Origin of the sequence: Acinetobacter sp. YH12129, assembly GCF_013418685.1 — a bacterium.
GTDB lineage: Bacteria > Pseudomonadota > Gammaproteobacteria > Pseudomonadales > Moraxellaceae > Acinetobacter > Acinetobacter amyesii.
Genome location: NZ_VPBP01000027.1, coordinates 1 through 45,244 on the forward strand (window position 1 = coordinate 1; position 45,244 = coordinate 45,244).

At 37.8% G+C, this 45,244-nt stretch carries 47 protein-coding genes and 6 pseudogenes; 34 read left to right on the forward strand and 19 right to left on the reverse strand.

Annotation, left to right across the window (positions count from 1 at the left end):
- The first annotated feature begins 191 nt into the window (after positions 1 to 191).
- The 6 genes and pseudogenes from FTU65_RS12580 to FTU65_RS12605 all read left to right on the forward strand — a co-directional run bounded on the left by FTU65_RS12580 (position 192) and on the right by FTU65_RS12605 (position 5,525).
- Positions 192 to 491 carry a hypothetical protein gene (locus FTU65_RS12580; RefSeq protein WP_179989178.1) on the forward strand — a complete coding sequence of 100 codons (300 nt, stop codon included), beginning with the start codon at positions 192 to 194 and terminating at the stop codon, positions 489 to 491.
- Between the two features lie 209 nt (positions 492 to 700).
- Positions 701 to 1,721 (forward strand): annotated as a pseudogene (istA, locus tag FTU65_RS12585) (IS21 family transposase).
- A 13-nt stretch (positions 1,722 to 1,734) separates the two neighbouring features.
- Positions 1,735 to 2,139, forward strand: a pseudogene (locus FTU65_RS12590) (HlyD family efflux transporter periplasmic adaptor subunit); the annotation flags it as partial.
- Between the two features lie 173 nt (positions 2,140 to 2,312).
- Complete coding sequence (locus FTU65_RS12595) at positions 2,313 to 2,984, forward strand: DUF4145 domain-containing protein (RefSeq protein ID WP_179989177.1); 672 nt, start codon at positions 2,313 to 2,315, stop codon at positions 2,982 to 2,984.
- Between the two features lie 673 nt (positions 2,985 to 3,657).
- Positions 3,658 to 4,230 (forward strand): LexA family transcriptional regulator, encoded by a 573-nt coding sequence (locus FTU65_RS12600; protein WP_179994476.1) that lies wholly within the window; start codon positions 3,658 to 3,660, stop codon positions 4,228 to 4,230.
- Positions 4,227 to 5,525: a Y-family DNA polymerase gene (locus FTU65_RS12605; protein ID WP_179994477.1), complete on the forward strand. Its 1,299-nt coding sequence runs from the start codon at positions 4,227 to 4,229 to the stop codon at positions 5,523 to 5,525. The genes FTU65_RS12600 and FTU65_RS12605 overlap by 4 nt, the downstream gene beginning before the upstream one ends.
- 253 nt (positions 5,526 to 5,778) lie before the next feature.
- Here FTU65_RS12605 and xseB read toward each other — a convergent pair whose 3' ends face one another.
- Both xseB and xseA read right to left on the reverse strand, forming a co-directional pair.
- Positions 5,779 to 5,973, reverse strand: a complete 195-nt coding sequence (gene xseB, locus FTU65_RS12610; RefSeq protein ID WP_001058302.1) for an exodeoxyribonuclease VII small subunit — start codon at positions 5,971 to 5,973, stop codon at positions 5,779 to 5,781.
- Positions 5,963 to 7,231, reverse strand: a complete 1,269-nt coding sequence (gene xseA, locus FTU65_RS12615; protein WP_179994478.1) for an exodeoxyribonuclease VII large subunit — start codon at positions 7,229 to 7,231, stop codon at positions 5,963 to 5,965. The genes xseB and xseA overlap by 11 nt, the downstream gene beginning before the upstream one ends.
- 216 nt (positions 7,232 to 7,447) lie before the next feature.
- Between xseA and FTU65_RS12620 the strand changes: the two genes are divergently transcribed.
- The gene (locus tag FTU65_RS12620; RefSeq protein ID WP_096902800.1) at positions 7,448 to 8,752 is read left to right on the forward strand and encodes a type II toxin-antitoxin system HipA family toxin; all 1,305 of its coding nucleotides are present in this window, start codon (positions 7,448 to 7,450) and stop codon (positions 8,750 to 8,752) included.
- The gene (locus FTU65_RS12625; RefSeq protein WP_000361155.1) at positions 8,745 to 9,023 is read left to right on the forward strand and encodes a helix-turn-helix domain-containing protein; all 279 of its coding nucleotides are present in this window, start codon (positions 8,745 to 8,747) and stop codon (positions 9,021 to 9,023) included. The genes FTU65_RS12620 and FTU65_RS12625 overlap by 8 nt, the downstream gene beginning before the upstream one ends.
- Positions 9,024 to 9,139: 116 nt before the next feature.
- Here FTU65_RS12625 and FTU65_RS12630 read toward each other — a convergent pair whose 3' ends face one another.
- Positions 9,140 to 9,337 (reverse strand): hypothetical protein, encoded by a 198-nt coding sequence (locus FTU65_RS12630; RefSeq protein WP_096902802.1) that lies wholly within the window; start codon positions 9,335 to 9,337, stop codon positions 9,140 to 9,142.
- A 207-nt stretch (positions 9,338 to 9,544) separates the two neighbouring features.
- On the opposite strand from FTU65_RS12630, the pseudogene FTU65_RS12635 reads away from it, so the two are divergent.
- Positions 9,545 to 10,701: pseudogene (locus FTU65_RS12635) on the forward strand (IS4 family transposase).
- 43 nt (positions 10,702 to 10,744) lie between these two features.
- Here FTU65_RS12635 and FTU65_RS12640 read toward each other — a convergent pair.
- Positions 10,745 to 11,047 carry a helix-turn-helix domain-containing protein gene (locus tag FTU65_RS12640; protein ID WP_096902794.1) on the reverse strand — a complete coding sequence of 101 codons (303 nt, stop codon included), beginning with the start codon at positions 11,045 to 11,047 and terminating at the stop codon, positions 10,745 to 10,747.
- Positions 11,040 to 11,397: pseudogene (locus FTU65_RS12645) on the reverse strand (type II toxin-antitoxin system RelE/ParE family toxin). Before FTU65_RS12645 ends, FTU65_RS12640 begins: the two are co-directional and overlap by 8 nt.
- Before the next feature lie 615 nt (positions 11,398 to 12,012).
- Between FTU65_RS12645 and FTU65_RS12650 the strand changes: the two are divergent.
- On the forward strand, positions 12,013 to 12,807 hold the full coding sequence (locus FTU65_RS12650; protein ID WP_031946098.1) for a hypothetical protein: 795 nt from the start codon (positions 12,013 to 12,015) through the stop codon (positions 12,805 to 12,807).
- A 94-nt stretch (positions 12,808 to 12,901) separates the two neighbouring features.
- Here the strand turns inward: FTU65_RS12650 and FTU65_RS12655 are convergent, their stop codons facing one another.
- A complete protein-coding gene (locus FTU65_RS12655; RefSeq protein WP_050595110.1) occupies positions 12,902 to 13,096 on the reverse strand; it encodes a type II toxin-antitoxin system RelE/ParE family toxin in 195 nt (64 codons plus the stop codon).
- Between the two features lie 171 nt (positions 13,097 to 13,267).
- Here FTU65_RS12655 and FTU65_RS12660 point away from each other — a divergent pair, with 171 nt between their 5' ends.
- From FTU65_RS12660 to FTU65_RS12690, 7 genes are all read left to right on the forward strand, one after another.
- Complete coding sequence (locus tag FTU65_RS12660) at positions 13,268 to 13,627, forward strand: surface-adhesin E family protein (RefSeq protein WP_179989163.1); 360 nt, start codon at positions 13,268 to 13,270, stop codon at positions 13,625 to 13,627.
- Between the two features lie 245 nt (positions 13,628 to 13,872).
- Complete coding sequence (locus FTU65_RS12665) at positions 13,873 to 14,577, forward strand: IS6-like element IS1008 family transposase (protein WP_043963410.1); 705 nt, start codon at positions 13,873 to 13,875, stop codon at positions 14,575 to 14,577.
- A gap of 60 nt (positions 14,578 to 14,637) precedes the next feature.
- Positions 14,638 to 15,483: a replication initiation protein RepM gene (gene repM, locus FTU65_RS12670; RefSeq protein WP_180049802.1), complete on the forward strand. Its 846-nt coding sequence runs from the start codon at positions 14,638 to 14,640 to the stop codon at positions 15,481 to 15,483.
- A 1,083-nt stretch (positions 15,484 to 16,566) separates the two neighbouring features.
- The gene (locus tag FTU65_RS12675; RefSeq protein WP_114237945.1) at positions 16,567 to 16,905 is read left to right on the forward strand and encodes a hypothetical protein; all 339 of its coding nucleotides are present in this window, start codon (positions 16,567 to 16,569) and stop codon (positions 16,903 to 16,905) included.
- Between the two features lie 136 nt (positions 16,906 to 17,041).
- The gene (locus FTU65_RS12680; RefSeq protein WP_114237944.1) at positions 17,042 to 17,842 is read left to right on the forward strand and encodes a DUF2310 family Zn-ribbon-containing protein; all 801 of its coding nucleotides are present in this window, start codon (positions 17,042 to 17,044) and stop codon (positions 17,840 to 17,842) included.
- 241 nt (positions 17,843 to 18,083) lie between these two features.
- Positions 18,084 to 18,788, forward strand: a complete 705-nt coding sequence (locus tag FTU65_RS12685) for an IS6-like element IS1008 family transposase (protein WP_043963410.1) — start codon at positions 18,084 to 18,086, stop codon at positions 18,786 to 18,788.
- Positions 18,789 to 18,888: 100 nt separating this feature from the next.
- Positions 18,889 to 19,386, forward strand: a complete 498-nt coding sequence (locus tag FTU65_RS12690; RefSeq protein WP_180009768.1) for a hypothetical protein — start codon at positions 18,889 to 18,891, stop codon at positions 19,384 to 19,386.
- A gap of 226 nt (positions 19,387 to 19,612) precedes the next feature.
- Here FTU65_RS12690 and FTU65_RS12695 read toward each other — a convergent pair whose 3' ends face one another.
- Together FTU65_RS12695 and FTU65_RS12700 are read right to left on the reverse strand one after the other, a co-directional pair.
- Entirely contained in the window at positions 19,613 to 20,188 is a 576-nt protein-coding gene (locus tag FTU65_RS12695) for a recombinase family protein (protein WP_075316580.1), read from the reverse strand.
- Between the two features lie 491 nt (positions 20,189 to 20,679).
- Entirely contained in the window at positions 20,680 to 22,005 is a 1,326-nt protein-coding gene (locus tag FTU65_RS12700) for an ISNCY family transposase (protein WP_179989167.1), read from the reverse strand.
- Between the two features lie 168 nt (positions 22,006 to 22,173).
- Between FTU65_RS12700 and FTU65_RS12705 the strand changes: the two genes are divergently transcribed.
- Positions 22,174 to 23,256 (forward strand): hypothetical protein, encoded by a 1,083-nt coding sequence (locus tag FTU65_RS12705; RefSeq protein ID WP_004969299.1) that lies wholly within the window; start codon positions 22,174 to 22,176, stop codon positions 23,254 to 23,256.
- A gap of 93 nt (positions 23,257 to 23,349) precedes the next feature.
- Here FTU65_RS12705 and FTU65_RS16380 read toward each other — a convergent pair whose 3' ends face one another.
- A complete protein-coding gene (locus FTU65_RS16380; RefSeq protein ID WP_004969301.1) occupies positions 23,350 to 23,475 on the reverse strand; it encodes a hypothetical protein in 126 nt (41 codons plus the stop codon).
- Positions 23,476 to 23,691: 216 nt separating this feature from the next.
- Between FTU65_RS16380 and FTU65_RS12710 the strand changes: the two genes are divergently transcribed.
- Positions 23,692 to 23,988, forward strand: coding sequence for a type II toxin-antitoxin system RelE/ParE family toxin (locus FTU65_RS12710; protein ID WP_004647749.1), 297 nt, complete (start codon positions 23,692 to 23,694; stop codon positions 23,986 to 23,988).
- Position 23,989: 1 nt separating this feature from the next.
- Positions 23,990 to 24,280: an addiction module antidote protein gene (locus tag FTU65_RS12715; RefSeq protein ID WP_004969304.1), complete on the forward strand. Its 291-nt coding sequence runs from the start codon at positions 23,990 to 23,992 to the stop codon at positions 24,278 to 24,280.
- 110 nt (positions 24,281 to 24,390) lie between these two features.
- Here FTU65_RS12715 and FTU65_RS12720 read toward each other — a convergent pair whose 3' ends face one another.
- The gene (locus FTU65_RS12720) at positions 24,391 to 25,845 is read right to left on the reverse strand and encodes a SulP family inorganic anion transporter (protein ID WP_026438532.1); all 1,455 of its coding nucleotides are present in this window, start codon (positions 25,843 to 25,845) and stop codon (positions 24,391 to 24,393) included.
- A 249-nt stretch (positions 25,846 to 26,094) separates the two neighbouring features.
- Positions 26,095 to 26,304, reverse strand: coding sequence for a hypothetical protein (locus FTU65_RS12725; RefSeq protein ID WP_004976362.1), 210 nt, complete (start codon positions 26,302 to 26,304; stop codon positions 26,095 to 26,097).
- Positions 26,305 to 26,553: 249 nt separating this feature from the next.
- Here FTU65_RS12725 and FTU65_RS12730 point away from each other — a divergent pair, with 249 nt between their 5' ends.
- The 3 genes from FTU65_RS12730 to FTU65_RS12740 all read left to right on the forward strand — a co-directional run bounded on the left by FTU65_RS12730 (position 26,554) and on the right by FTU65_RS12740 (position 28,087).
- On the forward strand, positions 26,554 to 26,856 hold the full coding sequence (locus FTU65_RS12730; protein WP_154320144.1) for a type II toxin-antitoxin system RelE/ParE family toxin: 303 nt from the start codon (positions 26,554 to 26,556) through the stop codon (positions 26,854 to 26,856).
- Complete coding sequence (locus tag FTU65_RS12735) at positions 26,857 to 27,138, forward strand: addiction module antidote protein (protein ID WP_000985610.1); 282 nt, start codon at positions 26,857 to 26,859, stop codon at positions 27,136 to 27,138. It begins immediately after the preceding gene.
- 130 nt (positions 27,139 to 27,268) lie between these two features.
- Positions 27,269 to 28,087: an AraC family transcriptional regulator gene (locus FTU65_RS12740; protein ID WP_032073151.1), complete on the forward strand. Its 819-nt coding sequence runs from the start codon at positions 27,269 to 27,271 to the stop codon at positions 28,085 to 28,087.
- Positions 28,088 to 28,114: 27 nt separating this feature from the next.
- Here the strand turns inward: FTU65_RS12740 and FTU65_RS12745 are convergent, their stop codons facing one another.
- Positions 28,115 to 28,711 carry a LysE family translocator gene (locus FTU65_RS12745; RefSeq protein ID WP_074163998.1) on the reverse strand — a complete coding sequence of 199 codons (597 nt, stop codon included), beginning with the start codon at positions 28,709 to 28,711 and terminating at the stop codon, positions 28,115 to 28,117.
- A gap of 317 nt (positions 28,712 to 29,028) precedes the next feature.
- Between FTU65_RS12745 and FTU65_RS12750 the strand changes: the two genes are divergently transcribed.
- The 6 genes from FTU65_RS12750 to FTU65_RS12775 all read left to right on the forward strand — a co-directional run bounded on the left by FTU65_RS12750 (position 29,029) and on the right by FTU65_RS12775 (position 37,613).
- A complete protein-coding gene (locus FTU65_RS12750) occupies positions 29,029 to 29,412 on the forward strand; it encodes a transposase (protein WP_180066852.1) in 384 nt (127 codons plus the stop codon).
- A complete protein-coding gene (tnpB, locus tag FTU65_RS12755; RefSeq protein ID WP_004828548.1) occupies positions 29,409 to 29,744 on the forward strand; it encodes an IS66 family insertion sequence element accessory protein TnpB in 336 nt (111 codons plus the stop codon). The genes FTU65_RS12750 and tnpB overlap by 4 nt, the downstream gene beginning before the upstream one ends.
- Before the next feature lie 74 nt (positions 29,745 to 29,818).
- On the forward strand, positions 29,819 to 31,486 hold the full coding sequence (locus FTU65_RS12760) for an IS66 family transposase (protein WP_180066854.1): 1,668 nt from the start codon (positions 29,819 to 29,821) through the stop codon (positions 31,484 to 31,486).
- A 234-nt stretch (positions 31,487 to 31,720) separates the two neighbouring features.
- The gene (locus FTU65_RS12765) at positions 31,721 to 32,884 is read left to right on the forward strand and encodes an efflux RND transporter periplasmic adaptor subunit (RefSeq protein WP_032073150.1); all 1,164 of its coding nucleotides are present in this window, start codon (positions 31,721 to 31,723) and stop codon (positions 32,882 to 32,884) included.
- The gene (locus tag FTU65_RS12770; protein ID WP_373685657.1) at positions 32,881 to 35,985 is read left to right on the forward strand and encodes a multidrug efflux RND transporter permease subunit; all 3,105 of its coding nucleotides are present in this window, start codon (positions 32,881 to 32,883) and stop codon (positions 35,983 to 35,985) included. Before FTU65_RS12765 ends, FTU65_RS12770 begins: the two co-directional genes overlap by 4 nt.
- A 113-nt stretch (positions 35,986 to 36,098) precedes the next feature.
- A complete protein-coding gene (locus FTU65_RS12775; RefSeq protein WP_032073148.1) occupies positions 36,099 to 37,613 on the forward strand; it encodes an MFS transporter in 1,515 nt (504 codons plus the stop codon).
- A gap of 103 nt (positions 37,614 to 37,716) precedes the next feature.
- Here the strand turns inward: FTU65_RS12775 and adeS are convergent, their stop codons facing one another.
- From adeS to FTU65_RS12795, 4 genes are all read right to left on the reverse strand, one after another.
- Entirely contained in the window at positions 37,717 to 38,823 is a 1,107-nt protein-coding gene (gene adeS / locus FTU65_RS12780; RefSeq protein WP_032073131.1) for a two-component sensor histidine kinase AdeS, read from the reverse strand.
- The gene (gene adeR, locus FTU65_RS12785) at positions 38,813 to 39,541 is read right to left on the reverse strand and encodes an efflux system response regulator transcription factor AdeR (protein ID WP_032073130.1); all 729 of its coding nucleotides are present in this window, start codon (positions 39,539 to 39,541) and stop codon (positions 38,813 to 38,815) included. Before adeR ends, adeS begins: the two co-directional genes overlap by 11 nt.
- 305 nt (positions 39,542 to 39,846) lie before the next feature.
- Positions 39,847 to 40,161 carry a hypothetical protein gene (locus FTU65_RS12790; protein ID WP_070155405.1) on the reverse strand — a complete coding sequence of 105 codons (315 nt, stop codon included), beginning with the start codon at positions 40,159 to 40,161 and terminating at the stop codon, positions 39,847 to 39,849.
- 2 nt (positions 40,162 to 40,163) lie between these two features.
- Complete coding sequence (locus FTU65_RS12795) at positions 40,164 to 40,577, reverse strand: hypothetical protein (RefSeq protein WP_070155403.1); 414 nt, start codon at positions 40,575 to 40,577, stop codon at positions 40,164 to 40,166.
- A gap of 210 nt (positions 40,578 to 40,787) precedes the next feature.
- Here FTU65_RS12795 and FTU65_RS12800 point away from each other — a divergent pair, with 210 nt between their 5' ends.
- Positions 40,788 to 42,113, forward strand: coding sequence for an ISNCY family transposase (locus FTU65_RS12800; RefSeq protein ID WP_179994539.1), 1,326 nt, complete (start codon positions 40,788 to 40,790; stop codon positions 42,111 to 42,113).
- An 84-nt stretch (positions 42,114 to 42,197) separates the two neighbouring features.
- Here the strand turns inward: FTU65_RS12800 and FTU65_RS12805 are convergent.
- Positions 42,198 to 42,293 (reverse strand): annotated as a pseudogene (locus FTU65_RS12805) (transposase domain-containing protein); the annotation flags it as partial.
- Between the two features lie 88 nt (positions 42,294 to 42,381).
- Here FTU65_RS12805 and FTU65_RS12810 point away from each other — a divergent pair.
- From FTU65_RS12810 to FTU65_RS12825, 4 genes are all read left to right on the forward strand, one after another.
- Positions 42,382 to 42,705, forward strand: a complete 324-nt coding sequence (locus FTU65_RS12810) for a transcriptional regulator (protein ID WP_104505828.1) — start codon at positions 42,382 to 42,384, stop codon at positions 42,703 to 42,705.
- Positions 42,686 to 43,000 carry a DNA-binding transcriptional regulator gene (locus tag FTU65_RS12815; protein ID WP_104505827.1) on the forward strand — a complete coding sequence of 105 codons (315 nt, stop codon included), beginning with the start codon at positions 42,686 to 42,688 and terminating at the stop codon, positions 42,998 to 43,000. Before FTU65_RS12810 ends, FTU65_RS12815 begins: the two co-directional genes overlap by 20 nt.
- A gap of 38 nt (positions 43,001 to 43,038) precedes the next feature.
- On the forward strand, positions 43,039 to 43,353 hold the full coding sequence (locus FTU65_RS12820; protein ID WP_104505826.1) for a hypothetical protein: 315 nt from the start codon (positions 43,039 to 43,041) through the stop codon (positions 43,351 to 43,353).
- A 720-nt stretch (positions 43,354 to 44,073) separates the two neighbouring features.
- The gene (locus FTU65_RS12825) at positions 44,074 to 44,403 is read left to right on the forward strand and encodes a four-helix bundle copper-binding protein (RefSeq protein WP_016658833.1); all 330 of its coding nucleotides are present in this window, start codon (positions 44,074 to 44,076) and stop codon (positions 44,401 to 44,403) included.
- A gap of 127 nt (positions 44,404 to 44,530) precedes the next feature.
- On the opposite strand, the pseudogene FTU65_RS12830 reads toward FTU65_RS12825, so the two are convergent.
- Positions 44,531 to 44,823, reverse strand: a pseudogene (locus FTU65_RS12830) (type II toxin-antitoxin system RelE/ParE family toxin).
- Positions 44,813 to 45,058 (reverse strand): type II toxin-antitoxin system RelB/DinJ family antitoxin, encoded by a 246-nt coding sequence (locus FTU65_RS12835; protein ID WP_000246755.1) that lies wholly within the window; start codon positions 45,056 to 45,058, stop codon positions 44,813 to 44,815. The pseudogene FTU65_RS12830 and the gene FTU65_RS12835 overlap by 11 nt, the downstream one beginning before the upstream one ends.
- Positions 45,059 to 45,244: the final 186 nt, after the last annotated feature.

The following is a 45,244-nucleotide window of genomic DNA, read 5'->3' on the forward strand; positions in this document are numbered from 1 at the left end:
CGTTGAATTTCTTTGTCAGACATAGTGATCAGCATCTATATTTCATATCCAGTCCATGATGGTTAAATCATCATAAACTAGACATTTTTATTGGTGAGAATACAGACACTTTAAATGGGTTCTAACATTTCGATTTCGTATAAGGTGTATTATGTTAATTTTAGGGGAACTTAATTCTATAGGTGATACCAATGGACAAAAAGATAGAAGATAAAACTAAAGATATTAATGAAAAAATTCAAAAATTGGATTTAGCTATCCAAGAACTAATAGAAACTACAGACAATTTTTTTATTAATGATAAGTACTATGGAATTGAATGCGCTTTTATTTTAGACCATGCACTAAATATTAAAATGCACTTTTTCAACAAGTATCCAGCATTTGCACCACCTCACTTACGAGGAGTAGAAAATTATGATCGAATTATACATATTAGAGAAAATAATCCTGAAGATAAGCTAGAACAAATTTCTCCTCTTAAAGACTAAATTTTCTAATCTCGTACTTAGAATCCCCTACCATTTAACATAATGGTGGTTATACGAAATTTCAAAAAAATACAGTAAAAATGGGAGCTTAAGGCCACTGCTGTCCCATAAATATAACAAGTGTTAGCAGCAGTGTAAAAATAACCCTCTAACGGCATTTTAAAACTGACCCCCTTGGTTAATATAGCGGTCTTTTTGGACTGCTCAACATGTTAACTTTGGAGCAAGCAGTGACCATCCAAATTCTTCATCAACAAGGTAAATCCATTAAAGCCATTAGTCGTGAACTTGGGGTATCCAGGAATACCGTACGTAAATATTTACGGCAAAACACCACACCTCAGTATCGGCGTACACAACCTAGAATAAGTATTCTTGATCCATATAAACCCTATTTGCTTGAACGTGTAAATGCAGCTCATCCTGAATGGATTCCTGCCGTTGTGCTCTATAAGCAGATTTTAGGGTTTGGATATCCAGGAAAGATCAGGATATTGAGGGAATATCTTGCAACATTAAAACCCGTTGCCAAATCAGAACCCGTCATTCGTTTTGAAACCCAACCTGGTCAACAAATGCAGGTTGATTTCACCACGATTCGACGTCACCATACGACTTTGAAAGCCTTTGTGGCCACATTAGGTTATTCCAGAGCAACCTTCGTGAAATTTTATGATCATGAACGGACGGATGCATGGATCGATGGTCTGGAAAATGCATTTCAGTTCTTTGGGGGCGTACCTCAGGAAATCCTGTTTGATAACGCTAAAACGATCATGATTGAACGGGATGCCTATCAGGAGGGGCAGCACAAATGGAACCCCAAACTGCTCGATTGTGCCAAGAAATATGGCTTTCGCCTCCCGCGTATGTAAACCCTACCGCGCACAGACCAAAGGCAAAGTTGAACGCTTTAATGGATATCTCAAATCAAGCTTTATTGTGCAATTGAAAGCAAGCCTTAAGACTTCAGGCTTATTGTTGGATGTTGATGTTGCTAATGCCCACATTGGTCGGTGGTTGCATGAAACCGCCAATCAGCGGATTCATGCAACCACGCAAGAAAAACCAGCTGTTCGACTGCAGCAAGAGCAGCAAAGATTCGCGCCATTACCGCAATCAAATACGGTTTCCAGCATTGTGCCTGTTACAGCGGCACCGCATGTGATGCCCTACGAGAGTTTGCAGCATCCATTATCAGTATATGACCAGTTGCTGGGAGTTTCCTGATGAATCTGCAATTGGCGGAGTGATTTCTCAAAATGGCAAGTTGATGACAATTGTTCCGCTGGATGAACAACTTTTGGTTGAGGCACGTATTTCACCGCGAGATATTGCTTTTATTCATCCTGGGCAAGATGCACTGGTGAAGATCACCGCGTATGATTATTCTATTTATGGTGGGTTGAAAGGAAAAGTTTCTATTATTTCTCCAGACACCTTGAGAGATGAAGTTAAGCAAGATCAATTTTATTATCGAGTGTATATTCGAACGGATTCAGGAAAATTGATGAATAAAGCAGGCAAACAATTCAGTATTACTCCTGGCATGGTTGCAACAGTCGATATTAAAACAGGGGAGAAAACGATCTTAGATTATCTAATAAAACCATTTAATAAAGCGCAAGAGGCTTTAAGAGAAAGGTAAGCGTCCGCTGAACCCCACACTCTTTGAGTGGAACGTTCTTTAAAAAAACGTTCCACTTTATTGAATATTTATCAATACCGCATAGCTCGATGCAGGGTGCTATCTTCAGATATCTTATTTAACATAAAATGAAGTTATGCGACTTCAGAATGACCTAATACTTGAGAATAAATATGACCCAAAAAATACTAGATCGATTTTCTTCACTAATAGAAGAAGGTGATTCAATCTATCAAAAATGTGAAGCCGCTGGATCTGGTTATAATCCTGAATTACAATCAGCTTTTATCGAATGGCAAATGAAATCTAAAAATATATTAAGCATTACTTGTGGTGAAAAGTCACATTATTTGTCTCAGTTTGATAAAAATCTTAAAGCAGGAATGGGGGATACAAGAAAAGCAATATTAAATCGCGTGATTCCAATTTTAAGAGCGGCAGAAGATGATTTAAAAAATGGTTTTCTAATCACAATCAAAAAACTAATTCAGTCAGAGGTTTTTGATAGTGAGTTGGATCAAGCACAGCATTTCCTTGATTCAGGTTATAAAGTAGCTTCTGCTGTCACTGCTGGTGTAGTTTTAGAAACAGCAATTAAAGAATTAGCTAAAAATAACGGAATTGATATTTGCCAAGAAGGTACTACTAAACCTAAAAAACTTGATGCTCTTAATTCTGAATTAAAAAATGCTAATATCTATAGTGCTCTTCAACATAAGCAAGTTTTAACTTTGGCACATATAAGAAATAAAGCTGCTCATGGGGAGATTGAGGAATTTAATGATAACGATGTACAGAATATGATCCGAGATGTTGAAAGATTCTTACTTGAATATGCTTCTTAATACAACAAAAAAAGAGTCCACGTTATCTAATGGTGGACTCTAGTTCCAAATTTGAGACTAATAGAGTATCTATTTTCCAGATATTGAAATCATAGCCACGCAGACTTGCGTAGGTTTGACTGATACGCAAGTCGAGTAGCGGTCTGATTTCCGCATAACTTATGTTATGTTACTTGGGATACACTTGACGGTAAGATAATTTATTATTGCAACCGTCAAGTGCAGCACCAACGATATTATTGTAGGGTGCTGTGTTTAGATATCCTATTTAACATAATCAATATTATACGAAATGCTTTTTAAATTGTGTTATAATTCCATGTGTTGATACTAGTTTTATAGCCCATTCACCCTCGAATGGGCTTTTTTTATGATTGTTCACGTTCCACGATCAATAACTGAACAATGTTCCACAGTTTTATTTAATGTTGCTGAACAATCAATGGATACCAGTAAAGCCCTTTAGGTCTTCTGTTGCTTCAAATATAAAGTCTCTACGATCAAGGATTAGACAATCTTTATTGTGTCGTCTGATTGATCTTGTGGCTTTGCTAATATCATGGCAATCCCAAGATTTGGGATAATACTTTATTAAAGAACGGACAATCTTGTTTTTATATTCTGAGTTTTCTATAATCTTAATTATGTTACATAATCAAGATTGATAATAAAAATGACGCAAAATAAGCATGGTGGTGCACGCAAAGGTTCTGGCCGTCCTTTTGTCTATAACGAACCGACCAAGGTCATTCGGGTGCCAGAGTCTCGTGTATTGGAAATCAAGAAATACCTGAAAAAAAATGACACTCCAAAGTTTAACGATATTTCCTCTATTAGATTGCTTGAGACAAAAACACATTATGAGATTCCTGTTGCTTTGCAAAAAGTGGCTGCAGGCTTCCCTTCCCCTGCTCAGGACTATATCGATAAGACCCTTGATCTAAACGAGTTTCTTATTCAAAACCAACAGGCAACCTTTATCGTTGAAGTGGAATCCTTATCCATGCGTGATGCAGGGATTGATCTGAATGACAAGCTAATCGTTGACCGTAGTATTGAAGCCAAGCATGGGGATATTGTTCTGGCATTGATTGACAATGATTTTACGATTAAACGTTTGATGATTGAGGGTAATCAATGCTGGTTACAGGCGGCTAATCCTGATTTTGCTGATATCCATTTGAAAGATAATCAAACCATGCTGATTTGGGGTGTGGTTACCAGTGTGATCAAGAAGTTCAGATGAGCAGTTACGAGCGGATTTATGCCCTGATTGATATTAACAACTGCTATGTCAGTTGTGAGCGGGTATTTAATCCCAGTCTAAACAATAAACCTGTGATTGTGCTCAGCAATAACGATGGCTGTGCTGTGGCAAGAAGTAATGAAGCCAAAGCGCTGGGCATCAAAATGGGCGTTCCTCTCTTTCAAATACAAGATATTGTTCAGCAACATCAGGTCGTGGTGTTATCCAGTAACTATGCTTTATATGCTGAAATGTCCAAGCGTTTTCATTCAATTTTGGCTAGTTTTGTTGCGCCACATGAACAGGAAATCTATTCAATTGATGAGTGTTTTTTAGACCTGACCAGTTATGCACAAAATTTTGACTTAACTCAGTATGCGCATCACATGAAACAACGATTGTTGGATTGGATTGGCTTACCCGTCTCGATTGGTATCGGTCGTAGTAAAACCGAAGCCAAAATGGCCAACCATCTTGCCAAAAAAAGACAGGGTTTCAAGGGTGTGTGTAACTTACTCAATATGGATTTCCTAGATCAGGAAATGCTTTATTCAGACATTGAGGTCGGTGAAGTTTGGGGCGTTGGTCGTAAGTTAGTTAAAAAACTAAATGCCATGGGAATCTATTCGGTGCTAGATTTAGTGATGCAAGATGCTCATCGCATGGCGAGCCTTTTTTCTGTGGTAATGCAAAGAACAGTATTGGAGCTGCAAGGTGTTTCTTGTATGCAGTTAGATGATGCCCCTCCCCCCAAACAGCAAATCATAGCAAGTCGTTCATTTGGTGAAAAAGTTACCGAGCTAGATGATCTCAAAGAGGCTATGGGCAAATATGTACAGGATGCAGTCATACGTTTACGAGCAGACGCTTCCTTATGTGGATGTGTCATTGCTTTTGTGCAATCGAATCCTTTTGATTCAAAGGTTCCCTATTACAGTAAATCGTTGGCTTTTGAGTTTCCTGAACCGACGGATTGTGTTTTGGATCTGATTAAAACAGCCATGCAACTGCTGGAACACATTTATAAATCTGACGTGAAATATAAAAAGTGTGGTGTAATTCTGACGGATTTAATTGCTAAGCAGCGCTTTACTCCTGACCTGCTGACAGACCACAGCCAGCGTGAAAGTAATGAAAGCCTCATGCAGACTTTAGAAGCGGTAAAGGCGAGATATGGGAAAACTAAATTAGCTGTTGGCAGCTGCTACTTACCACAACGAAAGTGGTCAATGAACCGTACTCATTTGACCCAGAACTATTTTAGCTGGCAGGGATTATTAAAGATCGGCCATTAAATTCATTAGCCCCACCTATTTGGTTTAAGTCAGCTTAATGAAGAACTCGACACATAAGCCGACACAGGCTTGATCTTCAGTCAACCATTTAACAACGTAAGTATGTTGTTTGGGATCCATGTAACACCTATAGAGGAAAAGGTGGTTAGTAATAAAACTCTGCTCAAGCAAATTTATTGGGTTAACTGTCAGTTTTCACCATCTCATGTCCTTTATTTCTAGAACATTCTAGACTTTTCTCGACCTAGAATTTTTATTCTTTAAAGGTGTCATTCAACGCCTGTTGCACAGCATCAATACGTAACTTACAGGCTTTATAGGCAGTCATGGACTCTTCAACGATCGCCATCAGGTTATCAATATCCGGTTCTTCCTGAGATTCAAGAAATTCGGCATTTTTCTTGAGAATTTCATAACCTTTCTTGAAACTTAGTTCTTCATTGTTCATGTGCGTTTACCTGTGTCACGGTGGCATCAATGGTGCCATCCTTAAGTTCAATCTGTAATTCCTGGTCAGTAATCTGCTGGATGGAACGGATAGCTTTGCCTTGGCTACGGACAATTGCATAGCCCTTGGCCATCACATTACGAGGATTCTGTAGCAAGGTTTCCCTCATCAATGACTCCACCTGCTGTGAAGCTAGTTTAATCTGTTGTTGAGCAAGATACTGAGTATCACTTTTAAGCATATCAACGCTACGCTGGGCTTCATTGATCTGGTTCTGTGTCAGAGTTTTGATAGTTTTCAGATACTGATCACTCTGGCTCTGGTAGGTGATCAACTGGTGCTGTGACAGTAGCTTGATGGTCTGCAAAGCAGTACTAACTTCATTGACTCGCTCCACAATCAGGTTACGGATCCCTGCGATCACTTTACTCGGGGTATCAAAGGAACGGTGTGCAATTTCATCCAAAATAGTGCGGTCTTTCTCGTGGCCAATACCGACCCAGATCGGCACAGTTCTTTTACACAGCAGTGCGGCCAGATCATAATCATTCAGGTAAGCTAGGTCATTCACGGCTCCGCCTCCACGGATGATCACAATAAGGTCTGGTGCTATCGAGTAATCTTGAGCCCACTGTCTTAAGGCACTACCCAAAACCTGAATGATGCTGGCAGAAGCCGTATTACCCTGAAAAGTTGCTGAATGATAAACGAAATGACAGACACCAGCCTGAGCCAGGGCATCCGCATCTTTTTTAAAGTCACCTAACCCTGCAGCATTTTCCGGTGCAATGACCAAGACATTCTGAATATCAAAGGGTACCGGCAACTGTTTATTGTTATTGAGCAGGCCTTCCTCAGTCAGTCGCAGCAGAATCTGCTGATAGCGTTTGGCGATGTCTCCTAGAGTAAAGCTAGAGTCGATATCTTCGATATTGACCGAGAAGCCATATTGCGGATCAAATCTAGCTTTGACCTTGATCAGTACATTCAGGTCTTTCGACAGTTCAATACCACTTTCTCGTTCAAACTTTAGAATTATTTTTTGTGCCGTAAATTTCCAAATGGTGCCTTTACAACTAGCGATCACCTTATGGCTTTCTTCATCTTTCTCAGCCAACTCAAGATAATAGTGACCGCCTTTAATACTTAAATTACGGATCTCAGCCTTGACCCACACTGCCCCATCAAAAGTCAGCTGGATGACTTCCTGTACAGTGGCAAGGTATTCACTAAGGCTGAGTTGTTGACGTTCTGACATGATGTAAAGGATAGCTAAAATATAAGGAGGTAAGATTTAACCCAATATTGATCAATTCTACTGCAAATCAGATGAGTTTATTGCAATTTTGAGAAATGTATAAGTTCTTCTTAGACACCTAGAGTGATCATTGAGATTTTTAGTTTAATTATACTTTTATATTAAAATAGATATATAATCAATAAAATCATTATATTTTACTATTTTAATAAAATTATGAAGCAATACTGTACACTGCAAATCTACCAAGACTATGAATGGCATGACTGTGCTTTGGTTGAGGTTACGGATGATCAAAATGCTGGATGGCAGGCAGCTACACGTACATCATATTTGTTCGAATATGCTATTTCATATATGGATCTAAGAGATGGTCATGCGCTTGCTTATGACTTACCGGTGAACGTCCAAAATAGATTGGAATCAACTTGGCCAGCATTTCTTATGGATCTATTACCTCAAGGATACGGTCGCAAAGAATTACTAAGACAGCTTGATTTTTCTGAGAATGTTCAGGAACAAGCGGACTGGGCGCTTTTAAAAGCAGGCGCAGGAAATCCAATTGGGAATCTGCGAGTCAAAGAGGCTCATGAGTGGTTACAGAGTCATTTCCCAAAGCTGCAAAATCAGGGATTTAGCCTAAGCAAAATTATTGAACGTAAAGAGAAGTTTATTGAATCGCTCGCATCTTATGGACTTTTTATTGCCGGTTCATCTGGTATTCAGGGTGAGTGGCCAAAATTGTTGTTAACACAAGGTTATGATGATCTTTTCTATCTAGATCATACTCTTCCAGATGATCAAGTTAAGCAGCATTGGTTGGTTAAATTTAGCCGCGGCAGTGATCAAAATTTGAATAAAATCCTGATGAACGAAGCTTTGTATATGAAAGTCGCTCAGTACTTGCAACTACGTGTACACCGGGATCTTGAGCTACATGGCAAGACTTTGTTTATTCCAAGATTTGATCGCAAAGTAATTAATGGCAAAGTTGAAAGAATTGCTCAGGAAAGCCTTGCATCTCTAGGTGGGAAGGCGGGCTTTGGGGTTAGAATGACCCATAATCAAATATGTACCCTGCTTATGGAGGCTTGTACCGAACCAAAGCAGGAAGTATTTGAGTATTTGAAGCGTGATCTCGCAAATGTTGCCTTAGGCAATAAAGATAACCATACTCGCAATACAGCAATCCAACGCTTCAATAATGGTAAAATTCAGCTCACACCATTATTTGATTATGCGCCAATGTGGTTACATCCTGATGGTATTGCACGTACTACTCGTTGGGAAAGAGATGATCATGGTGGTATGCCACTTTTGAGTTCTGTGATTGAGCAGATAGCTGAAAGCACTTCGATTGATCCACAAGAAATTAAAACTTTATTAATTGAACAGTTACCAATTTATCGGGGACTGTTAGAAAAGATGCAGGCTCTTCAAGTAGCGGATGAAATTCTGGAAAATAGCCAATATCGAATAATCAATATTTGCCAGCAGTTGGAGGAGATCAGCCATGGATAAACGTTTTAAACCATTGACCCCTATTCAACAAATGGAAAAAAGACTATCTGTGCTTGAAACCATCAATAATCATCCAGACTGGTCTTTTTATCAAGTTGCTCGATTTATTCGAACAGAGCTACATTTAACACTGAATGATATGGCTAAAATTACTAAGATTGCGCCACAGACACTGCAAAAAATGGAGCAACCAGGGAGCAATCCTACTTTGAAATCCATGCAGAAATTACTCGATACTTTCGGTTTACAATTACAAATAAAAGTTAAATGATTTTTAATTCTGAGCCATCGGTTTTTCTAAAATCTTATCCGTTTAAGGATACAAAGAGGAAATAAACAGGCTCTAGGTTGTTTTATGATTATTTTTAGACAAACGACTCCAAAACCTTATGTAGCAAGGGTTTTGTCTCTACAGTAATTAATTTGTTTTTGAAAAAATGGAGTAGAGTGTTTGAAATATGAATAATCGAATTCGGTTTCTGTAAGCACAGTAATTTCATCTGCATGTGCTTTATATTCATCTATATTTTCGAGTAATTCATCCTCTGAGAATGGGAGTTTTTTTTGATTTTCAGTGTCGTTCATAGAGTCATATCCTGAGAAGTTATTTAGATCATCATAAACCAGACATTTTTAATGGTGAGAATACAGACACTTTAAATGGTTTCTAACACAAAAAAGGGAGCTTATAGCTCACTGCTGTCCCATAGTTTGATTTAAATAAAAAAACCTGAGTCTGAATCGTTAAAATATAAGTGCGAACCAACACTTTAACGACCAAGGACTCAGGTTTTGTCATATCAGAATACCGTATTTCATCAATTGATTAAACCCATACTCCGACAAGATTTTGAACGTCTTGTTCAAATACATCATGTCGGTCAGAAATTTAGAGCCGCTTCAAGATGGGATCAGTTCATTGCCATACTGATGTCTCAACTTTCCTGCAGACAAAGTCTGCGGGATATTCAATCTAATCTAGAGTGTCAACAAGAAAAGCTGAATGCTCTCGGAGCAAAGTCTATCACCCTCGCAGTACACTGGCTCGAATCAATCAGGAACAGCCTGCAGCCTTGTATGAACAGCTATTTTACACCTTGCTTAAATCTTATGAACACTCAAAAGTAGCTCATAAATTCCGCTTTAAGAATCCCTTATATTCCCTGGATGCCAGCCATATTGATCTGTCATTTTCCTTATGTGAATGGGCCAAAGTGCATGAATCCAAAGCCAGCATGAAACTTAGCGTTGGCTTAAATTACAGCAATACCATTCCTGAATTTGTGGCGCTTGGGGATGGCATTGAAAATGATATGGTACAAGGCAGAGCATTCAAATTTCCTGCTGGCAGTATTGTCGTATTTGACAAAGGATATATTGATTATCAATGGTTTGCCCAATTGACTCATCAAAAGGTCAGTTTTGTCACCCGATTGCGCCCAAAGACAGTTTATCAAGTGAAATCTAGCCGCAGCGTATTAGCATCTAAAGGTATTATTGCGGATGAATGGATTGAATTAAGTAGTGCTTATGCAAAGAAAAGAGGTGCTCCCAAATTATTAAGACGTATAGAATTTTATGATACCGATAAGAACAGGACGTTTGAGTTTCTGAGTAATAACTTTCATCTGGCAGCATTAACGATTGCTGCAATTTATAAAGACCGTTGGAAAGTGGAGCTGTTCTTTAAAGCACTTAAACAGAATTTAAAATTAAAGTCATTTCTAGGCCGAAGCCGTAATGCCATACAAACTCAAATTTGGATCGCGTTAATCGCCTATTTGCTGGTGAGTTTCGCTCAACATCTGGGGAAAGAAGGCTGGACAGTGCAGCGCTTACTCAGAATCATTCAAGTGAATTTGTTTGAAAGAAAAACGTTAAAAGCTTTATTCTCACCCGATAAAATCCCCATTAAACAAGAGGAAGCTTATTTAAGCTTCCTCTTGTGAAAAATTGTGGGACAGCAGTGGCTTATAGCTACCTTTTTTATCGTTACACATTAAATCCTATATGTTTTCCTGTTGGAAGCTCCACATCAATACGGAGCTTACCACCCATTGCCTCAACATACTTTTTCATGGTTGAAATCTTTAAATCATTACCACGATTTTCAATTGCTGAAAGTGATGGCTGTTTTATTCCCAAAGTTTCAGCAAGTTCTTTTTGGGAAATCTCTAACTCTTCTCGAATAAGATGGAGCTGAGTCTCTAACAGTAGCTCATCAGCCATTTTTTTAATACGTGCTTGGCTCTCTGGAGAGCGACTAACCAATAATTCCTGTAAGGTTTTAGCCATTAGATTGTTCTCCTAGGGTTGAGAGATGAAGTTCGTATTGCTGTTCTGCAATGTCCAGCATCTCTTTTATAGAAACGCTTTTTACCGCCTTTATCACCGATGCAAAGCACAATGGCCTGTCGTAATGGATCAAATGCAAAAAAGGCTCTAAGTGGTTTACCTCTATGCTGAACGCGTAGCTCTTTCATATTGGTAAATTTAGAGTCATACACGGTATCCACTAAAGGGCGACCTAAGCTAGGTCCCTGCTGCTGTAGAACGACCAAAGCTGCGAGGACTTTCTCTTGTGTTGATTCATCTTGCTGCTCAAGCCACTCATTAAACAGATCTGTTGTGATGACTGTCCACATATCACAACCAAAATATAGATTATAGTCTATATTTTATAGTGAACTTAGTCAGTTTTCAAATGGTAATAAAAAACCCCGACATCCTGTCGGGGTTTTTCGTGTTTGGTTGCAAGGTATAACTTCTGTCGTACCTAACCATCCTTGTGCTGATCTTTCTTATTCTTGTTGTTTGGAGCTTCCTGCTTTCCTTGACTACATCATAAGAAATAAAGCTTTGATCAGCTAGAAGCAGATTCCTTAAATTACTGTACGTCAAAGCGTACAAAAATGGCTTAAAAATAGCCCCAGAGTTATCCCCATAAATTGTGGATTTTTTTCAGGTTGAAAGCCTTATAGATTGTAGGTGATTTTCTGTTTTGAGTGTTTTTTGAGCAAAAATGTTGGCAAAAAATATCAAAACCGCTCATAAAAAAGCCGACTTGTTTCAAAATCGGCTTTTTGTGCATTTTTAGATTTTTCTGGTTTTATTAAGTATCTGATATTTATATTAATATACAAGTGTATTGCGTATAACCACCATTATGTTAAATGGACAATTAATAATTGAATATTTCACCTTTTTTTTTAATTAGTAGCTAAAATTACTTTATAATTTAAACTTATAAGGTATTTAAAGTGAAAAGTCCTCTTTCTAAAATATTTCTACTAAATATTCTCATAATGGCTGGTAGTGTTGCGTATGCCATTGAAGTTAAGCCATTCAAATTTATAAAAAATAATGAAGGTTATCCAGAAAATATTGGTTTATATAAAATAACAAATAAATACAGTGAGTTATATGTAAAACAGTATCCATTTTCTATTGAGAACAATAATAGAAATGCTGGTTTTATTAGTGAGATCGACCCACAATGTGAAATCTTAGAAAAGATATATAAGCAACAGCAGAATACTTATGTTGTAACAAGTACATGTGGCGCATGGTTTGGTATGAGTAGCCCAGAAAGCCATTATTTTATATATGAGTTTAACGATCTAGCAAAATTAATTAAATCTGAAACTATTGAATTCAAAGAGTCATTAGATATTACTATTTCAGAGCTTAATTCAGGTATAAAAATAACATCAAGCCAAAGTCCTAAAACTGGGAAAAAATATGATTATGAATACAAAAATGGGAGCTTATATGACTTCTCAACATCTATGAATAGAAATTTAGTTTCAAAAGAAAATGATAGAATCTGTAAGGGATTCTATGATCAAGTTTATACTCAATTTAAGTATTCTTATGTACCTGGTATGACTAATCTTTTTGAAATTTTACCTAGACATGCTTATTCATGGGTTCCAAACAAAATAAAATCTAGTGAAGAATTATCAGATAAATTAGCCAATGATTTAAAAGGGAAAGATCTAACACAACGTAGAAATGTTCCTTATTCAAGATTTAAACAAGACTATTGTTCTTAACTAAACTTAAGTATTCCTAAAATTAATATAATAGGTGCTATGCAAAGTCAAAATGTTAGAACCCATTCAAAATGGGAGCTATAAGCTCCCATTTTTAGTCTTTAATACGCTTTTTAGCTTCGTCATAAACTATGCTATCAGCTCGTTTCCCGACTGTGATGAGCAAGATAACTACCTGATCATCTTTAAATTGATAGACAAGTCTGACACCAGCTTTTAATAATTTAATTTTATAGCAACCTGCAAGATTGCCTCTCAGCATATTCTTTGGAATATGTGGCTGCTCTATGACTTTGGCTAGTTACTTCTTAAATTGATCTCGTATAGCAACAGGGAGTTTTTCCCATTTGTGTGTCCTTACCCATTTAACCCATTTAAAATTATTAAATTAAAAAATAAATTGAACAACAGAAATAATATAAGTATATTTCTGGAAATTAGCTTTAAAGAGACTAAGTAGGTGAAAAGACTATTAAAAATTACATTAATCAGCGTAATGGTTCTTAATGCTCAAAATATATTTGCAAAAATAATTATAGATAATGCAAATTATCAATCTAAAATTATAAAATTAAATAGTACAAAGAATCCCAAAATAACAAGAGCTTGGGTAGAAACCGAGTTTAAAGAGGAGAAGAATAGGTCAACAGTTCTATATGAGATAGATTGCGAACAAGAAAAATTCCGAAGACTAGGAGGAGTTATGTACAAAGAAGTAACAGGTGATCCAATAGCTATGGAACCTACAAAAGAAGAATATATAATTCCAAATACAAATCTAGATACGCTTAAAAGGGAGGTATGTACAGGAAAATATTAGAAAAACTTGAGAGATTTGGGGGATCAGAGAATTATTGTAGTTATCCTGATCTAAATGACAATTCAAGAGTAAAGATAGAAAAAATTTGTTATTTAATTTAGGGCGGCACTGTCACACGAGGGTGTAAATAATTCTGTGTAAATACAGTTTTATTTACAGTCTCTAAAGCTCCCTTTTTATAGGGCACTGTTGCAAATAGGCTGACATGATAAGCTAAATATCTTATTTATTTCGAGATACAGCAGATGAATCCCTTCCACGGTCGGCACTTTCAAGGTGAAATCATTCTTTGGGCTGTTCGTTGGTATTGTAAATATGGCATCAGCTATCGTGAACTTCAAGAAATGCTCGCTGAACGAGGCATAAATGTGGATCACAGTACAATTTATCGTTGGGTTCAGCGTTATGCTCCAGAAATGGAAAAACGGTTACGCTGGTATTGGCGTAACCCTACAGATTTACATTCATGGCATATGGATGAGACTTATATCAAAGTGAAGGGGCGATGGACTTACCTGTATCGTGCAGTTGATCAACGTGGTCATACGATTGACTTTTACCTTTCCGCTAGACGGAACAGTAAATCAGCCTATTGTTTTTTAGGAAAGATCTTCAATACGGTGAAAAAATGGCAAATTCCACGGGTCATCAATACAGATAAAGCAGCGACCTATGGCCATGCTTTATCACGGTTAAAGCGAGAAGGAAAATGTCCAGTAGATATTGAGCACAGGCAGATTAAGTATAAAAATAATGTCATTGAATGTGATCATGGTAAGTTAAAGCGAATCATCAGGGCCACATTAGGATTCAAATCTATGAAGACTGCTTATGCCACAATTAAAGGTATTGAAGTCATGCGTGCACTACGTAAAGGACAAGCATCGTCATTTTATTATGGTCAGCCTCAGGGTGAAGTGTGTCTAATCAACAGGGTTTTCGGTCTCTAAGCACTTTTTAAAGGGAACATCATCGACTCAAATCTCTATTTGCAACAGTGCCCTCGTAAGTTGGGCGATAATATTGAAAGTGTATTGAACAAGACTTTAACTATTCATGCCCAATCTTATATGCAACAGTTTGACGTGGCTAAACATACGGCTTATGAAGCCCTAAAGCGTGGAGTCAATGGTTTATTTGAAGCGGAATTTAATTACACCCAGTTTGTTGAGGGTAGTCAAAAAATTGAGTTTGTCCGCAGTCGCTTTGTGCAAAAGATTAGTTACGTTAATGATTTAGGATTGGTAAGATTAGTATTCGCCAATGACGTTGTACCATTAATTGTAGGATTGGAAAAAAAATTTACCAAATACGAGATAGAGCAAATTAAAGGCTTACAGAGCCGATATGCTATTCGCCTGTATGAGTTTTTGATTAAATGGCGGTCTGTGGGCAAAACCAATGAAATCTCGTTAGATGAGTTAAGAAATCATTTTGGGTTATTGAGTGATGAATATGTGCGTATGCACCATTTCAAAGCAAGAGTTTTAGATTTGGCTATTAGTCAAATTAACGAACACACGGATATTATTGCTGAATATGAGCAACACAAGCAAGGTCGCACTATTACAGGATTTACCTTTAAATTTAAACAAAGAACCAAGCCCAAAACGGTAAAAGCTGAAAAGACAGAGCGTGATCCACATACAGTAGATATGTTTATAACCATGACCGATAATCAACGCTTTGCCTTCGCTAAAAAAATATCTCAATTACATGAGGCATCGTATTTGGCACAAGGGCAAGCAGGTCGAAGTTACGATGTGTTTGCTGAACAAATTGCTGAAGCATTATTAGATAGTGAAAAGCAGAAAGTATATTTACCCTTCTTATCGAAATTAGGGTTTAAATTTTAAGATTTTTATTCGCTGTTTACAGGTTGTGGTAGAAGTAGTCCTTGATATCAAAAACAAAAATTATTTTAAGGGAATAAAGGCTTCTGACTATCACCAAATGATAAGTTATCTGAGTTCTATTCAGTGAAAAACTGCTATATTAGGGGTCAGCACAGAAAACGGAAATTATAGGGCGGTAAGTACATTTATTTACTTCTATGTAGTTGTTATTTAAGAACTTCGTTAAAAATCTTTCAATTAAATTGCATGTTGCCAATCTCTAGCAGACAGGCAAAGCATAAAAATATAAATCTTTGATTTTAATAAATTAATTAGTCGACAAAATTCCTTGTCGTACTATTTTCTCCAAATTCTGGGGTAACCCCTATCAAATCAAAAACTCGATGATATGCGTCATTTAGTTGATCAAATACCTTCTTACGGCAGTCAATCTATACCTAAAATAAACGATCCTAGTTGGGAGGGGTTATTAGATGATCGGAGAATATCTTGGAATATGAACGACATCACCATAATAGAAAGGCTAGTACTTATTTATTATACTTTTAGTATGAAGGTTCTTAGTGTTTTCAATCAAGAATTTGCAGAGAGAGGAGTTTCTTTTTCATACTCTGATTAGTATGCCTATGGCAAACCAATTTCACTGCTTCGGTACCCTAGTGAGGACTAGAACCTTAGGCTGTAGGCTAATGATATTGGTATATTGAGTTATTTAGGTAGTCGCGGTGTACTTCATGGTGTATAGAAAGTTAGTTTTTCGAGCTAATAAAGCCATTTTGACAAAATTTAAGAAGTATTTTAGAAAACTAGATAGTTACACAGAATTTAGGGTAGTCTCAAAATGAAAGTTATAACTAATGGTTCTTTAACATCTTCTAATTCCTTTGGTGAAAAATAAGATTCCATTTTATGCTTAACTCTCAACTTTTTTTCGCTAAATCATTTATTTTACGAAGGTTAGACTTTCAATATTAAACTTACAATTCTTGTAATACAGCCATTCCAATAGGCTTAAGAAGTTGAGAGTGGCATTTCTTGCATAGAATTATTTTGTATTAAATAAAATAACTAAAGGTTTGGCTCGTGAAGATCTCAATAAGAAAACTGTATGTAATTAGCTTAAGTGCATTAATTACTGTGGCTTGTTCCAGTCAAAGTGAATCAGAAGGGATGCTAATTATAAATAACAAAACCTCCGAAGATATAACTAAGGTTAATTTAACTTATAAAACCACTAATAAATCAGAAAATATAGGTAATTTATCTCCTAATCAATCATTTAAGTATCCTATAAAATATTCTGACACCGAAGACTCTATAGTAATTACATATACTGATAGTAATAATACAGTGCATAAGGATGTAGCTGTTCCTTATTTCGGTAAATATGATAAGAAAAATTATAGTTATAATATCAAGTAGTTTAAGTATTATTAATATTTAGAGTGTACGGCATTGACGGTATAGGTTAAATTGACACTACAAGACAGCACTTTAACCAATTTCAACAGCAACATCCCCAAATATATTTAATATAAATTAAGCATGAGATATAAAAATGCACGCCTTTGATATTATCATACCCCAATATACAGGTATCGCTGAAGATGATGATAGCCACGACCATGATGTATTTTGTTATTTAGGAAATTTAGAAGGCAACGGACAAATATTACCCCGTAACCATCATTTAGCTGTTAGCCAAAATGATATTACTCGCGTGACTGTGGTGTGTCCTGAAATGGATGCCCTTGACCGTAAAAATATGAACAGCTATGCCCAAGAAATGCACAATAAAATCGAACAGTTAGCAGGTAAACCCATTCAAACCTTGTATATCGGAGAAGACCATGACTATCCTCTTCCCCGTTATGCCGTACCAACGCAATCTGAATTTTACATGTTGCGTTGGGGCTGGAGTTCGCCTTTACTAGATGGAGTAACCTTACAAGGCATTCCTCTATATAAAATCCCATATACCCAACCTGATCACCCTTGTTATGATAATGTGTGGTCATGGTATCGTCAGGCTGAAGCGTTATATCGTTTGTGGCTTGGTTCTCAACCAGTAAGTGAAGCCTTTGCCTTAGAGCAAATGCAAAATCCCAATTCTGAGCATAGCAAAATAGGTCGAGAATTGTGCCGTATCATTGAACAAAGCACAGGTGTACCCACCTATTATTTTCTAATGAATTACCGTGATTGGACACAGGCAGAAGATATGGAACAAAAATGTCCACTGACAGGGCAGGATTGGCTATTGCCTGCCAATACCTATCACTATATTGATTTTAAATGCGATGAGAGTCGTTTGGTGAGTGAGTTGAGTCAAAATTGGTCGGATGAAAGCGAGGACTGACCGAATGAAAAATTATTTGTGGTAAGCTCATAAAGCCTATCAAGCATAGAGATAAAAATAACACCCAAACTATCTGTAACCAACCGTGAATCGTCTCGATATTTTCGGAGAGTGTTTTACTGGAATCAGGTACAGGACAAGTTTATTTTCAGTATACCCTAGCGGAACCACCTAAAAAGGCACTGTTGCAAATAGGCTGACATGATAAGCTAAATATCTTATTTATTTCGAGATACAGCAGATGAATCCCTTCCACGGTCGGCACTTTCAAGGTGAAATCATTCTTTGGGCTGTTCGTTGGTATTGTAAATATGGCATCAGCTATCGTGAACTTCAAGAAATGCTCGCTGAACGAGGCATAAATGTGGATCACAGTACAATTTATCGTTGGGTTCAGCGTTATGCTCCAGAAATGGAAAAACGGTTACGCTGGTATTGGCGTAACCCTACAGATTTACATTCATGGCATATGGATGAGACTTATATCAAAGTGAAGGGGCGATGGACTTACCTGTATCGTGCAGTTGATCAACGTGGTCATACGATTGACTTTTACCTTTCCGCTAGACGGAACAGTAAATCAGCCTATTGTTTTTTAGGAAAGATCTTCAATACGGTGAAAAAATGGCAAATTCCACGGGTCATCAATACAGATAAAGCAGCGACCTATGGCCATGCTTTATCACGGTTAAAGCGAGAAGGAAAATGTCCAGTAGATATTGAGCACAGGCAGATTAAGTATAAAAATAATGTCATTGAATGTGATCATGGTAAGTTAAAGCGAATCATCAGGGCCACATTAGGATTCAAATCTATGAAGACTGCTTATGCCACAATTAAAGGTATTGAAGTCATGCGTGCACTACGTAAAGGACAAGCATCGTCATTTTATTATGGTCAGCCTCAGGGTGAAGTGTGTCTAATCAACAGGGTTTTCGGTCTCTAAGCACTTTTTAAAGGGAACATCATCGACTCAAATCTCTATTTGCAACAGTGCCAAATATGGTACATTTCACGCAACTACTTTCCCAATACAAGTCTTTAAAATGAATCGTTTTATAATTTTTTTGTTTCTTACTTTTATAATTAATACAAGCTTTGCTCAAATCGTAGAAATCCCTAAATTCTCAGACTATCCCGCTCGAATTTATACAGGTCCCACTTCTGCACCAAAATTAACAACGCCATATCATAAAAATTACAAAACACGTCTAACTAACTCTTCTAAAGAAGATATTAACTTTGCTGGCGAATATGTTCTGAGTGTATGGGGATGTGGTACGAGTTGTCGTGTATATACTTTTATCAATAAAAGAACAGGTGCCATTCTTGATACACCATTTGGTGGTGAAGGCGGTGAAAATATTGTCAGCATTAGAGCAAATAGCAAGGTAATCATAACAACAGAAGAGCTCTACACAAATGACTACGATTCTCTCGGCTATATGGCATATTATTATGTATTAGAGTCAGGACGTTTTAAAAAGGTAGCCCAACTTCCAATTTCTGAAGATCTTTATCAAGAAACCCGTTATAACTACTAATATTCCAACACCTAGCTAATATTATTTTAAACTTAATCTTTAAAAGTTATAACAATAAATCAGCCCGTATTTTACAGGCTGATTTTTAGCTATTTCTTCAATAGTTTTTACCAACTTCTCAGCTCTTTCAATAAGAACCTCCTCAGCAATATAATTATTTTTACTTGAACCGTACCGGGTCAGTGTTCCACAGTTTTCATAAGATAAATAATTATAGTCGCCAATTTCAACTGAGTTCCTCTCCGGCTTTTAAATAGCGGTATACCGCTTGGCGGCTAATTCCAAATGCCTGGCCTAATGCCATTTTTGAAGGATACTGCCCTTCCTTCCATGCTTGTCGCAAAGCTTCAGCTTTATCAGGCTTCAATTTATGTACCCGGCCTTTGTACTTCCCTTGAACAGAGGCGAGTTTAATTCCTTCCTTTTGCCTTTCCAGAATGATTTCACGTTCAAATTGCGCAAAAGCACCCATCAGTTGCAGCATCAAATTATCCATCGGCGTGGATTGGGCAGTAAAAGTAATATTCTCTTTTACAAACTGGATAGCGATCCCTCTTTTGACCAGTTTATCTACTTCAGTGACCAAATCTTTTAGACTTCGTGCAAAACGATCCATGGAATGTACAATCACCCTGTCCCCTTCCCGGACATAGTTCAACATTTCTTGAAATTTCGGTCGGTCGGTATTTTTACCCGAAGCACGGTCAACAAAAATCCGGTCGACTTCAATTCCCTCAAGTTGACGCCCTGTATTTTGCTCGACCGAACTCACTCGCACATAACCTACTTTTTGGCCTTTCACTCTTTCACGCCCCAATTAGATAAAAATGAACAATTTCGTAAATTATAAATCTTAAATATCAAAGTTACATGTTATATATGGTTAAAAATCATTTAAATGATACATAATTTCATGAACTTTCAGATTGTAACTTTAGGGTATACTCTATAGTTACATAATTCGTGATTTAAAGAGACCTAGAAAAAGAGAAATGGTATTTATTTGAGCTAATCAAAGTTGAGAAACTTTAGAATTCTTGCGTTAGTCAAATTTTAAGCAGCCAAAAGCTATATTTTATGAGGTTTTAGCCAATTCAAAAATTAGATAAACTATACTTTCGCAAGAGGTCTTTTGATTAAATAATAAGCGTGGAACGTGAAAAATCATAAAAAAAGCCCACCTTGGGGAAGATGGGCTATCAACTAGAAACTACAGCATTGATTTCTATAGAGAATTATAACGCTGTTATTCCTAAGTAGTAATGTCCTACCTTAAAACCAAATAGAAATGTCCTATACAGACATTTCCAAGTCAAGCACAGGATTCAGATTTCGTTCTTTGATTACTGTCTTCTGTGCACGTCTGCTTGGCATAGATTGAGAACGATTACGTTTGTTTTGCTGTTCCAATTCTTCATGCTGTTGTTGAATATGATTGAGAACTGCACCTAAACGTTTATTCTCAACAATCTCTCGCTGGTTAAGCTGACTTAATTTATCGAAGATGCTGTAATTGATTTTTCTTCCCTGATATTCAATCGCGACTGTACCATCCGGGTATTCCAGGAACTCAAGATACTTACTAATCAATCTTTGGTTTTCTTCCGTGTTTTCCAGGAGATATACGCATTTATCATAAGTAATCGTCAGGCTATTCGTGACTCTGCGGGGTTCACGCCAGGTAAAAATATCATCTAATTCTTCGGCTGTTTCAGTGACAGTCCGGTGTAGATCCTTGGGATTAAAGGCCATCTTGGCAAACTTCTGATTGAATTGCTCAATGAAGCAGGGTAGCCAGGCATTCGCTTGTTCAATCGAACAGATGCCTTCCAGGCGCATTTCTTTGATCAGACGGTCCTGAAGCGTTCTATTGGCTCGTTCTACACGGCCTTTGGCCTGTGGTGAATTAGCGAAGATAATATCGATATTCAGGGTGCTGAGTACGCGCCCAAATTGCGTAATCTTGGTGTCTTTCTTGCTGCTTTGATTCACCCTGAAGACTGAATGTTTATCGCTGTAGAAGGCTAAAGGCTTACCATGCTGCTCAACATACAAACGTGTTGAAATCATATAGTCAAAGGCTGATTCTGACTCACAGAAGCGTAAGTGCTGCAATTTTCCTGTGGCGTCATCGATAAACACCAATAGACAGCATTTAGGGGCTCTTCCTTCAAACCAGTCATGATGTGAGCCATCAATTTGGATCAGTTCACCATAACAGTCCCGGTTATAACGAGGCTGATATGGGCGTTTCAGGCGTTTGGAGCGAGGAATCCATAAATCGGCTGCAATCATCCAGGAACGCAGGGTTTCCACTGAAATATCGAATCCATGAATGGTAGTCAGCTTTTCATGCGCTAAAGTGGGTCCGAAACCATGGAATTGCTCAGCAACCATATTGAGGCACTTGAGCCTGAGTTCTTCAGGAAGCCTGGAATTGCTGGTTTGACCACGACCGGCATGGGCTAATGCAGCTGGGCCTTGAGCTTTGTATTTTTGCAGTAAACGCCTGATCTGACGTTCTGAAATATGAAGTAGCTGAGCAGCCTGGGATTGAGTTATGCGTTGATCGCAGATTTCCTGCACGACCGACAATCGTTTAAGTTCTTTATCCGACATAGACACCAACATATCAAACCGTCCGCTTCGATAATCGCAAAAGCGCATATTCTAAAAGCGGACATTTTTACTTTGGAGAAACCGGACATTTCTATTTTGGAGTTACAAACGCATTTCGTATAAGGTGTATTATGTTAATTTTAGATTTTTTAAAAAATTAGGGCATCCATGAATCCTTTAGAATTCTACTGTTTAATATTGAAAAATATGGATAAAAACCTGGCTAAGAAACTAGGTAAAATTGAGAAAAAATATACTAATGTTCCATTTAAAAATGATGAAATAGCTAAAGTTAAAATTAAATCCGAATTTGCTTCAGAAATGGGGTTTTTCGTACTTAATTCAGCAACTTCTTTAGCTGTAGATGAAGAAAACTATAATTTTGCATACTGCTTAAAAATCTTAGAACTATATCCAATTAAGAATAACGATTTTTTTTATTGGAATGAGCATATAAAGCTATTTTCAGAATTAGAAAAAAATAATTTTTTATATGAAGATGTCTGCAAACTACATGATTTTCTGGTAAATAACTTTAGCTTTAACGGTGATTTAAAGAATATTATTAGTCATGAGATGCTTAGAAATTCTGGCGTCAATATACTGCTAATTTTAATTCACTTAGATCATTTAATTTCTAAGAAGTGGGGATTCCAATCAATCTCACTAAACCAAGCATTAAAGTTTAAGTTTAAAAATAAACGACCATACTTCCCATCAAAAACTTTTACAGATTTTCTTTTATTTATCTTAAAGATAAATGCAAAGTTTGAAGCAACAAAAGGACATAAAGTCGAGATTCTGAAGACTATTCCTCCAACTAATGGTTTTGAGCAATGGTTAGATCCTTCTCTCGAAGATGAACAAATTAAAGAATTTATACAACTAATTAAAAAAGTTAGAGAAAACAGAAGACTATGCTACTTGAATGAAGTCTATGAGTTCCTAGGTCTACCTTATGGTGAGTTTAAAAATGATGAAATTTATGAACAAGTCTCAGAAGAGAATTATTTATTCCTGAAAAATGAACTTCCAGAAGATAAGTGGTTTGAAAGTATTAATGCCATAGCTGGCCTATGGTTAATATATTTTTGGCAAGACTTTTATTATAAACATTTTCAAAAAACAGCCAGCGTTTCTACGTTAGCTACATCAGAAGATTTTATCGTGATATGGGAAGCCTTCCTGAAGAAATATCCTTCAGAAGGCCAATATCTTTGGCCTTCTGAATTGATATTACAAGATAAATAAATTTTTATTTACGAGGTGGATTATTGTCTCGGCCACCACCTGATGGATTTCCAGTAGTACTAGGCCAACCTGCTGTGCTCATAGTTTTCATCCTTATTTAGATTTCGTAGGTTTATGATTAGGATTCAATTGTCGGCTACGGTTGTCCTGATTCTGCGCATGTTGAATATTATTAGGATTTTTTACTGTAGCACGTTGATCATTCGCTGTTTGTGTCATTGCTTTCTCCTTAAAATGTTTGAACATCTGACAAGGAAAGTATGGCTTCAAAAAAATATGCATCTTGCCTGAAAAACAGTAAAAAAGTTTAAATTTTAACCAAAAAAATTATGTATTTAACATAATGGTGTTATACGAAATTAATGGATGTTCGTATAAATTACTTGCATATTGTATTCGATCGAATACAATATAGTGAGAAGATAAGGAATCCTCATGATTGAAATTAAACGTCTTCCAGAATTTGATGAATGGTTGGATGGCATTAAAGACAATATGACCCGTATCCGCCTGAATCGTCGATTAGATAAGGTTCAACGTGGAAACTGGGGAGACATTAAACCTCTCCAAGATGGCGTTTGGGAAATGAGAGAATTCTTCGGTTCTGGATGGAGGATGTATTACATCCAACATGGTGACGTTGTGATTGTAATGCTTGGTGGTGGAGATAAATCAACTCAACAACAAGACATCGATCGGGCAGTCAAACTATCGAAAACATTGGAGGATTAAAATGGTTAAAGTCGCTGATTTACCAAGTTTTGATATGGCTGAGTCGCTCAAAACTGAAGAAGACATTGTGATGTATCTCAATATGGTTCTTGAAGAAAATGATCCAGCTGAATTAGCCCATGCACTTGGTGTTATTGCTAAAGCTCGTGGCATGACTCAAATCGCTAAAGAAGCAGGGATTGGGCGTGAAGCACTCTACAAAGCCCTACGTCAGGATTCAGCACCACGTTTTGATACGATTAATCGTGTAGTAAATGCTTTAGGCTTAAAACTCACAGTACAACACGCTTAAAACTTTAAAAATATAGTAAAAATGGGAGCTAAAGGCTCCCATTTTTAGATTCGTATAAGGTGTATTATGTTAATTTTAGAAATTCTATATAAATATAGAATTTTTAAAACTTAAATTCTGGCATGTGTCCCATACTTATCAATCATGATCGAACTGGCTTCATTTAGACCACGTACTGTGACATTCGCACCATTCTTTTGAAATTTATTTACAACAGAATCAAGCATGGCGACTGATGTTACATCCCAAATGTGAGAATGGGTCAAATCAATAATCACCTCCTTTACATCCTCTTTAAAGTCAAAACCTTGCATGAATTTTTCAGAAGAACTAAAGAAGATCTGACCTCTCAACTCATATAAACGGGCCATTCCTTCAAAAGATGCTGTCACCTGGATATCATTTTCAAGTTTATTCGCCAGGAACAAGGCTGAAAGTAATACGCCTGTTAACACACCCAAAGCCAGGTTATGCGTAGCAACAACTACAATCACCGTCGCAATCATGACGATATTACTACTCTTAGGATTATCTTTTAACTGAGTGACAGAACTCCATTCAAAGGTACTGATAGAGACCATTATCATTACCGCTACCAATGCAGCCATTGGAATCACTTTGAGCCAGTCGCTGATAAATACAACCAGAATAAGAAGAAAAATGCCCGCAGAGAATGTTGATAAGCGTGTAAGGCCACCTGATTTTACGTTAATCATAGATTGACCAATCATTGCACAACCGGCCATGCCACCCATAAAGCCAGAAGCAATATTCGCAATCCCTTGTCCCTTACATTCCTGATATTTATCACTTGGCGTATCAGTCATTTCATCCACGATAGTTGCTGTCATCATCGATTCAAGTAAACCTACAGCCGCCAGTGCGACTGAATAAGGCAAAATAATCATCAATGTTTCAATATTCAAAGGAATATCTGGAATCAAGAACATTGGAAGTGTGTCAGGTAAAGACCCCATATCGCCCACGGTCCGTACATCAATTCCTAAAGCGATTGCCAATAATGTGATTGCAATGATGCAGACTAGTGGAGAAGGGAGTAATTTTCCTAATTTGGGAACCAGAGGGAATAGATAAATAATTGCTAAACCTAAAGCAACAAAAGCATATACATGCCAGGTCACATTAATCAGTTCAGGCAATTGAGCCATGAAAATTAAGATCGCTAACGCATTTACGAATCCAATAACCACAGATTTAGATACAAACCGCATTAACTTGGCGAGCTTTAAATAGCCTGCCAATATTTGAATCACGCCTGTCAAAATTGTTGCTGCCAGCAGATATTCAAGCCCATGCTCTTTGACCAATGTGACCATAAGCAGCGCCATTGCACCAGTGGCTGCTGAAATCATGGCAGGACGACCACCTACGAAAGAAATCACGACGGCAATACAGAAGGATGCGTATAGACCAACTTTAGGATCTACACCTGCAATAATTGAAAATGCGATGGCTTCAGGGATGAGTGCAAGACCGACGACTAATCCGGCAAGTACATCCCCACGGATGTTAGAGAACCACTGTTCTCGGACATTAGATAACATAAACATAGCCTGTTTTTTAATTTTTCAGATAGGCTAGTGATGTGATATATACAACACACAAACGACTACACCACATCACTAGACAGTGATGAGTTATTTACAGATTTAAGACGATAAATAAACTTAAGGTGGCGTAAGTGTCATAAGATGAAAGAACGTTTTAGAGTAAAAAAATCAGGACAAGGGTAACAGCTAGGTACTTTTTTATAAAGCCTGGATGTTATATCCAAGCTTTGTTTAATCGGTATTTTATGAAGCTTTTGGCTCCCCAAGTAATTGACCTATTTCCAAACGTGTATAGCCACGTTCTTTAAAAATCAAAACAATAGCCTGTTTATAATCTTCAGAAGTAGAAGTCTTATACTTAGTTATCAGTTGATTTTCAGAATTCAGCTCAAGATCATTTTTGATGGTCAATACTTCGCTAGAGATCTTGTTAAAGATATTTAGGTTAAACATACAGGCACTCGTCATCCGTATTATAGCGGCCCGACTATAACGAATACCTGTCTTAGCTACGCTAGACACCCTTGGCCGCAAGGATTACAAATTAAGAAAAATTCCGCAAGTTTTTGTCTATTGAAAGAATAAATAATCTCCCAACTGCTATCTATTTAACATAATGGTGGTTATACGAAATTCTGTTGTAGCCCCATACATTCAAGTTTATTTCTTGCATGAATGTATCCTATAGGATACATTACTCTTATGTACTCAATATATACCACTGAAGTCTTTGATGACTGGTTTACTAAGTTAAAAGACCTGCAGGCAAAAAGACGTATACAAGTCCGAATTGATCGGGTTGAAGATGGAAACTTTGGAGATACTGAACCAGTAGGTGAAGGTGTTTCTGAATTACGTTTCTTCTTTGGACCTGGCTACAGGATCTATTACTGTAAGCAAGGGCAAAGGGTCGTTATTCTTTTAGCAGGCGGAGACAAGTCTACGCAAAGTAAAGATATAAAACTTGCCCTACAATTAGCACAAGATTTAGAGGAGGAGCTGTAAATGGCTATCAAACTTCGCAAATGGGACAGTGCTGAACATCTTAAAACAGAAGAAGATATGCAAGCTTACCTACAAGCCTGTATCGATGAATCTAATGGTGATGCGGCATTCATTGCAAAAGCTTTAGGTAATATTGCTAAAGCTAAAGGAATGGCTCAATTATCAAGAGACACTGGTTTAGGTCGAGAAAGTCTTTATAAAGCACTTTCTGGCGATGTAAATCCAAGCTTTGATACTGTTATTAAAGTCGTAAAAGCACTGAATTTACGCTTAGCAATTTAAAAAAAACTAGTAAAAAAGGGAGCTTTAAGCTCCATTTTTCATTTCAACTTCGTATAACGTGTATTATGTTAATTTTAGGAAAAGTGAAAAATAATCTACAATAGAATCTACGAAAAATTGGCCATCAATTATGCCTGATTTCTCCAGTGGAAATAATTGGATTGTGAGATCCCCCACTCAAAATCATAAATTAGAAAGAATTGAAGCATTTCTTTCCAATTATGCTTATAAACCTCACCGACATGATACTTATGCTATTGGCAGGACTCTTTCCGGAGTTCAAAACTTTCATTACAAAGGTACATTGCAACATAGCTTGCCAGGCATGACTATGGTTCTACACCCGGATGAAAAGCATGATGGTGAATCAGGAACATTAGATGGCTATCGCTATAGAATGATTTACATCGAACCAGCGATGATCCAAACCATTTTAAAGGGTAAACCTTTGCCTTTTATCAGACATGGCTTAAGTAATGATATTCGCCTGTTTAGGGCAATGGATAGCTTTCTAAATAATATAAATAATTATATGGATACCCTAGAAGAGGAAGATGCTCTATTTGATTTGGCAACTACACTGTGTGAAATTTCAGATACTTCATCTAACCAAAACAAAAAATTTGACTACAAGGCAGCAGAGAGAGCGCGTGAGTGTATTTTGGCGTATCCACATGAAAACTTAAGTTTGTCAGATTTAGAGAAACATGCTGATCGTGACCGCTGGAGCCTTTCTCGTGATTTCCGATTATTATTTGGAACTAGCCCACACCGTTATATGATCATGCGTCGCTTAGAAACAGTTAAGTTCTACCTTGCTCAAGGGGAGTCTATTGTTAATGCTGCTTTAAATGCAGGCTTTTTTGATCAGAGTCATATGACCAGACATTTTATAAAAACATTTGGTTTAACTCCCACTCAATGGAAAATGATAAATATTAAAAGATAGCCGTTCGATTTGAACGGCTAATTTGTCCTACAGCAGATTTATTCCATTAAGAAAATCTTTGAACATAAAAAGCCCTGATAAAATCAAGAGTATACCCATCAGCTTATTTAGCCGATTAAACCAGATAGGATTAGCAATTTTGTTGCCTAATACTTTTCCAACCAGAGCATAGGTGAATGGTGCGCCAACAGCACCAAGTGAAATCAGTAAAGAAACTATCAAGATCATGATTCCTGTGATTTTGGCTGCAGGGTACATAATTGTCGTAACAGGTAGAATGACGAGAATGGCTTTTGGATTTAATAACTGAATAAATAAGCCATTTAAGAATGTTAGATGGCTTTCTTGCTGTTGAGTTGTTTCTACATTCGCCCTAATCATTTTTATAGCCAAGTAGAATGTATAAATTGCACCCGCTAAAGCAATATAATGAATCAATCCATGTGGAATAACAGCTTCACCTATATAGCCAAACAATACGAATAAGATCAACATGGCGAAACCAATGCCTAGGTAAAATCCTATAGTCTTTTTTAATTGACCTGTAAGGCCAGAATTTAGCCCCATAAAATTTACAGGGCCTGGGCTATACATAACGCTTAATGTATAAAGAAATATTTCCACAGAGTTCACTCAATTAGATAGCAATAAACATCAAAGAGAGAACGGTATCGAGTTATAGGCCTTAAAGATTGTACGTTTGTGCTGAACTAATTAAAAATTTCTATTTAACTTATGTTCACCTAAAGTTCACTTCATAAGTGTATAAAGAAACTATGTATTGTATTTTCAATTGCTTATATAAATATTAGTCTTGGTTTAGAATTTTAAAGTTCATGAACTATGAGAAAAAACGTAAGCGTCCGCTGAACACACCTTCTGAATTCATCCTATAAGCCTTAATTTAGTCCCCACTTAGAAACAAGTGGGGACTTAAATTTATGACTACAAATAATCAGACATCCATCGCATCTCTTGCGAAAAAACGAAGAACATACAGTGCTGAATTTAAACAGCAGATCGTTCAGGCTTGTAAAGCACCGGACGTTTCAATTGCTTCAGTCGCTTTGCAACATGGATTGAATACAAATCTTGTATCCAAATGGATTCGCTTAATTGATGCTAAGCCAGGGAGTGATCGCTCACCACTACCGAATAAACCTGCATTTATTGCCTTATCTTGCTCTGCACCATTAGATCCTACTCCTACTGACATGTTAAAAGTTCAAATTACTTTACCCCACTCAAAAGCAGAAATTGGCTTGAAATGGCAATTATCAGAAATACCTGCCTTGGCAGAATTACTCAAGGTGCTGGCAACATGATCCGTATCGATGAAATCTGGCTTTCTACCCAACCTCTGGATATGCGAGCAGGGATGGATACTGTCATGGCTCAGGTGGTGAGAGCCTTTGGCTACATTAAACCGCATTGTGCTTACCTGTTCTGTAATAAACGTGGCCATCGCATGAAAGTGCTGGTACATGATGGACTGGGCATCTGGCTGTGTGCCCGGCGGCTGGAACAGGGAAAATTCCACTGGGCTAAAGTTCACCAGGGTGAAAGCGTAGCTCTCAACCCAGAACAGTTACAGGCATTAATCCAGGGTTTGCCTTGGCAGCGCATTGGACGACAGCAGGTGGTCACGATGCTCTAAACCAAGCTCGGCTATTCTGCCATCCTCCAAACGTTCTATTTCATTCTTCTCATGACCTCAGGCATACTGCGGTCATGAATACGCTGCCAGATTTAAGCCAACTGACCCATGAACAACTGCTGGAATTCACCCAGCAGTTGGCGATGCAGCATCAACAACTCGCAGAAGATAAACAACAATTAGATGCTCAAGTTCAACATCTGGAAGTATCAAATCAACAATTAGATGCCAAAGTTCAACATCTTGAAGTCACCAATCAGCAATTAGATTCTAAAGTTCAGCATCTTTCTATTCTCAATCAAAAATACGAGCATGAACTGGCGCTGTTTAAACAGCATAAATTCGGCAGTAAAAACGAACATCTCACCGCAAAACAAATCCATCTGTGGGATGAGGCGGTCGAAGAAGATATCGCAGCCGTTGATCTGGAATTAGAACGATTAAATGCAGATAAAACCCATGCAGCGACACAGAAAGCCACAGTCAACAAACCTAAACGTCGACTGCTGCCGGATCATCTACACACCATCCGTATTGAGCATGAACCTGCATCAACCCAATGCAGTTGTGGCTGCCAGTTACGTCGTATCGGCGAAGATATCAGTGAAAAACTGCATTTCAGACCGGCACAGTTCTATAAGGAACAGCATGTGCGTGGCAAATGGGTCTGTGATCAGTGTGACACCCTGACTCAGCAAGCGATGCCCGCCTATGTGATTGATAAAGGCATTGCTTCACCTGAACTGCTCAGCCATGTGCTGGTATCGAAGTATGCCGATCATTTACCGCTGTACCGTCAACGTCTGATCTATCAGCGGGCGGGAATCGAGCTTTCTAGATCAACGTTATCTGACTGGATAGGTCGCTGCGGTGTAGAACTGGAACCTCTGGCCAATGCCTTAAAAGAGGTGGTACTACAACAGCAGGTGCTGCATGCAGATGAAACACCGGTCACCATCATGCGGATGGGTGAGAATGATAAAAAACCGAAGAAAGGTTATGTCTGGGCCTATGCCACTACACAGTACAATCCAGTTCAGGCGGTGATCTATGACTTTCAGGATAGTCGTTCAGGCCAGCATGCTGCAGAGTTCTTGAAAGGCTGGCAGGGCTATCTGGTCTGTGATGATTACAGTGGTTATAAAGCACGCTTTAAATCAGGCCAGGTCATTGAGGTGGGCTGCATGGCCCATGCACGTCGTAAATTCCATGAACTGCATGTGACCGGGAAAAGTCAGGTCGCTGAACAGGCATTGGTGCTGATTCAGAAACTGTATGTGATAGAAGCAGAACTCAGGAAAAAGACCGATGGTACGGCAGAACAGCGCCGCGAATACCGACAACAGCATAGTCAACCGGTGATGCAACAACTGTATGAATGGCTTAACCAACATCAACTGACTGTGCCATCGAGTTCTCCAACCGCCAAGGCCATCAATTACACTCTGAAGCGTTGGCCAGCTTTAAGCCGCTATCTGGATGATGGCAATCTACCTATAGATAATAATTGGGTGGAAAACCAGATGCGACCTTGGGCGTTGGGACGTAAGAATTGGCTATTTGCAGGTTCGCTGCGCAGCGGTCAGCGAGCAGCCAATATCATGACATTAATCCAGTCAGCAAAGCTGAATGGGCTGGATCCGTATGCCTATTTAAGTGATGTTCTGAAAAGGTTGCCGACACATAAAGTGACCCAAATAGAAGAATTACTGCCACACCGCTGGAAATCCGACCAAAATTAAAAAATAGGCATGGGATTCAGCGGACGCTTACGAAAAAACTAAGATACGATCAAAATTGTAGAACAACAAAATTATTTATACTAATTTACAAGCCACGCTGTTTAAGCGTGTCATTAAAAAATAAATCTTTTAATCTCTCCACACAATCTCCACACAATCTCCACACAACATCAGCAATTCATAAACACTGCTATTTCAAAATAGTAGTATCTAAAACCCCCCCTCTGAAAAAGCATGTCAACACATTATCATTTAATAGGTTCAATACTTATTACAACTGTACTTTTAATCGGCTGTACACAAGCCAAAGATGCTGAACAGTCCCCAACAGAAATGCCACCAGCGGTTGTCAGTACCATCACGGTATTACCGCATTCCATGAATTTAATTGAAAATCTTCCAGGCCGTGTTGTCGCTTACCGTATTGCTGAAATTCGCCCGCAAGTAGGTGGAATTGTTGATAAAGTACTTTTTAAGCAAGGCTCTTATGTGCAAGCAGGTCAACCGCTTTTTAAATTGAATTCTGAAATATTTCAGGCAGATGTAAAAAGCAATCAAGCCACTTTAAACCGTGCACAAGCTGAGGTGACACGTTTGCAGGTGCTGTTAAAACGCTACACTGAATTAGTAAAAGTAAATGCGGTTAGTCAGCAGGAATACAACAATACCGAAGCAGATTATCAAAAAGCAAAAGCCGATGTGGCGCAAATGCAAGCCATGTTAAGCAGACAACAACTTAATCTTAAATATGCGACTGTTACAGCCCCTATCTCGGGAACGATTGGTGAAATCTTAGTGACTGAGGGTGCATTAGTTGGTCAAGGTGATACTAATGCAATGGCCGTAATACAACAGATTAATAAAGTCTATGTTGATGTAAAGCAATCAATTAGTGATTATGAAAAACTACAGGAAGCTTTACAGCAAGGTGACGTGTCAAATACCAAACATACGGTTGAAATCCTAAATAGTCAGGGTAAACCTTATAACGTTACAGGTGAAATCCTATTTTCGGATACTAAAGTTGATCCTGATACGGGTGATGTCACAATCCGTATTTTAGCCAATAATGAAAATCAAAAACTTTTGCCAGGCATGTATGTTCGAGTCAATATGAGCCGAGCTCAAGTTGAAAATGCGCTCCTAGTTCCAGAACAAGCGATTCAACATGATATTAGTGGTAAAGCCAATGTTACGATTGTTAATCAAAAAGGTTTAGCGCAAAGCAAGCCTGTTCAGCTTGGTCAACGTTATCAAAATAACTATGTGATCAAACAAGGGTTACAAGCAGGTGAGAAAGTCATTGTTGAAGGGGCTGATCGTATACAGCCTGAGCAAAAATTAAAAATTAAGCAGTGGCAACCTACAAATATTAAGGAAAATGGAGGACAGCAATAATGTCCCAATTTTTCATTAGGCGTCCTATTTTTGCATGGGTGATTGCTTTATTTATTATTCTGTTGGGTGTACTAAGCATCCCCAAGTTACCTATTGCACGATTCCCAAGTGTTGCGCCACCACAGATTAGTATTACGGCAATCTATCCAGGTGCTACGCCAAAAACATTGAATGATAGTGTTGTGACCTTGATTGAGCGGGAAATGTCAGGTGTCAAAAACTTACTTTATTACAGTTCAAGTTCAGATAGTTCTGGAACAGCAACAATCACCGCAACATTTAAACCAGGTACAGATGTAGAACTTGCACAAATTGATGTGCAAAACAAAATTAAAGCCATTGAGTCACGCTTACCTCAAACAGTGCGACAACAAGGGCTGATGGTCGATGCTGCGTCGTCTGGTTTTTTAATGATGGTGGGCTTAAGTTCACCGAATGGCAAATATAGTGAAATTGATGTCAGTGACTATATGACTCGCTATGTGATTGAAGAATTAAAGCGGGTTGACGGTGTTGGTAAAGTCCAAAATTTTGGTGCTGAAAAAGCCATGCGGATTTGGGTCGATCCAGATCGTTTGGTTTCTTATGGATTGAGTATTCAAGATGTGAATACAGCCATCCAAAACCAAAACTTGCCGATATCACCAGGTCGTATTGGTGATGTTCCTGCTTTGACGGGGCAACAAATTACTATTCCTTTAACTGCTCAAGGTCAATTAGAAACTGTAGAGCAATTCAAGAAAATTAGTTTACGTGCTCAACAAAATGGCGCCAATGTTCGACTGTCGGATGTCGCTCGTGTCGAAATCGGGGCACAGATGTATAACTTTGCGATTTTAGAAAATGGCAAAGCCTCTACAGCTGTGGCGATACAAATGAGTCCTGGTGCCAACGCTGTCAAGACTGCAGAAGGTGTTAAAGCGAAAATTGAACAGTTAGGTTCAGCACTGCCTGATGGTATGAAATTCTCTATACCTTACGACACTGCACCTTTTGTAAAAATCTCGATTGAAAAAGTAATCATGACATTGCTTGAAGCTATGGCATTAGTTTTTATTGTCATGTTTATCTTTTTACACAATGTTCGATACACCTTAATTCCGGCGATTGTTGCACCGATTGCATTGCTTGGCACATTCTCAGTCATGCTGCTTGCTGGTTTTTCGATTAATGTGCTGACCATGTTCGGTATGGTGCTTGCGATCGGGATTATTGTCGATGATGCGATTGTGGTCATTGAGAATGTTGAACGCATTATGGCGACAGAAGGCTTATCTCCAGTTGAAGCCACATCTAAAGCCATGAAGGAAATTACCAATCCGATTATTGGCATCACCTTAGTGTTAGCCGCTGTATTCTTGCCGATGGCATTGGCGTCAGGCTCAGTGGGGATTATCTATCGTCAGTTCACCATTACCATGTCGGTTTCAATTTTATTCTCAGCTTTCCTTGCACTGACATTAACCCCTGCGTTATGTGCAACGATGTTAAAACCGATTGATCAAGACCATCAGAAAAAGGGTGTTTTTGCATCGTTTGATCGCAGTTTTGAGAAGCTGAACAATCGCTATGAACGCAGTTTATTTAAAGTAATTAAACATAAAACCCTCGCAATGTTATGTTTCTTAGGCATTGTCATTGTGCTGATTTTTAGTTTTAAACACGTTCCGACTGCGTTTATGCCAGAAGAAGATCAGGGGTGGTTTATGACTTCGATTCAACTTCCTGCGGATGCAACTCAAGAACGTACCCGTAAAGTCGTTGCTGAGTTTCAAAATTATTTAGACCAAGAAACGGGGATTAAAGACAATATGGCGGTCTTAGGTTTTGGTTTTAGTGGATCTGGTCAGAATACAGCGATGTATTTTACCAATCTATTGCCATTCGAAGAGCGTACTATTACGGCACAAGAAGTCGTGAATAATGCCAATATAGCGATGGCTGAAAGTTCAGAAGGTCAAACCATGTCTGTGTTACCACCAGCAATTGATGAATTGGGTAACTCATCTGGTTTTTCACTGAGATTATTAGATCGTGGCAATATTGGCATGCCTGCTTTAAGAGAAGCACAAGATCAGCTTTTAGCATTAGCAGCACAAAGTAAAATCGTGGCGGAGGTCTATCCTGAAGGTTTGCCAGAAGGCAGTTCTGTACAGCTTAAAATTGATAGAGATAAATTGCAGGCATTAGGTGTTAATTTCAGTGATGTGACCGATATTATTTCAACCTCAATGGGTTCGATGTATATCAATGATTTTCCAAATCATGACCGTATGCAGCAAGTCATTGTGCAACTTGATGCCAAATCACGCATGAGTATTGAAGATATTCTTCAGATTAAGGTGAACAGTCAAAGCGGTAAATTGGTTTCAATGTCTGAAATAATTACTCCAATTTGGCAACATTCCCCACAACAATACAATCGTTACAACGGTCGTCCATCATTGAGTATTTCTGGCAGTCCAGCAGCAGGTATATCTTCAGGACAAGCCATGACTGAGATGGAAAATTTGATTGAACAACTTCCGAAAGGTGTGGGTTATGAGTGGACTGGGATTTCTCTAGAAGAAAAACAGTCGGAATCACAAACCTTGTTTTTATTACTGTTGTCGATGTTAGTCGTTTTCCTTGTCTTGGCAGCGCTTTATGAAAGCTGGTCAATTCCATTCTCTGTGATGCTAGTTGTCCCTCTAGGGTTGATTGGCGCCTTTTTAGCAGTAATGTTACGTGGTATGCCAAATGATATTTTCTTTAAGGTCGGCATGATCACGATTATTGGTCTATCTGCAAAGAATGCTATTTTGATTGTTGAGTTTGCAAAAGCACTAAGAGAAGAAGGAATGGGTTTAGTGGAGGCAACCGTTGCAGCCGCTAAATTGCGCTTACGTCCAATCCTAATGACATCTTTGGCATTTACCTGTGGCGTTATTCCTTTAGTCATTGCCAGTGGCGCTAGTTCTGAAACTCAAAAAGCGATTGGTACAGGCGTCTTTGGCGGCATGATCAGCGCAACAATTCTAGCTGTTATTTTTGTACCGATTTTCTTTATTGTCGTCATGAGCATGGTTGAGAAATTCTCGAAACGTAAAGCGGCACATTAAGCATCAAAACTGAGAATAAAAGCTGTGGGTTAACGAGTTTAGCCCACAACAAATCTTTCATTTACATCTTTATTTCAGAATTGATTTAATAAACCATCAATATAGGTTTAATCATGAAAGCTACCAATCTTGATCCGAAACGCTGGTGGATATTGCTCGCTGTCGTGCTTGCATTTCTGCCGATTGTGATTGATATGACTGTACTGCATGTTGCGGTTCCCTCATTAACCCAATCGCTGAGTGCCACAAGTAACCAAGTCTTATGGATTATTGATATTTATCCATTACTTATGGCTGGACTTTTAGTTCCGATGGGAACTTTGGCTGATCGTGTCGGCAATCGTAAGATTCTGCTGATTGGCTTGGTTATATTTGGAATTGCCTCAGTCCTTGCGGCATTTTCCCAAACGGCTTCTATGCTGATTGCCGCACGTGCTTTATTAGCATTAGGCGGTGCCATGATTATGCCCTGTGTATTGGGTATTATTCGCAGAACCTTCGAAGACAGTCGCGAACGTGCCATTGCGCTGGGTATTTGGGGCACAATCGGATCAGCCGGTGCCGCCATTGGACCGCTCATTGGTGGGGGATTGTTAGAATATTTCTGGTGGGGTTCAGTTTTCCTGATTAACGTCCCAATCATGCTGGTTGTCGCACCAATGTGCTATTTCTTATTGTCCCGAAAAGAAGCTATAACCCCTGGACATTGGGCATTTGGTCAAGCGCTATTGCTGATTGTCGGTTTGATTTCGTTTGTATATGCACTAAAAGCAGGCTTAGGCGGTAAACAGTCGTTGTTGATTGTCTTGCCTTTGGTCGTTTTATCTATCGGCTTATTAACCATATTTGTACGCAAACAGCTGAATTCTCCTCAGCCGATGCTAGATCTTTCGCTATTTTCACGTCCTGCTATTTTAGCCGGCATTATTATGGCAATGGTTGCTGCAGGCGCTTTGGCAGGGGTTGAGTTAACTTTGGCAATGGAGCTGCAATATGTCATTCGTTTAACACCGCTGCAAGCCGGTCTTTTTATGGTTCCGATTATGGTTGCGGCCGCTATTGGCGGGCCTATTGCTGGTTTTTTATCCAATAAATTTGGACTCCGTCTGGTTGCGACCATGTCATTAATATTGGCAGCAATTGCGTTGGTCAGTTTGAGTTATTCAGATTTTCATCATCCGGGAATCATCGTTCCCTTTATTTTAGCTTCGATTGGATTAACACTGAGTATTGGTTTAACAGCTTCATCCATTGCGATCATGGGCTCAGTACCTGCAGAAAAGGGCGGTGCGGCAGGTTCACTTGAAAGTACAGGTTATGAACTGGGTACAGGACTAGGTATTACTTTATTTGGTGTTTTCATGGCCTATATATTTGGCAGTCATCTTCAAGTGCCGTCAGATTTAACTGCTGTTTTAGCAGAAAAAGCCAGACTTTCGATTGGTGATACCTATTTAGTGGCGAGCCAGTTACCCGTTGAACAAGGTACAGCATTGATTAACGCAGGTAAAATTGCCTTCAGTTCAGCTCATGTTAATTTATTATTAACAGCAGGGATTATCATCGGGATACTCTCCATTGTGGTATTTTTTATGCTAGCTAAATATCGAGATGAGAATTCATTGTGATGAAATTTATTTGAGGATCATCAAACAGAATGGTTAAGTTCAGACATCAATTTATCTTAAATTTATGGTTTAAATTAAGCCGTATTAATCTGAACTTAACACATTATAAATGAGTTGATGTCTTACGATTTAGTTGAATAGTAAAACAGCTGCCACCTAAGTTTTTGGATTTAGAATAATAAATATGACCTTGGTGTGCTTCAATAATTGCATCAATCACTGCCAAGCCTAATCCAGTACCGCCATCTAGACATGATCTAGAGTCTTCCAGTCGATAGAAGGGTTTGAACAGGTGTTTAAGATGCGATTCATCAATACCAGGACCTTCATCTTCAAACGTCAATACCCAATGTTCTGCTGTGGTTACAGATGTAATATTTATTTTTCCAGCATTCGAATATCTTAGAAAGTTAGAGAACAATGCAATAAAGACCTGTTCCATCCTTCTTATATCAACGCAAACCAATTTATCCGTCAAATTTAAAACAATAGTTAAACCTTTAACATGAAACCGTTCATTAAACATCTGCAGACATTTTTCAATACTATTTTTTAAATTGGTCTTTTCTAGTTCTAATCGTAATTGTTTATTTTCAATAAGTGTCAGTGTCCGTAAATCTTCCACAAGGTAAGATAAGCCTTCGACTTGGTTCAATAAGCTTAGGTGTAAAGCTTTATCGGCAATAAATATACCATCGACAATACCTTGCAAGCGACCTTGTAATATTGTCACAGGTGTTCGTAATTCATGTGCAATTGCAGCATTCCAAACAGTTGAATTCTTAACTGATACTTCAAGTTGGTTTGCCATTTCATTGAAGTTCTCAATAAGAGACTTGATTTCATGTGGAATATCATGATGTGGCTGTTTAATTCTGAGTGCTAAATTGCCTTGTTGAATTTGTTGAATAACATCTGCTAAATCACTAATTGGCTGTGTATAGCGTTTTCCATATTTAAAGGCGAGGATAGTAGAAAGAAAAAAGCCTGTTAATAGCACTAAAAACAGCCAGATAAAGTCAACGGAGGTAACTGAAAATTCATTTGAATTAATAACTTGTGTATTTAGAAAACCTATTTTTATCGCCCAGCTATAAACAAAATAGCCAATCATGAAAGATAACAGCGTAATGCCTAAATTGAATAGGCTCATCATGATAATAAACTGGAAGTTAATTCCAACAGAATTTTTAAAAAAGTTAAATTTCATGATTTTGATCTAAGCGATACCCCACGCCACGGACATTGATTAATAAGCCATTTACATCATTTTCTTCAAGTTTTTTGCGTAATTTGCTGATATGGCTATCTACAGTGCGATCTAAAGCATCACTTTCAGGCATACAGTTTTGGATCAATTCATTACGTGTAAAGACTTTATTCGGTGTTTTTGCCATCAAAAACAGTATCTTATACTCAGTTAACGTAAGGTTGAGCAACTGATTTCTTTGACCATTTGAAATGTAAACTTGATGATGATCTGGATTAATTTCAATATTTCTATAACGAATAATATTAGTTATTTCCATATTTTGGCTTGTACTTCGTCTAAGTACGGCTTGTATTCGTGCAATCACTTCGTTTGGGTTAAATGGCTTAATAATAAAGTCATCAGCACCCATTTTTAGCCCCATGATCTTATTCACTTGATCATCTAAGGCAGTCAGCATAATGACAGGTAAATGACTTGTTTGACGGATGATTTGTAGAATTTCCCAGCCATTTAGTTTGGGTAATTTAATATCAAGGAGAATCAGGTCGATAGAGTTGGCTTTTAGGCACTCTAAAGCTTGTTGTCCATCCAATGCACGGATGACCTGCATGTTTTCATTTTTTATGTATTTTTCAAGAATGTCACCAATATCATAATCATCTTCTACAACGAGAATGACGCTGTTTTCGAAGCTGTGCTGTAGATTTGGATACATATATTTTATCTTAGATGAAGTAGCTATGCATTTTAACATTTAATTGTGTAATGGAGATGATTAGACGAGCAGTCATTTATATTTGTAATTGAGGGGTGACATATAATAAAATTCGTTGCATATCAGTATTAATGAACAAAATGTCAATTATCATTCATTTAACATAATGGCTGTTATACGAGATGAATAACAGAAAAAACCTAGGCACTGGCCTAGGTGTTAAATTAAAAAAATACATAAAAATTAAGGCTATAGTCTCAATTTTTCAACTTCGTATAACGTGTATTATGTTAATTTTAGAAGATCTATACAATTCTGTACTTTTTCACAATCATAGAAAAAGCAAATAAAATACTTATCCAAAATAAATAATCAATAAAAAAATTGAGAAAAACAAATTGATCCATGCCGATGAAAATAAATAAAGGATTGATACTTATACTTCCGACTGGAGAGGTTTCACCATCTATAAGGAACTGGAGAGGAAATCCCCCAGCTATGACTTTAACTTTTTCAAGCTTATCTACAACTATGCGAGCAACTAATATATTTTTTTGATAAAGCAAAGATACGTAAGTCAAAATAATCGCTAAAAAATTAAAATATAATATTTTTTTCATAACTATTCTTTATCTTTTAAGTTAATTAAAAACAGCCAATAACATAAGCCAGGAAATAGAGCCAGAAAGCTAGCCCATGTATTGGTATACATCTTCCACCAATCTTCAGCAATCTTTCCAGTATGCCCCCATCCTAAAAGAATAAAAAATGGAGTAGCAATAATTAGAGAGGTAATACAGATGGTTAATAAATTAAGACTGTTATAACGATTTAAAAGAATTGAGAATATGTAGCTAAAAGGCACAGTCAAAATACAATAAGCCAAGTAAATAAGACCGTGTCCTACAAGAACTACGAAAATCGAGTATAGGCTGTATTCGTGATTCACTGCGATAAACAGGACTGTTGTTAAAAAAAGTAAAGGTAAAGGAGCAAGTAAGAGTGCTTTTACTATTTGTTCATTTGAGTATTTCACTAATTTAATTCTCTTATCTACTCAATAAATAATAATACTATAACGATTTTATTGGAGGTTTTTTGATTCTATTTAACATAATGGTGGTTATACGAATTGAACGTGTAAGCCCAAAGTAGAAATGTCCGGTTTCTCCAAAGTAAAAATGTCCGCTTTTAGAATATGCACTTTTGCAATTTTCTTAGCGGACGGTTTGATATGTTGGTGTCTATGTCGGATAAAGAACTTAAACGATTGTCGGTCTTGCAGGAAATCTGTGATCAACGCATAACCCAGTCCCAAGCTGCTCAGCTACTTCATATTTCAGAGCGTCAGATCAGACGTTTATTGCAAAAATACAAAGCTCAAGGCCCAGCTGCATTAGCCCATGCCGGTCGTGGTCAAATCAGCAATTCCAGGCTTCCTGAAGAGCTCAGACTCAAGTGCCTCAATATTGTTTCTGATCAACTGCATGGTTTCGGACCCACTTTAGCGCATGAAAAGCTCACCACCGTTCATGGCTTTGATATTTCAGTGGAAACACTGCGTTCCTGGATGATTGCAGCCGATTTATGGATTCCTCGCGCCAAGCGTCTGAAACGCCCGTATCAGCCTCGTTATAACCGGGACTGTTATGGTGAACTGATCCAAATCGATGGCTCACACCATGACTGGTTTGAAGGTCGAGCCCCTAAATGCTGTCTGCTGGTATTTATCGATGATGCCACAGGAAAATTGCAGCATTTACGCTTCTGTGAATCAGAATCAGCCTTTGACTATATGATTTCAACACGTTTGTATATTGAGCAGCATGGTAAGCCGTTGGCATTTTACAGCGATAAACATTCAGTCTTCAGGGTGAATCAAAGCAGTAAGAAAGACACCAAGATTACCCAGTTTGGGCGCGTACTCAGCACCCTGAATATCGATATTATCTTCGCTAATTCACCACAGGCCAAAGGCCGTGTAGAACGGGCCAATAGAACGCTTCAGGACCGTCTGATCAAAGAAATGCGCCTGGAAGGCATCTGTTCGATTGAGCAAGCGAATGCCTGGCTACCCTGCTTCATTGAGCAGTTCAATCAGAAGTTCGCCAAGATGGCTTTTAATCCCAAGGATTTACACCGGACTGTTACTGAAACTGCTGAGGAGTTAGATGATGTTTTTACTTGGCGTGAACCCCGCAGAGTCACGAATAGCCTGACGATTACTTATGATAAATGCGTATATCTCCTGGAAAACACGGAAGAAAACCAAAGATTGATTGGTAAGTATCTTGAGTTCCTAGAATACCCGGATGGTACAGTCGCGATTGAATATCAGGGAAGAAAAATCAATTACAGCATCTTCGATAAATTAAGTCAGCTTAACCAGCGAGAGATTGTTGAGAATAAACGTTTAGGTGCTGTTCTCAATCATATTCAACAACAGCATGAAGAATTGGAACAGCAATACAAACGCAATCGTTCTCAATCTATGCCAAGAAGACGTGCACAGAAAACAGCAATTCAACAACGAAATCTGAATCCTGTGCTTGACTTGGAAATGTCTGTATAGGACATTTCTATTTGGTTTTAAGATAGGACATTTCTACTTTGGAATAACAGAACGTAAGCGTCCGCTGAACCCCATGCCTATTTTTTAATTCGGTTCAGGTTTCCAGCGGTGTGGTAGCAATTCTTCAATCTGAGTCACTTTATGTGTCGGCAACCTTTTCAGCACATCACTTAAATAGGCATTTAATCCTGAGAACTAAGAATTATCATTTAAAAATACCACAAAGTAGTATAAAATAAACTACTACAAGGTAGTATGAATGCAATCAATGTATACAATATGTGAGACTCCATTATTTACTAAATACTGTCTTGTTTATTGGACTCAGGAAGAATATGAGGAATTCAAAACATTCTTAGCATTAAATCCTGAAGCAGGAGATGTAGAGCCTAATGCAGGTGGTATTCGTAAGATTAGATGGACTAGCGGTGGTAGAGGTAAAAGTGGTGGTGTCAGAGTCATCTACTTTAATCGTTTAGCAAATGGAGAGATTTGGTTATTAACCTTGTACAGTAAAAAGCAAACTGTACAGCTTAGTAAGAAGACTCTTCAAGCATTAGTGGAGAAACTAAATGACTCGTTTAATGACTGAAAAAGAACTTGAGGCTTTTGAAGCAACTAGGGATATTGAAGCTGAAATATTACAAGGCATCGACGATATGCTTACTAGTAATGCAGCGAAAAGAACCGTAATCACTGAGACAGATGTAGCGTTAGCTCGTAGAAAGGCTCAACTAACACAAGATCAGTTTGCTAAGATTCTTGGCGTATCAAGACGTACTCTTGAATCATGGGAACAAGGTGCGAGAAGACCATCAGGAGCAGCAACATCCCTTATTCGATTATTTATTGTTGATCCAAAATTTGTAAAAGAGAGTCTGGCTTAATTTAGACAGCTCTCTACTATATTTATTTAAGGTTTTTTATGAAGCACTTAGGATTTGTGGGAAAAAGTACTGAATATTTAGGGTATACCCATATTGAAATTATCAATAGCTCATTACGCTTATCTTTCAATATTCCATCAACAAAAGATCTAGAAGAAACCTTTAAAAAGATAGTCGAAAATAACTATGATTTACTCATGGAAACATCAGCAGAAATCGAGTTCGAATTAGAAAGTGAAACGCTAGCAAAGATAGAAACCATCATAAAAGAAAAAGGGATTGAACTTGATGAGTTTGTTCAAAATGCGCTGATTAAACTTATCAACCAAAATGAATTGGCTAAGACTGATTAGACCTTAAATGCAGACAATAAAAAACCCCAGCATCCTGCCGGGGTTTCTCATATTGGGTTGCTAGGTATGACTCCTGTCTTACCTCACGCTCCTGGTGCGATCTTTCTTATTCTTGTTGTTTGGAACTTCCTGTTCCTGATGAGTTCATCATAGGAAAATTCCACTGTTCCTGGTAGCCGCAAAGAGCCGAGATTGTTGTGCGCCAGGGCGTACAAAATAGCCTAAATTTTATCCACAGCCATTGGGGATAGTTTCGGATCCTGAAAGCCGATGAAATGGGCACTGATTGCCAAATTGATCGTTTTTTAATCAAATTTACTGGCAAAATATTACAGATCTGCTTAAAAACTCACCAACTTATTACAAAAGCCGATTTTTTGCTTTTTCTTAGTCATGGCTAAATTTTCAAGTGATTGATATTTATATTAATATACAAGTGTACTTCGTATAATCGCCATTATGTTAAATAGAGGGAAAATCTATTTTTAAAGTGATAAAATTATTGCAGTTATTTTAAGAATAGCTGCTTTTGATACTTGATCATCTATCCTAATTAAAAACTGTTTTTTAATAATTTGGAATATAAATAAGATTTAGTTAAAATTAACATTATTCATATAAATTAACATTATGTATTACATTTACTAATAATTTAAAATAATTAGTAGAAAAAAATTATGTTTTAATTATTTCTTTGATTATATAAGTTGAGAGTAAAAAATGATTAATACGGAATTTTCAAAGTGTATTTCTGCATGTACAAACTGTTCACTTATTTGTACTGAATGTGCAACTTCTTGTTTAAAAGAAAAAGATTTAGAGATGATGCGTGAATGTATTCAACGTTGTCTAGAATGTGCAGATATTTGTCAGTTATGTGTGCGTATGCAACAACATAACTCACCTTTCCTCAAAGAGATTTGTGAGCTTTGTGCTAAGATCTGTGAATATTGTGCGGAAGAGTGTGAAAAACATTCACATGATCATTGTAAAAAATGTGCTGAGGCTTGCCGTCAGTGTGCAGAAGAATGTCGAAAAATTGCCATGTAAAATACTTCAATAATGTTAATTATATGCTCTAGACTAACATAATCATTCTGCTAGTCTAGAGCCTTTCCTAAAATTAACATAATACACCTTATACGAAGCCAAAAATGGGAGCTTTAAGCTCCCATTTTTAGTCTTTAATTCGCTTTTTCGCTTCGTCATAAACTATGCTATCAGCTCGTTTTCCGACGGTAATGAGCAGGATAACTACCTGATCATCTTTAACTTGATAGACAAGTCGGACACCAGCTTTTAATAATTTGATTTTATAGCAACCTGCAAGATCGCCTCTAAGCATATTCTTTGGAATATGTGGCTGCTCTATGACTTTGGCTAGTTTCTTTTTAAATTGATCTCGTATAGCAACAGGGAGTTTTCCCATTCTGCTGTAAAGTCCTTGTGACGTAAAAGCTTATAAGTCATCTAATGTGACTTCCTCAAACATCTCTTTAGGATCATTAATGCGCTTACGGACAAGAGCTAATAATTCTTCATCTTCTTCCGAAAGCAAAGCTTTTTTGACAGGCAGTTTCCCAGTCGTAGCAACATACTCAAGAATACTAGTGAAGAAATCAGTAGGTGCAATACCTTGCTCTTTAAGGATTGAATAAGATTTTTCTTTAAGGGCTTCATCGATCCTGAAGTTAACAGTAGCCATCATATTTCCCAAGTATTTAATGTACTAGGAATATTGTAATGCAAATTGCATTACAAGTCGTGTTATTCACCAATTAAAATGTCTATGCGATAAACCATTTAAAATGTCCTGTTTTTAACTGCAAGAGTCAAGAACAGGATTTAAATTTCTTTGTTCATTGCTAGCTTTCTGAGCTTTACGACTCGG

Excerpts from the sequence above, each read along its gene's own strand:
- tnpB (WP_004828548.1), top strand. The coding sequence starts at position 29,409 with ATGATCCGTATCGATGAAATCTGGCTTTCTACCCAACCTCTGGATATG.
- xseB (WP_001058302.1), bottom strand. The coding sequence starts at position 5,973 with ATGAACAATGAAGAACTAAGTTTCAAGAAAGGTTATGAAATTCTCAAG.
- FTU65_RS12680 (WP_114237944.1), top strand. The coding sequence starts at position 17,042 with ATGCACGCCTTTGATATTATCATACCCCAATATACAGGTATCGCTGAA.
- xseA (WP_179994478.1), bottom strand. The coding sequence starts at position 7,231 with ATGTCAGAACGTCAACAACTCAGCCTTAGTGAATACCTTGCCACTGTA.
- FTU65_RS12720 (WP_026438532.1), bottom strand. The coding sequence starts at position 25,845 with ATGTTATCTAATGTCCGAGAACAGTGGTTCTCTAACATCCGTGGGGAT.
- adeR (WP_032073130.1), bottom strand. The coding sequence starts at position 39,541 with ATGTATCCAAATCTACAGCACAGCTTCGAAAACAGCGTCATTCTCGTT.
- FTU65_RS12580 (WP_179989178.1), top strand. The coding sequence starts at position 192 with ATGGACAAAAAGATAGAAGATAAAACTAAAGATATTAATGAAAAAATT.
- FTU65_RS12760 (WP_180066854.1), top strand. The coding sequence starts at position 29,819 with ATGAATACGCTGCCAGATTTAAGCCAACTGACCCATGAACAACTGCTG.
- FTU65_RS12825 (WP_016658833.1), top strand. The coding sequence starts at position 44,074 with ATGATTAATACGGAATTTTCAAAGTGTATTTCTGCATGTACAAACTGT.
- FTU65_RS12815 (WP_104505827.1), top strand. The coding sequence starts at position 42,686 with ATGACTCGTTTAATGACTGAAAAAGAACTTGAGGCTTTTGAAGCAACT.
- FTU65_RS16380 (WP_004969301.1), bottom strand. The coding sequence starts at position 23,475 with ATGACACAAACAGCGAATGATCAACGTGCTACAGTAAAAAATCCTAAT.
- FTU65_RS12750 (WP_180066852.1), top strand. The coding sequence starts at position 29,029 with ATGACTACAAATAATCAGACATCCATCGCATCTCTTGCGAAAAAACGA.
- FTU65_RS12730 (WP_154320144.1), top strand. The coding sequence starts at position 26,554 with ATGTACTCAATATATACCACTGAAGTCTTTGATGACTGGTTTACTAAG.
- FTU65_RS12835 (WP_000246755.1), bottom strand. The coding sequence starts at position 45,058 with ATGGCTACTGTTAACTTCAGGATCGATGAAGCCCTTAAAGAAAAATCT.
- FTU65_RS12790 (WP_070155405.1), bottom strand. The coding sequence starts at position 40,161 with ATGAAAAAAATATTATATTTTAATTTTTTAGCGATTATTTTGACTTAC.
- FTU65_RS12640 (WP_096902794.1), bottom strand. The coding sequence starts at position 11,047 with ATGGCTAAAACCTTACAGGAATTATTGGTTAGTCGCTCTCCAGAGAGC.
- FTU65_RS12595 (WP_179989177.1), top strand. The coding sequence starts at position 2,313 with ATGACCCAAAAAATACTAGATCGATTTTCTTCACTAATAGAAGAAGGT.
- FTU65_RS12600 (WP_179994476.1), top strand. The coding sequence starts at position 3,658 with ATGACGCAAAATAAGCATGGTGGTGCACGCAAAGGTTCTGGCCGTCCT.
- FTU65_RS12665 (WP_043963410.1), top strand. The coding sequence starts at position 13,873 with ATGAATCCCTTCCACGGTCGGCACTTTCAAGGTGAAATCATTCTTTGG.
- FTU65_RS12735 (WP_000985610.1), top strand. The coding sequence starts at position 26,857 with ATGGCTATCAAACTTCGCAAATGGGACAGTGCTGAACATCTTAAAACA.
- FTU65_RS12705 (WP_004969299.1), top strand. The coding sequence starts at position 22,174 with ATGAATCCTTTAGAATTCTACTGTTTAATATTGAAAAATATGGATAAA.
- FTU65_RS12800 (WP_179994539.1), top strand. The coding sequence starts at position 40,788 with ATGTCGGATAAAGAACTTAAACGATTGTCGGTCTTGCAGGAAATCTGT.
- FTU65_RS12725 (WP_004976362.1), bottom strand. The coding sequence starts at position 26,304 with ATGTTTAACCTAAATATCTTTAACAAGATCTCTAGCGAAGTATTGACC.
- FTU65_RS12630 (WP_096902802.1), bottom strand. The coding sequence starts at position 9,337 with ATGAACGACACTGAAAATCAAAAAAAACTCCCATTCTCAGAGGATGAA.
- adeS (WP_032073131.1), bottom strand. The coding sequence starts at position 38,823 with ATGAAATTTAACTTTTTTAAAAATTCTGTTGGAATTAACTTCCAGTTT.
- FTU65_RS12620 (WP_096902800.1), top strand. The coding sequence starts at position 7,448 with ATGAAGCAATACTGTACACTGCAAATCTACCAAGACTATGAATGGCAT.
- FTU65_RS12765 (WP_032073150.1), top strand. The coding sequence starts at position 31,721 with ATGTCAACACATTATCATTTAATAGGTTCAATACTTATTACAACTGTA.
- FTU65_RS12700 (WP_179989167.1), bottom strand. The coding sequence starts at position 22,005 with ATGTCGGATAAAGAACTTAAACGATTGTCGGTCGTGCAGGAAATCTGC.
- FTU65_RS12710 (WP_004647749.1), top strand. The coding sequence starts at position 23,692 with ATGATTGAAATTAAACGTCTTCCAGAATTTGATGAATGGTTGGATGGC.
- FTU65_RS12685 (WP_043963410.1), top strand. The coding sequence starts at position 18,084 with ATGAATCCCTTCCACGGTCGGCACTTTCAAGGTGAAATCATTCTTTGG.
- FTU65_RS12775 (WP_032073148.1), top strand. The coding sequence starts at position 36,099 with ATGAAAGCTACCAATCTTGATCCGAAACGCTGGTGGATATTGCTCGCT.
- FTU65_RS12690 (WP_180009768.1), top strand. The coding sequence starts at position 18,889 with ATGAATCGTTTTATAATTTTTTTGTTTCTTACTTTTATAATTAATACA.
- FTU65_RS12625 (WP_000361155.1), top strand. The coding sequence starts at position 8,745 with ATGGATAAACGTTTTAAACCATTGACCCCTATTCAACAAATGGAAAAA.
- FTU65_RS12715 (WP_004969304.1), top strand. The coding sequence starts at position 23,990 with ATGGTTAAAGTCGCTGATTTACCAAGTTTTGATATGGCTGAGTCGCTC.
- FTU65_RS12820 (WP_104505826.1), top strand. The coding sequence starts at position 43,039 with ATGAAGCACTTAGGATTTGTGGGAAAAAGTACTGAATATTTAGGGTAT.
- FTU65_RS12740 (WP_032073151.1), top strand. The coding sequence starts at position 27,269 with ATGCCTGATTTCTCCAGTGGAAATAATTGGATTGTGAGATCCCCCACT.
- FTU65_RS12605 (WP_179994477.1), top strand. The coding sequence starts at position 4,227 with ATGAGCAGTTACGAGCGGATTTATGCCCTGATTGATATTAACAACTGC.
- FTU65_RS12810 (WP_104505828.1), top strand. The coding sequence starts at position 42,382 with ATGTATACAATATGTGAGACTCCATTATTTACTAAATACTGTCTTGTT.